We start from the raw sequence: 57,671 nt of genomic DNA, 5'->3' as shown, positions 1-57,671 counted from the left end.
CTTCCGGCTGATTGAGCAGCGCGCTCTGCACCAGGATGCCGTAAGCCACTTTGGTACCGTGCAGGAAAGCGTCAGTCTGTGGCAGCGCCGTCAGGCCGTTATGCACTGAGTGTGCGGCAGCAATGCGGGTATATCTGTCACCTAATCCCCCAACCAGCCCGCCACCGGCAATGATTGCGTCCAGTACGTTGAGGAAGGATTGCGTCAGCTGATTGTCGTCCTGCGCTTGCAAAGCCGCTTCACTTTCGTTGAGCAGAACGTCACGGATCGTCAGCGCCGTGTTCAGGCCGAGCCGCACCGTTAAAGGCAGAATTTCCGGTTGCGGGCTGAGCACCACCGCTTCATACCATTTCGCCAGCGTATCGCCGATACCGGCCAGCAGATATTCTTTTGGCGCATGCAGAATAATGCGCGGTTCCACCAGCACCAGATGGTTAGCGTCGTTGAAAATTTCATAGCGCAATGCCTGCCCTTCATCGTTGTACCAAACGGAAAGCGGCGTCCAGGCAGCACAGGTGGCGGCGATAGTAGGAATGGCAACAACCGGTAATCCGAGGCGACGGGCCACGACTTTCGCGGTATCCAGCACTGCGCCGCCGCCGATCCCAATCACGACCTGACGGTCTTCCCCGCCAATAGCCGCGATGCGCCGGACTTCGGTTTCGCTGCAATGGGTGCTGAACAACACACGCTTCGCCTGCGATGCGCTGAAGGCTTCGGGCAGATAGTCCTGCGCTGCCGCCAGTGCGCGTTCGCCGTAAATCCACAGCGCGTTATCCAGTTGTTGCGGCGAGTAAAACTGCGTCAGACGATCAATCGCACCGGGGAAAGAAAAGTAGTTTGCGGGGCCGGTAACCACGCGGATATCAGTATCACTCATGGGGAAATCCTTAAATTAGAAGCTGTTAACATCCTACGCCCGGACATCCGGATGGCTAATAATCTTTGGCATTAACTTATGCCTTTTAGTTCGTTGCCAATCACTACCCTGTCATCAAAACTCGGACAATCAATTCATTAACGTATTCTAAAAGTCTCCCCAAAGGCCTGCATGAATTGTCTTCCCGTTTGAATGATGATTAACCACACACAGGGTAATTGAAATGAAACTGTTCTCCTCTTCATTGCTGGCATTAAGTTTGTTGTCGGTCTTTCCTTCTTTTGCGGCAGACACCGCCGCGATACCAAAAGCCATTGCCGATCATAAAGGGCCGGTGCGCATTGCGGTGATCCGCAATCTGGGCTCGGACGATAACACTACGCAATTTGTCTCCGGCGCGATCCAGGAAGGCCGCAAGTTAGGTTTTCAGGTCAGCACGTTTCTGAGTAACGGCGATGACGCCAAATTCCAGGATTTCGTCAATCAGGCCATCAGCCAGAAATATGACGGCATTATTTTGTCTCAGGGACGCGATCCGTACTCCACCGAATTGCTCAAACGCATTACCGCCAGCGGCATCGCGGTGTCGGTTTTTGATACCGCCGTCAGCGGTGACATTCCCGGCGTAACCGTGACGCAGCAGGATGATGCGTCGTTAACCGAAATGTCCATGGGCCAGCTGGTGAAGGATTTCAACGGCAAAGCCAATATCGTCAAACTGTGGGTCGCCGGTTTCCCGCCAATGGAACGTCGTCAGGATGCTTATAAAAAGCTGCTGAAATCCCAGCCGGGAATTCATGAACTCGAATCCGTCGGCGCGGTGTCTTCGGACGTTCAGGGCGATACGGCCAACAAAATTGGCGCGATTCTGGCTAAGTACCCGAAAGGCAAAATTGACGCCATCTGGGGGACGTGGGATGCGTTCAGTCAGGGCGCGTATAAAGCCTTGCAGGAAAATGGCCGCACGGAAATCAAACTCTACAGCATTGACATTTCCAATCAGGATATCGGCCTGATGCGTGAGGCAAACAGCCCGTGGAAACTGAGTGCGGCGGTCGATCCGAAACTGATCGGCGCGATTAACCTGCGTCTGGTTGCCAATAAAATTGCCGGCGAGAAAACGCCTGCCACCTATGATTTCAAAGCTTCTGCCATTCCGCAGGCATTGCTGACCAGCAATCCGGACGCCGTCAACGTCGCGTCGCTGGCGAAAGTCATTCCGGGCTGGGGTAAATCGGATGATTTCATCGCGCCGTGGTTTGCCACCCTCGAAGCCAGAAATAAGAAATAAGGCCGGAATATGACAACTCAATCTCTTCCGCAACCGGAATACAGCCGCAACATGCGGCTGATCGGGCACAGTGACCAGGGTGGAAAACCTGACGGCGTGCAGGTAATGGTTCACCGTGGTTATGCCTATATCGGCCATATGGTGTCGCAGGGTTTTTCTATCGTGGATGTCCGCGACCCGAAAAATCCGCGCCCTGCCGGTTTCGTCGCGGCACCGCCGGGCACCTGGAACGTACATTTACAGGCACACGACGATTTACTGCTGGTGATCAACGCCCGCGACTTGTTTGCCGACGTGCGTTTCGCCGATGAAAAAGTGTATTACACCCGTTCCGTCAGCGAGACGGTCAAAGGCACGCAACAGCGCGGCTGGAGCGCCGGTGTGCGGATTTTTGATATTTCGACGCCCGATCGGCCAAAAGAGATCGGATTTCTCGGGCTGGAAGGCATCGGCGTTCACCGCATCTGGTATGTCGGCGGGCGCTGGGCTTACGTTTCAGCACTGATCGACGGTTACAGTGATTACATTTTCCTGACTATCGATCTGGCTGACCCGCGTCACCCTCAGGTGGCCGGACGCTGGTGGTTACCGGGGATGCATACTGCGGGCGGTGAAACGCCGGACTGGGCGGAAGGCAAACGCTACGCGCTGCATCACGCGATCATCAGCGGGGATACGGCCTATGCCAGCTGGCGCGACGGCGGCCTGACGCTGCTGGATATCAAGGACCGGGCTGCACCGCAGCTGATTTCACACCGTAACTGGAGTCCGCCATTTGGTGGCGGTACGCACACCGCGCTGCCGTTGCCGGACCGGGATTTGCTGATCGTGCTCGATGAAGCGGTGCTGGATAATCAGGAAGACGGTGAGAAGCTGATCTGGGTATTCGACGTGCGCGAGCCGTCCTGTCCGGTGAGTATTTCCACATTTCCGCAGCCGGATGAGCGGGATTATGTCAGCAAAGGCGCGCATTTTGGCCCGCACAACCTGCATGAGAACCGGCCGGGCAGCTTTGTCAGCTCGACACTGATTTTCGCCACTTACCAGAATGCCGGTGTGCGCGCGTATGACATCACCAATCCGTATCAGCCGAAAGAGACCGGTGCGCTGGTGCCGGCGGCTCCGGCCAAAATGATGGATACCCGCCCCGGCAGGCCGCAGGTCATTCAGTCCTGCGACGTGTTTGTCGATGCGCAAGGCATCATCTACAGCACCGACTACAACGGTGGCCTGTCCATCATTGAGTATCTCGGTTAATGCTGCGCCGCGTCTGAATCTGCCAGTTTAAGACGCGGCGATTTTCTTTTCCGCCACCTTCTTCCCAGGGCTGAGTACCAGCCATACCGCCAGACAAATGAGCACACCGCCCGCAAAGAACCCTTCCGACAGCGTTTCATTGAGCAACAGATAGCCCCACAAAATACCAAACGGCGGGATCAGAAACGTCACGGTCATGCTGCGCAGCGGGCCGATATCGGCAATCAGGCGGAAATACAAAATATACGCCCAGGCCGTACAGACGAAACCGACCGCCAGTACGCACAGCCAGACCACCGGTTGCGCCCAACTGACCGGTGCACCGGTCGCGGAGGTATACACAAAGAATGGCAGCAGGAACAGCGTCGCGCCCAGCTGACTGCCGGTCGCTACCAGTTTCGGATCCAGCCCGCCGCGCTCGGAAATCCAGCGGCGCGTCAGGAACCCGGCCACCGCATAACAGCTGGTTGCTATCAGACAGGCGATCACGCCCGCCAGCAGCGACGACACGGACTGCGCCGTGCCGGTGGCGGTCAGCAGCGTAATGCCGAATAACCCCAGCAGCACGCCGAGCGCCTTTTTGAGCGTCACGCTTTCATGGAAAAACAACCCGCCCACGACCACCCCCATCAGTGGCGTCGTGGCATTGAGAATGGCCGAATACCCGGCGGGCAGCCAGCGCGCGGCCAGGCAGTACATCAGAAACGGCAGCCCGGAGTTGATCACGCCGAGCAGCAACGCACTGCGGAATTTCCCCTGATATTCCCGTGGTGTGCGCAGCACCGCCAGAATCACCAAAAGCCCGACAAACCCGAACAGCACCCGTAAAAACGCGGTATTGATCGCCCCGAACGCCGGAGACGCCACACGCATAAACAAAAAGCTCCCGCCCCAGATCGCCGCCAGCAACAATAAACGGCAATAATCGCCACTTTTCATTCATTTCTCCTTTTAGTTATGGGGTGATGTAGTTTTTTATTGCACCCTGATTGCCGTATTTGTTACGGGCGACCTGAATTATGTCAATGAGTGTAGCGAATGTGTTAACGGCCCATCCCTCTTTTTCTTGCTTTCTAATTGCGCATAAGGTGCTTTGCTACAGCAAGACCTTCCCCGCTCCGCTTCCAGACACACAGACGCCGCTTTGCTGCCGCACTTCCTGCCTAAAACCGCTCTTTTTGATCCTCCGCAGATCTATAACCGGCGCAAAGGTGTGTGATAGGTTTAATACTTATCATCTATCTTTCGCTGCGCCTTGCAGCGCCTTTGTGGTGTCCGGGACAGAATAAATGAGCCAGAGTAAATCGGATGCGTCAGAACATCCGCAGGGAGATTCCGCGGTTAACTCAGGAATTTCCGTTATTGCTTTATTGGTTGCAGCCGCTTTCTTCATGGAGTTTATCGACGGTACGGTGATTGCCACCGCGCTACCGCAAATGGCCCTGTCGTTCGGCGTTTCGGCGGTGGATCTGAATGCAGGGATGAGCGCGTATATGCTGACGCTGGCGGTGCTGATCCCGGCCAGTGGCTGGGCGGCGGAGCGCTTCGGGGCGCGCAATGTGTTCACCTTTGCGCTGGGCGTGTTTACGCTGGCTTCCCTGTTTTGTGCGCTGGCGACTAACGTCAGTGAATTTATCATTCTGCGCATTATACAGGGAATTGGCGGGGCCCTGATGGTGCCGGTCGGGCGTCTGACGGTGCTGAAAACCACGCCGAAACCGCAGCTGATTAAAGCCATCGCCACCCTCACCTGGCCTGCGCTGGTCGCGCCAATCCTCGGGCCGCCGCTCGGCGGTTTTATCACTCACTATGCTTCCTGGCACTGGATTTTCTACATCAACGTTCCGCTGGGAATTATCGCGATGATGCTTGCGTGGCGTCTTTTCCCGCAGGAAAAACCTGACCAGCCGAAACACTTCGATAAACCGGGTTTTCTGCTGACCGGCATGGCGATGCTCTCGCTGGTCACGGGGCTGGAACTGATCAGTCAGGACCACATTTTATGGATCACCGCTATTGCGCTGCTGGTGGTGGGCGTTGTGCTGTCTGTTCTGGCGTTACGGCATCTGCAACATGACCCCGCGCCCATGGTGCATCTGGGTTCGCTGGCGATCCCGACGTTTCGCATTAGCATGGGCGGCGGTTCGCTGTTTCGTGTGACGATCAGTGCCGTGCCTTTCCTGCTGCCGCTGATGTTGCAGGTGGGTTTCGGGATGGATCCTTTCCATGCCGGGCTGCTGGTTCTGGCGGTTTTTGCCGGGAATCTGGCGATGAAACCGGCGACTACACCGCTGATCCGCCGTTTCGGATTCCGGCCTGTGCTGGTGGTGAACGGATTACTGAGCGTTTTCTCGCTGCTGTTTTGTGCATTTCTGACGCCGGGAACCCCCGACTGGCTGGTGATGTTGCTGCTGTTTCTCGGTGGCCTCAGCCGTTCGATGCAGTTTACCGGCATCAGCACGCTGGCATTTTCTGATGTTCCGGCCCGACAAATGGCCGATGCCAATACGCTGTTCAGCACGGTTTTGCAGCTTTCCGTCGGGCTGGGCATTACCGTCGGCGCACTCGGTACGCGGCTCGGCGAACAGCTGATCGCTGCGATGCACTGGGATTCAATTCCCGGCCTGAGTTTTAAAGTCGCGTTCGTGGTGATTGCAATCCTCACACTCATTGGCTGGCTGGATATATTGCGGCTGAAACCTGACGCCGGTGTCGCGGTGTCCGGCAAAAAGTGAATGATGACGCTATGATTACCCGGGCTATTTAACTTCTTTTGGAGAGACCGATGTTCACAGGATTAAGCGCTTTTCCTCTTACGCCGCTTTCGGTAAACGGCATTGACGAGAACTCTTTTGTCAGGCTGATTGACCGGCTGGTCAGCGCAGGCGTGGATTCCATTGGTGCGCTGGGTTCGACGGGCAGTTACGCCTATCTGACCCGCGAAGAGCGCGCCCGCGTTGCACGTCTGGCGGTTGAAAATGCGGGTGATGTGCCGGTGATGGTCAGTATCGGTTCTGTGCGGACCTCTGATGTGTTACGTCTGGCTGAAGATGCCCAGCAGGCGGGCGTGAAGTCGGTATTACTGGCACCGGTGTCGTACCAGAAACTCACCGAAGAGGAAGTGTTTACGCTGTATGAAACGGTGTCCCGTAACCTGTCGGTGCCATTGTGCGTTTACGATAATCCGAATACGACTCACTTTGAGTTCTCCGACGAGTTGTATGTACGCGTCGCGCAATTACCGCACGTTGCCAGCATCAAAATCCCCAACCTTTCGCCGGATCCGGTCGCAACCCGCCAGCGTCTGGATGCGCTGCGCGCCTTACTGCCGGCACATATCGCACTGGGTGCTGCGGGGGATCTGGCCGCAGCAACCGTGCTGACACAGGGCGGCGACGTCTGGTATTCAGTTATTGGCGGTTTGTTCCCGGAAATTCCGGTCGCCATTGCCCGCGCGGCGAAAAGTGGGAATGCGGAGCGCGCTCAGGCGTTATCGGCGCAGCTTGAGCCGTTATGGGTGTTATTCAGAAAACACGGCAGTGTCCGCGTCGTGGCCGCCGCCGCCGAATTACTGGGCATGGTTTCTGCGCCCTGCCTGCCGTTACCGCTAAAGTCTCTGGGCGGCGATGATCGTCAGCGTCTGGCGGCCGTACTCGAACAACTGGGTTTGCAGGCCTGATTTTGATGGCGGGCGTTTGTCCCGCCGTTATTCCCTTCTCTGTTCCCACGGCATAAACAGCCACCCTTTTTGTTGCTTATTCCCCCGTTTGATTTCGCTTAAATCCCCTAAAGTGTCAGCATCATGAACCTTTTCTGCCTGTTTTCTTCCGCAGCGCAAAACCAATAAAGGCTTTTCAGGCGTGGCAAAATCATTTTTACGCAGTGGCAGTCTCAACGACATCCTTGCGCTGGGCGAAAACGGGCAACCGGTTTACGCCTCAGCCCTGCAATTACGGGAAACCTTACGTCTGCGTAAACAACCTGCAATTGCCGATTGTCTGGCTATTCCGCAACTCAATGAAGCCGGTGACCGGCTTGACTGGTATTCACCGCGCGAAGGCAAAGTCGTGTCGTGGGCAGCGGCCACCGATGCGGCCCGTGCCTCCGCGCTGCGCCAGCTCGAAAACTGTCTGGATGCCGTGGCGCAAATCAGCAAAACGGCGAAAGCCTCTGAAAAATCCGCGAATCAGTTTTTCGGCTCCCTGCTGGAAAAGGCGTTTCGTTTCCCGGATCAGAACCACGTTTATCTGGTGGGCGGCCAGCCGGTACTGACGTTCTGGGGCTTTGTCAGTCTGGATAACACTCATAACGCCGACCCGTTTGCCGCTTTGCGTAATACGCTGAAAGCCGAAGAACCGCTGCCGACGCTGTCGCTCGCCGCCGAAAAACCGCGCGTGCAGGAACCGGTCATCGAACTGCCTCCGGCACCGCGCGTGATCAAAACTATTGAAGCCCGCGCCGCCGAACAGGAAAACGCAACACCTGAACCGGTCACTGCGCCGCGCCGTAAAAAATCACCGCTGATCTGGGCATTGCCGGTCGCGGCGCTGGTCTTCGCCGGTTCTGCTGCCGCCTGGTTGTATTCACGCGCACCTGAGCCAAAAGTGGAAACCGCCAAAACCGAAGCGCCAAAACCGGCGGCTGAACCGGTCGCGATTGCGCCACCACCGGTCGCAACGGAATTGAAAGCGCCGGAACCGGAGGTTGCGAAACCGGCTCCGGCCGCCCTGCCGGTGGCTCAGGCTGCGGTGGTTGTTCCTGCGCCTGAACCGGTGGCAGAAGCCGAGAAGAACCCGGTCGTTGCTGAGCCAGCGCCTGCACCGGTCAGCAAAAACTCGCTGGTGCTGCCAGCGGACGCCGTAAAAATCGGTTCAACCAAATTCCTCAACGGTAACTGGACCGCCATCGTCGATATTAAAGATCCGGTGACAGGCAAACCGCCGGTGCTGCGTTATCAGATTAAACAAGGTCAGGGAACGGTGAAAATCACCTACGGCGCGGGTGTGACTTGTCACGCTGAGACGGGCGCAGGCCTGATGCAGTCGGGCAAGCTGGTGATCAACAGCCGCTACAGAGCGAAATGCAGCGACGGTTCCCGTTATCAGATGCCGGAAATCAGCTGTACTCAGGGCGCCACGGGCGCGGCGGTGTGTCAGGGGCGTTACAACGGTGACACGGTTTACCCAATTACCATGAAGCGCGAAGGTAAATAACAGCATGCTGGCAACCATTACAGATTTTAAACAGACCATTTTTAAGCAAGCCGTGACCCTGATTCAGGACAGCGGTATTCAGTTTCTCGACTTCGCGCTCAAACCGGTGTGGGATGATGCGCTGCCTGCTAAATTCGTGCGCAAAAGCGCCAACGGCCCGCTGCTGCGCCTGGATTTCAACCCGCAAAATGGCCGTCATTTCTTACCCGGCGTGGACGGCGGTGCACCAGAAGTGGTGCGGCCTGAATTCAGTTTCCCGCTGGAACAGTCGCTCAAATTGCTCGATCAGATCTGGCTGCCGTTGCCGTTCCTGCGTTTTAATCCTCCGCGCACTTTTATGGCGGGCCCGGATAACTGGGCGCGTGTGCAAATCCGCGCGCTCGATACGCCGGAAGCCGATGGCAGTACGCACCGCGTGGTGGTGGCGTTTGATACCCGCGTGACCGAAGGCGATGAAGAACAGGCGCTGCTGGCTCCGACGCCGGACGACGTGAAAAACGGCATTAACTTTGCGCTGGCGTGGCACAACGAAGAGTTGCCCGAGTTTCTTGACCAGACCTGGGTAGACGGCTGGCTGCGTGAAGTCTTTACCGAGCAGGCGGCACTGCGCGAAGACCGTGAGGCGCGCAATATCAAAGTGGCGCTGCGCGAATTTGAATATCAGGCGCACTATCTGAACCTGCTGGAAATGCTCGGCAGCCAGCTGAGTATTCCGGAGCTGAAGATCAACGGCGCGACGCTTCAGGAACCGGCGATCAACGTGGATCTTATCCTCGACGTCGGTAACTCGCACACCTGCGGCATTCTGGTTGAAGACCATGTTGGCGAAACCGACGGACTGAAACAGACCAGCGAACTGCAACTGCGTGACCTCTCACAGCCGCATTTTCTCTATAACGAGCTGTTTGAAAGCCGTGTGGAATTTGCTCAGGCGCGCTTTGGTAAACCGAACTTTTCCGTTGAAAGCGGCCGTGACGATGCGTTTATCTGGCCATCAATTCTGCGTGCCGGGCGTGAAGCCAGCCGTCTGGCGCTGCTGCGCGAAGGCACGGAAGGATCGACCGGAATTTCCAGTCCGCGACGTTATTTGTGGGATGAAGACAGTTACACGCCGGGCTGGCGTTTCAGCCAGGGCGGCCACGGTACGGTGCAGGAGCCGGTGGCGGCGGCAATGCCGCTGACGTTCCTCATCAATGACGAAGGTCAGCCGCTGTCTGACCTGCCGCCGGAAGATCGCCTGCCGGTGTTTTCTGCTCATTACAGCCGCAGCTCGGTGATGACGCTGATGCTGTCCGAACTGCTGGCGCAGGCGATGATGCAAATCAACAGTCCGGCGCAGCGCATCCGCATGCTGCGCTCGTCCGCGCCCCGCCAGATCCGCAATATTATTCTGACGCTGCCGTCGGCAATGCCGAAACCTGAGCGCGAAATTTTCCGCCGCAGAATGCAGGAAGCGATTGGTCTGGTCTGGAAATCTATGGGCTGGCATCCGTCGGATGACGGTTTTAAAAATCAAACCGATAAAGCCAAAAGCCGCATGCCGGTGCCCGATGTGCAGATGGAATGGGACGAAGCGACCTGCGGCCAGATGGTGTATCTGTACAACGAAACGCAGGTGAACTTCGGCGGTCATACCGGCGAATTCTTTGCCAGCATGGCGCGTCCGGACCGGGAACTGGCCGACGATGAACCGGTGGGTAAAACCCTGCGCATCGCGTCGATTGATATTGGCGGCGGCACCACCGATCTGGCGATTACCCAATACTGGCTCGACGACGGTATGGGAAATAACGTTAAAATCACCCCGCGCCTGTTGTTCCGCGAGGGATTTAAAGTCGCGGGCGACGATATTCTGCTCGATGTGATCCAGCTTTATATTTTACCTGCGCTGCATGCCGCGCTGAAGAAAGCCGGGCTGGCGAATCCGGACAGCCTGATGACGCGCCTGTTTGGCAGTGAAGGCCGCATGGACGGGCACGCGACGCTGCGTCAGCAAAGTACGCTGCAAATTTTCATCCCGCTGGCTCATGCCGTGCTGGAAGTTTACGAACGTTTTGACCCGCTGGATACGCACGCCGAAATCGATGCGCCGTTTGGCGAACTGCTGGGGCAACATCCGACGCAAAAAGTGCTGGATTATCTGCACAGCGAAATTCAACGCGTGCTGCCTGCCGGTTCCGCCGTTTTCGATATTTTACAGGCTCCGCTGGTGCTTAAACTCAGCAAACTGCACAACGAATTCTTATCTAACCGCATGAGCATCACGCAGAATCTGCGTTCTCTCTGTGAAGTGGTGTCGCTGCACGATTGCGACGTGCTGTTGCTGACCGGCCGCCCTTCGCGCTTCCCCGGTATTCAGGCGCTGTTCCGCCATCTCCAGCCGTTACCGATTAACCGCATGCTTTCGCTTGACGGTTATCACACCAGCGGCTGGTATCCGTTTAACAAACAGGGGCGCATTGATAACCCGAAATCGACGGCGGCGGTAGGTGCGATGCTGTGCCTGCTGGCACTGGATTTACGGCTACCGGGCTTCTATTTCAAGGCCGGTGATTTCCAGCCGTATTCCACGGTGCGTTATCTCGGCATGCTCGACGGTAATCAGGTTCTGAGCGACGACAATGTTTGCTACAGCGATATCGATCTGGATGCGCATGATTACAAGCTCGACAGCGCCGCCAGTTTCCGTATCCGTGGCGCGATTTGTCTCGGTTTCCGTCAGCTGGAAAATGACCGCTGGCCTGCGTCGCCGCTGTATACCTTGTCGATTGCGGAGCCGGAACTGGCACGTAAAGTGGCTGGCGACAGCGTGCTGCGCGTAAAACTGGCCGTTAAAAAAGGCGAAGATCACCCGACACCGGAATTTTTCGACATCGCCAGCGCGGTGCTGGATAACGGCACCAAAGTGCCATCTCATCACCTGCGGCTCAGGCTGAACACACTGGGCGAAAGCCATTACTGGATCGACAGTGGGAGCGTATTCGTCTCATGACAACAAGCATGACAGTTTCAACCCCGGCACCGGCGCTGACCACCAACGAATTACAGCGTCAGTTTGCGGCCGCTGCCGCCACAATGGGCGACGCGCTGGAGTGGGTGGACACCACCCGTGAACAGGCACCGCGTCTGGATCTGGAAGCCGACCGTTTGCGGCTGCAACTCAAACGTTGCCGCGATAAAGCGCAGCGTCTGGCTCTGGCGTGCGAACTGCCACCTGCGCTGGGTTTCTTCGGGCATTCTCAGGCCGGGAAATCCTATCTGATTTGTTCTCTGGCGGCCGGAAACTATGGCCGTCTTGAAACCCGCCTCGGCGGCGTGACGCTTGATTATCTGACGCAGATTAATCCGGGCAACCGCGCCGCCCGTCTGGCGACCCGCTTTACGCGCCAGGTGGATGTGAGAGACCGCGCTTTTCCGGTGCGCATGTTGCTTCTCAGTGAAGCCGACCTGGCGCGCATCGTGATCCGCGCGTTCGAGCCGGACGCCAGCTATCACGTTCCCGATACGCAGCAGATCACCGAGCATCTCAATAAGCTGATGATGCACCGCCAGCCAGAGCCGGTAGAAGGCTTTACCAGCGAGCAAATGATGGGGTTATGGGATTCGATGATCCGTCTCGACGCCCGCCGTTTCCGTCATCTCAACGCGCATTACTGGCCGGTGGCCGTGAAGCTTGCGCCGTATCTGAACGTTGACGACCGCGCACGCCTGTTCTCTTTGCTGTGGGGCAATACGCCCGCATTAACCGCTGCTTACCGTCATTACGCCCATACGCTGCAACATCTCGGCAGTGCGCAAAGTCTGCTGGCACCGCTGAGCATTCTGGTGGATGACGCGATGCAGCCTGCGGACGGGATCTTCAGCCCGTCGCCGACCTGGGATATTCAGGTGCCGGTCTGCCCGCAGTTTGGTGAAGAAACCGGTTCACCGGTGACGTTGTCACTGGCTGAACTAGCGCTGCTGGCCTCCGAAGTGCAAATTCCGCTGCTTTCGCCGCCGCGCGAAGTGCTGTTCGAACAGACCGACCTGCTGGATTTACCGGCGCAGAGCGTGCGGGCAGAAGACGGTACAGACGATGAAAAAGACGCCCTGTTCCGCGCCAAAATGGCCTATCTGCCCGAGCGTTATACCGACCGCCACGAAATGAATATGCTGATGGTGTGTACCGCCGCGGATAAACGTGAAGACGTGGTTGCCGTTGGCCGCACGCTGGAATACTGGGTCAAAGAAATGCAGGGCGAAAACACCCAGGTTCGCGGCCGCCGCAAGCCGGGGCTGGTCTGGGTGCTGACGCCGTTTGACCGCCGCATGACTGAATCGGTGCATTTCGATGAAGCCGTGCAGCGTCATGTCGGTAATCCGGGCGATGCCTGGGGCGCATTGCTGGCGATGGACGAGCGCGGCCTGCAACGTATGGCCGATTATCTGGTAGCGGAAATTCGCCCGGAAATCCGGCTGAACCGTCTCGAAGAACTGCGTGACGAACTTTACCGCGAGCTGGCGGATAACCTGCTGGGGCGCTGGTTCCAGAAAGGCGAAGTGGCTGACCCGGCGAAAAAGCAGCATACCGTTCAGACCGTGATTAAAGCCTTACAGACGCGCACCGGCGTCCACGGCGAATTGCTGGAAAAACTGCTGCCCGGCCGCGATGAGCTGCACAGGATTTATCACGAAATTTCCGGGCAGGACGCCGGAACCGACCCGCAGGATCAGACTGCCGCCGAAAGCTTTGGTATCGGCATAGACATTGATTTGTTTGCCGAGCAACAGGATGTGCAGCCGTGGCAGGAAAAACAGGATGACGGCGCGGCGTTTGCGCGTCAGGTGCAGCGTTACTGGATAAACCATCTGCGCGGTTTACCGGAAAATGAACCGCTGATCGCTCTGCTTGGTGTGGCGAAACCGACCGTAGAGTTGCTGATGGAAGAGCTGATCACCGCCAGTTTCCGGCTGAATATGGGGGAGGCGCTGGTGCAGTCACTGGGCGGAACCTTGCCTGCCGGTGCGCGTGAACATGAACATCACGCCGACCGGCAGGTTTCCCGCGCGCTGACCGTGCTCGGTGATTTTGTTGCGTGGCTCGGCTATGAAAAACTCAGCGAAGCCGAACGCCCGGAAAGCCGCATCAATAAGGGCAATAAGATTTTCGCCAAGCCGCAGAAAAACGTCGTCAGCTGGAAATCTTCCCGCAGGCTGACCAGACTCTCCGCAACGCCCACCAATTCGACCGCGTTTTACATTTACGACTGGCTGGTCGGATTGCAGGAAAGCATCATGCGTAACGCCGGTTATGCCGCGGGCGGTGAAATTCCTGCGCCTCAACGCGAACAGTTGGAACGCCTGCTCGGAAAATTAGCCGTTCCGGCCTGAAAATAACCCGTCACAGGGGCAAAACGCCTCTGTGACGCGGGTTTGCAGTGAGATCTAAATCACAAAATTCAGTGGGTTAGCGCGACATCAAAACCGCTTACCGCCTCCAGTAACCGCTTAGCTCCCCATACAACCGCTTAACCACTCTTTCCCCCGTTTGGCGGTGAAATTCGCCATCCTGTGTCTGGCAAAAAAATAGTGCCCTTCTCTTATAAAAGCTCCTCTCAAAATCCGTGAGGGGCATTTGTTGGCTATTCTGACAACCAGGTTTCCTATGAATACAAAATCAATATTCAAGCATATACCCTGGATGATTCTGGGAATCATCGGTGCTTGCTGTCTGGCAGTCGTTGCCTTACGGCGAGGTGAACATATCAGTGCGCTGTGGATTGTGGTGGCATCGGTTTCGGTCTATCTGGTGGCCTACCGCTATTACAGCCTTTACATCGCGCAAAAAGTGATGAAGCTCGACCCGACGCGTTCAACGCCCGCGGTACTTAATAACGACGGGCTGAACTATGTGCCGACGCACCGCAACGTGCTGTTCGGCCACCACTTTGCGGCCATTGCGGGCGCAGGTCCTCTTGTCGGGCCGGTTCTGGCGGCGCAAATGGGCTACCTGCCCGGCGTGCTGTGGCTGCTGGCGGGCGTGGTGCTGGCAGGAGCTGTACAGGATTTCATGGTTCTGTTTATCTCCTCGCGCCGTAACGGGGCGTCGCTCGGCGAAATGATCAAAGAGGAAATGGGGCCGGTGCCGGGCACCATCGCCCTGTTCGGCTGTTTCCTGATCATGATTATTATTCTGGCGGTGCTGGCGCTGATTGTGGTGAAAGCGCTGGCGGAAAGCCCGTGGGGCGTGTTTACGGTCTGTTCGACGGTGCCCATCGCGCTGTTTATGGGCATTTACATGCGCTTTATCCGGCCTGGACGCGTGGGTGAAATCTCGGTGATTGGCGTGATTTTGCTGATAGCTTCCATCTGGTTTGGCGGCGTGATTGCCCATGACCCGTACTGGGGCCCGGCGCTGACGTTTAAAGACACCACCATCACCTTTACCCTGATTGGCTATGCGTTTATTTCCGCGCTGCTGCCGGTCTGGCTGATTCTGGCGCCGCGCGATTATCTGGCGACATTCCTGAAAATCGGCGTGATCGTCGGGCTGGCGATCGGGATTGTGATCCTGAATCCGGAACTGAAAATGCCTGCGATTACGCAGTACATTGACGGCACGGGTCCGCTGTGGAAAGGCGCGCTGTTCCCGTTCCTGTTTATCACCATTGCCTGTGGTGCGGTGTCCGGTTTCCATGCGCTGATTGCTTCCGGCACCACGCCAAAACTGCTGGCCTGTGAAACTGACGCGCGGTTTATCGGTTACGGCGCAATGCTGATGGAATCTTTCGTGGCGGTGATGGCACTGGTTGCGGCTTCCATCATCGAACCGGGTTTGTACTTTGCGATGAACACCCCGCCAGCCGGTCTGGGCATTGTGATGCCAAACCTGCATGAGCTGGGCGGCGATAATGCGCCGATGATTTTGGCACAACTGAAAGATGTGACGGCGCACGCGGCGGCCACGGTGAGTTCCTGGGGCTTTGTGATCACTCCGGAACAAATTCTGCAAACCGCTAAAGATATTGGCGAACCTTCCGTGCTGAACCGCGCGGGTGGCGCACCGACGCTGGCGGTAGGTATCGCACACGTCTTCAACAAGATTGTACCGTTTGCCGATATGGGCTTCTGGTATCACTTCGGGATCCTGTTCGAAGCGCTGTTCATCCTGACTGCGCTGGACGCCGGTACGCGTTCCGGACGCTTTATGTTGCAGGATTTGCTCGGCAACTTTATTCCGTTCCTGAAAAAAACTGATTCACTGGTGGCCGGGATTGTGGGTACTGCCGGTTGCGTGGGCCTGTGGGGATATCTGTTGTATCAGGGTGTGGTCGATCCGCTGGGCGGCGTGAAAAGCTTGTGGCCGCTGTTCGGGATCTCCAACCAGATGCTGGCGGCTGTCGCCCTGGTGCTGGCAACTGTGGTGCTGATCAAAATGAAACGCACTAAATACATCTGGGTCACCGTGCTGCCTGCGGTCTGGCTGCTGATCTGCACCACCTGGGCGCTGGGTCTGAAACTGTTCAGCACCAATCCGCAGATGGAAGGCTTCTTCTTCATGGCCAGCCAGTATAAAGCCCGTATCGCCGCTGGCGGCGCGGACCTGACTGAACAGCAAATCAGCAACATGAACCATATTGTGATCAACAACTACACCAACGCCGGGCTGAGTATTCTGTTCCTGATTGTGGTGTACAGTATTATTTTCTACGGCTTCAGGGCATGGTTGCAGGCGCGTAAAACCGATCAGCGTACCGATAAAGAAACGCCGTATGTGCCGGTGCCGGAGGAAGGTATTAAACTCTCCAGCCACTGATGATGTTGTGTTACTGCCCCGCACTCGCGGGGCTTTCCCGCATATAGCATGGCGGCCAATACTCTCAAAGGAGCGGCTTGTGTTCGATAATTTAGGCGCGGCGAAGAAATACCTCGGTCAGGCGGCGCGCATGCTGGTGGGGATCCCGGATTACGATACCTACGTGCTGCACATGCAGACCAATCATCCGGATAAACCGATGATGACTTACAAAGAATTTTTCCGCGAACGCCAGCAGGCCCGCTACGGCGGCGACGGCAAAGGCGGGATGCGCTGTTGTTAACAGGAATGACGTTATGACACCCATTGCGGTCACGGTTTTAACCGGTTTTCTCGGCGCAGGCAAAACTACCCTGCTGCGCCAGATGCTGCATCAGCAGCACGATTACAAAATTGCAGTCATTGAAAATGAGTTTGGCGAAGTGGCGATCGACAGCCAGCTGATTGGCGATCGCGCGACGCGGATTACCACGCTGACCAACGGGTGTATCTGTTGCAGCCGCTCGAACGAACTGGAAGACGCGTTGCTGGATTTGCTCGACGGTCTGGATGGAGGCGACGTGCAGTTCGACCGGCTGGTGATTGAATGCACCGGCATGGCGGATCCGGGGCCGATTTTGCAGGCGTTTTTCGCCCATGAAATTATCTGCGAACGCTATCTTCTCGACGGAGTCATCACGCTGGTGGACGCGGTTCACGCGCAACAACAGCTGGATCAGTTCCCGCTGGCGCAGTCGCAGATTGGTTATGCTGACCGGATTTTGCTGACGAAAACCGATGTGGCCGGTGACAGCAGCGAGCTGATTGCGCGGCTTCAGCGGATTAATGCCCGCGCACCGGTGTATCCGGTGGTGAACGGCGATATCGATCTGGCGCTGTTGTTCGACACGCGTGGTTTTATGCTGGAAGAAAACGTGGTGGTCTCAAAGCCGGTTTTCCGCCGCATTGTGAACCGGCAGGAAAATACGATTTCATCCATCGTGGTGGAACTGGATTATCCGGTGGCGTTGCAGGCGGTATCCGGCGTGATGGAAGGTTTACTTTCCGGTTTTGCAGACAGCCTTCTGCGCTATAAAGGGATGTTGTGGATTGAGGATCAGCCGTGCCGCCTGCTGTTTCAGGGCGTTCAGCGGCTGTACAGCGCCGACTGGGACCGCACGTGGGAACCGGACGAAACGCCGGTCAGCCAGCTGGTGTTTATCGGCGTGGCATTACCGGAAGCCGAAATTCGTCAGGCATTTGACGGGCTGAGACCCGTCTGAACCGCCCGCCCTGACACCTAAAGCCCGACGGCTTCTTTCAGTGTTTTCAGATAGCGGCGGCTGACCGGTACGGTCTGGCCGTCGCGCAATAACAGCTCCGCCTGATTGTTATCTTCCAGGCGGATCTCTTTAAGATAATCCATATTCACCAGATATTGCCGGTGACAACGTAACAAGGGCGTGCGGCTTTCCAGCGTGCGCAGCGTCAGTTCCGTAAACCCTTCCTTGCCGTCCTGACTGGTCACGTAAACGCCGCTCATCCGGCTGCTGACAAACGCCACCTCTTCCATCTGCAACAGCCAGATCCGGCTGTGGCCGCTGCACGGAATGAATTTCAGCGACTGCTGGCTTTCCGGCAGTTGCGAGATTTCCTGCACCTGACGTTCCTGCCGCAACCGTGCCAGCGTTTTCTGTAAACGTGGCGGCTCAATCGGTTTCAGCAGGTAATCAAACGCGCACTCTTCAAACGCCTGCACCGCGTATTCATCAAACGCGGTAAGAAAAACAATATGCGGACGATGCCGGTGGTCGAGCATTCCGGCCATTTCCAGCCCGCTGATGCGCGGCATCTGAATGTCCAGAAACAGGACGTCCGGACGCAATTTATGCACCGCGCCGATGGCTTCAATGGCGTTGGCGCATTCGCCGATGATCTCGATATCGCCTTCGTCCCGAAGCTGAATCCGCAGGTTCTCGCGTGCCAGCGGCTCATCATCAACAATCATCACTTTCAACATGCGGGTTCCTCGATCGGCAGGCGCAACGTAACGCGGGTGAAAAGATCCGGTTCGCAGCTGACGGCGATCCCATAGTCATCGCCAAAGCGGGCGCGCAGGCGTCTGTCCACCAGACTCATGCCCAGCCCGTTGCTTTCGGTGCGCGGCTGATATAAACCGGCGTTGTCCTCGACCTCAACAACGACGTTTTGCCCGTCACGACGGGCGCGGATGGTAATTATACCGTTGCCGAGCAATTGAGACGTGCCGTGCTTAATGGCGTTTTCCACAATCGGTTGCAGAGTAAATGCAGGCAGATTCTGAGCCGAGAGCTGGTCCGGCACCTGAAGTTCGACGTTCAGCCGCGAGGGAAAACGCGCCAGTTCGATTTGCAGATAGGCATTCACGTGCTCGATTTCGTTGGCAAGAGTGACAATTTCTGAAGGACGTTTGAGGTTTTTGCGAAAGAACGTCGAGAGATACTGCACCAGTTGCCCGGCTTTATCGCTGTCGTTACGGATCACCGCCATCAGCGTGTTGAGCGCGTTGAACAGGAAATGTGGGTTCACCTGTGCGTGCAGCAGTTTGATTTCCGACTGTGCGAGCAGCGCTTTTTGTTGCTCGTATTTCCCCGCCAGAATTTGCGCCGACAGCAACTGCGCAATGCCTTCGCCCAGCGTACGGTTGATCGAGCTGAACAGCCGGTTGCGTGCTTCGTACAATTTGATGGTGCCGATCACCCGCTGATTTTCGCCCCGCAGCGGGATCACCAGCGTCGAGCCCAGTTTGCAGTTCGGGTGCAGCGAGCAGCGGTAAGGCAATTCGTTGCCGTCGGCGTACACTACTTCGTCCTTTTCAATCGCGCGCCAGGTATAGGCGGAAGATATCGGTTTACCGGGCAAATGGTGGTCATCGCCCACGCCGGTAAACGCCAGCAGTTTCTCACAATCGGTAATGGCGACGGCGCTGATATCCAGTTCCTGATGCAGAACCTGCGCCACTCTCATGCTGTTTTCTTCGTTAAATCCCTGCCGCAATATCCCTTCCGTCGATGCCGCTACCCTCAGCGCGGTGGCGGAAAACGCCGACGTGTATTTTTCAAACATCGCGCGTTTATCCAGCAGGATGCGCATAAACATCGCCGCGCCCAGCGTGTTAGTCACCATCATCGGCGCGGCAATATTACTGACCAGATGCAGTGCGTCGTGAAACGGCCGGGCAATCAGCAGGATAATCAGCATCTGCACCGTTTCAGCCACGAACGTAATTGCGCCAGCGGTCAGCGGATTGAACAGCATATCGGTGCGCCCGCGACGGATCAGAATGCTGTGCAGCAAACCACCGAGCAGCCCTTCGGTAATGGTGGATACCATGCAACTGAGTGCCGTCATGCCGCCCATCGAGTAACGATGTAACCCCCCGGTCAGCCCGACCAGTCCGCCGACAACCGGACCGCCCAGCAGCCCCCCCATCACCGCGCCAATCGCACGCGTGTTGGCAATGGAATCTTCAATGTGCAGGCCGAAATAGGTGCCCATAATGCAGAATACGGAGAACGTGATGTAACAAAGCAGCTTGTGAGGCAGACGGACGGTGACCTGCATCAGTGGGATAAAAAGGCGGGTTTTACTCATCAGCCAGGCGATAACCAGAAACACACACATCTGCTGTAACAGCAGTAAAACTAAATTGAACTCGTACATGCCCGACATCCGCAATCAGTGAAGCGCATACGATAGCGCGTTCAGCGAAACGTTTCTTTGGCACGCGCCAGAAAAACGAAATCGATTTATTACTTTTTTGTATGTGGGGGCTTGCTTCAGCCTTCAGCATCTAATGTGCAAGTTGGCCGGAATCAAAACGTTAGTCTACTTTGTCTACTGTAAGGCAGGTTCATTCATCGCTCTGAACCCTGTTCAGAGCCCGAGACGGAGTTCGTTATGACTGATATCTCTAAGGTTTTAGGTAAAGAAGCCGATTCCCTGTTGCAACATCGTTGTTCCACAATTACTGCTGAGCAGCTTAATCTTCCGGGGGCTGATTTTGTCGATCGCGTAATGATTGATAATAACCGCTCGCCGCGCGTGCTGGCTGCGATGCAAAATCTGTATAACACCGGCCGTCTGGCGGGAACCGGTTATCTGTCGATTCTGCCAGTCGATCAGGGCGTCGAGCATTCCGCAGGCGCATCATTTGCGGCAAACCCGCTCTATTTTGACCCGAAGAATATTGTCGAACTGGCACTGGAAGCCGGTTGCAACTGTGTGGCCTCGACTTACGGCGTGCTGGCTTCCGTGTCCCGCCGCTATGCCCACAAAATCCCGTTCCTGGTCAAACTGAACCACAATGAAACGCTCAGTTATCCGACCCAGTACGATCAGACGCTGTACGCCAGCGTGGATCAGGCGTTTGAACTGGGTGCGCAGGCCGTCGGTGCAACCATTTATTTCGGTTCAGAACAATCCCGCCGTCAGATTGAGGAGATCTCCGCCGCGTTCGAACGGGCGCATGAGCTGGGCATGGTCACGGTGTTGTGGGCGTATCTGCGCAATCCGGCGTTTGTTAACGACGGCGTGGATTATCACTCCAGCGCGGATTTGAGCGGTCAGGCGAACCACCTTGCGGCCACCATTGGCGCAGATATCGTGAAGCAAAAGATGGCCGAAAATAACGGCGGCTACAACGCCGTGAAGTTTGGTTATACCGACGCGCGCGTCTATTCCAAACTCACCACCGATCACCCTATCGATCTGGTGCGTTATCAGCTGGCGAACTGCTACATGGGGCGCGCCGGTTTGATTAACTCCGGCGGTGCGGCAGGCGAAAACGATATTCAGGAGTCGGTACGTACGACGGTGATTAACAAACGCGCGGGCGGAATGGGGCTGATTCTGGGGCGTAAAGCGTTCAAGAAATCCATGAAAGATGGCGTGGCGTTAATCAATGCGGTGCAGGATGTGTATCTGGATAAGAAAGTGACCATCGCTTAACCCGGACTACAAAATCCCTTAAGTATTCTGTAAATTTGGCCGATAGAGACGTTTCGTCGTCAGACGCTTCTTTCGGCCATTCTCAGTTCATTTTCGGGAGCAATACGGATGTTGATAGGGATAGATTTAGGCACGTCAAACAGCGCGGTTTCCATCTGGCAGGACGGTCAGGCCGTTCTGATACCGAACGCCTACGGGCACAATCTCACGCCTTCGGTTATCGGGCTCGATGATAACGGGCACATTCTTGTCGGCGCACCCGCTCACGCCCGCCTGTTTACTCACCCCGGTCTGACCCTCTCCAGTTTTAAACGTTTCATGGGCACCGACCATCATTTCCGGCTCGGACATCAGTCTTTTCGTGCAGAAGAGCTTTCCGCCCTGTTGTTGCGCAGCCTGAAAGCCGACGCCGAGCAACACTGCGGTTGTAAAGTCGAACGCGCCATCATTACCGTTCCCGCCTATTTCAATGACATTCAGCGTAAAGCCGTGAAAACCGCCGGTGAGCTGGCGGGTTTACACGTCGAACGCTTGCTCAACGAACCGACCGCTGCATCGCTGGCTTACGGGCTGGCGAATCAGCAGGAGCAGAAGTTTCTGGTGTTCGATCTGGGCGGCGGCACTTTTGATGTCTCGATCATCGATATGTTCGAAGGCGTCATTGAAGTGCGCGCCAGCAGCGGCGATGTATTTCTGGGTGGCGATGACTTTACGCGCAGCCTGGTCAGCTGGATGCTGGCGCAATTCCCGCAACTCGAGCAGGAAGACACCGGTTTACACGGCCGGCTCGTCACATTGGCGGAGCGGGCAAAGCGCCAGCTGACGACGCAGGACAGTACGTCCGTCAGTTATCAGCAAGAAGGCGAAACGCTGAGCTGGACAATCACGACGGAGATTCTGGCGCAATGCTGTGAAAGTGCGCTGGAACGGATGAAAAAGCCGGTGATTCAGGCGCTGCGTGATGCGAAGTTTTCCGCCGATCAGGTGGATCATATTGTGCTGGTGGGCGGCGCGACGCGGATGCCACTGGTGCGACAGGCTGTCGCGCGTTTGTTTGGCCGTTTCCCGCGTTGCGATCTTCAGCCCGATGAAGCGGTTGCGCTGGGTGCGGGAATTCAGGCCGGGCTGGCGATGCAGGATCAGGCACTTGACGATATCGTGCTGACTGACGTGATGCCCTTCACGCTCGGTATTGAGATTGCGCGCCGTAAAGGCGAAGGCTATGAGACGGGGCATTTTATGCCGTTGATCGAACGCAATAGCTTTGTACCGGTGAGCCGGGTGGAATCCGTCCGTACGATCACCGACCAGCAAAAAATGCTCGAATTTTCGATTTATCAGGGTGAAGGCCGCCGTGTTTCCGACAATATTCTGCTCGGTTCCTTATCGCTGGATGTGCCGCCACGCCCTGCCGGTGAAATCACCGCCGACGTGCGTTTTACCTATACGCTGGACGGCATTCTTGAAGTGGAATGCAAAATCGATCATAGCGGTGAGATGCAAAAACTGGTGATCGAAAAATCCCCCGGCTCGCTCACGCCGGAACAAATCTCCGCCAGCCTGATGAAACTGGAAAACATCAAACAGCACCCGCGTGAGCAACTGGTTAACCGCCAGCTGGTCGCCGAAGCCAATGCGTTTTACGAACAAAGTCTCGGAGAGCAACGTCAATATATCGCCGATCATCTTTACCGTTTCGAAAGCGTGCTGGACACGCAGGATGCCCGGCAAATCGCTGAAGCCCGCAAGGAAATCGAGGGACTGATCGCGTATCTGCGCAGGGAATGGGAGTAAACGGATGAGCATCTGGTCAGTCTTAGACATCGAACCTACTGACGATCTGAGCGTTATCAAGCGCGCGTATGCCCGGAAACTGAAAAGCACACGTCCAGATCAGGATCCGGAAGGCTATCAGCAGCTGAGGGAGGCGTTCGAGCAGGCGACGGCGATTCCCAATGTCCGCGGTTTACATGCTGAACAAGATCGTGCTTTTTCAGAGCTGACGGAGCCTGAATACAGTGCGCCGTTTTCGCAACAGCAGATCCTCAATCAGGTTGATGAAATGGTGACATTGCTGCTTGCCGATGCCACCGCCGGTTTTGAAAGGCTGTACACCTGTTTGTCTGAAGGTCCTCTGGAAAATATTCACGCCCGCGAGTTGTTCAGCCATTTTCTGGCAGAGGAATTGGGCAAACGTGAAGGTGTTACCCGTTCTGTGCTGATCAACGTGGCCGCCATGATGGGATGGGAAATCGAAAATTTCAGACCTGAAGGGATTTCCGCGGACCAGTTATGGGCGATTTACACGCAGACTGAAAACACAGAGGCTTCACAATACTGGGATTCCCTCGTAAATGAATCTGAGAAGTCCCCGCAGGAACATGAACGATTTCAGTTGCTAAGCGTTGAGGGCAAAAAGCTGTCATTCATGGCGAGGTTAATTCCGGGTTATGTCGGCCAGCTACGTAAGACGGTAGAAGAAATCAGCACGTACCATCCTGTATTGCTGGAGCGGGTTAATCCGCAGTTGCTCAAAACGTTATCCGGGCTGCGTTTAGCTTTGGACTGGAGTACAGCTTTTTTTATCGTGTTCTGGGGAATGGTGATCGCTATTGGAATTCGCCATGACGAACATCCGCTGCGCGATTTGTCGATTATTATTTCCGTTCTACTTATCTGTACGTGGGGTAAAAGCGAGCTACAGCGTAAGTTCAGGCATTCGCAGAACATTGTGGCGATATTCGAAACTCTGCTTTCGCTACTCATCTTGGGTGTGTTTGCTAAAATTTTCAGCGGCTTGTATGGGCAACTGCATTTCATGTACGACGACCCGGGACGTGGTCCGGCACTTTTTGGCATGCTTGCCGCTTTCGTACTTTTCCTCATATGGGCAATTTGTCCGCGATACTGGCGCTGGTACAACCTTATCAGCAATAGCCTGACCGCATTTGTCTCATTTCCATGGCAGCAGGCAAAAAAAACTGGCGTGATATGGCGCATCGTCATTTGTGCCGTGATGTTATTCCTTTATTCGTGGCTCGTGACCTGGGCGGTGGCATGAACAACCCATACATCTGGTCAGTCTTAGACATCGAACCTACTGACGATATGAGCATCATCAAGCGCGCTTACGCCCGGAAACTGAAAACGACGCGGCCAGATCAGGATCCGGAAGGCTATCAGCGGCTGAGGGAGGCGTTTGAGCAGGCGAAGGGTTACGTGGACCGTCCTTCGAAGAGTGACGTTGTCACGGAAATTCTGAATGAATCTCCCTCTTTCACTTTACGGATGCCGGTTCACATTGAACCTTTAAAAGAGCTCACGTCGGGTATCGGTAATGCGCTGGAGCAGGAGTTAGAGGCATTAAGGCAGGTGACTGCAATCATCGATGTCATGATGGAAGATGAAACCGAAGGCCTGAACCTGCTCAAATCCGTGCTATCCGGTGAGCTTTTGCAAAATCTGCGTCTGCGGGAAGTGTTCAGTCAGGAACTGGCTGCACAGCTGAGTGAGCGCGAAGGATTGTATTCGGCACTGCTTATCCGTGTTTCAGGGGTCATGGGCTGGGATATTGACCATTATCAGCCGGGCGGCATACCCGCGCATCGTCTGGCCGCGCTTTATCGTCAGATTGAAAATACGGGCGCGAAGTATTACCTGGCTCAGTTGCAAAATAAATATCAGAAATCCGCACTGGATCGGCAACGGCTGAGGTTGCTCACTGTCGAAGGCGCCACGCTTGCGTGGTGGGCAAGGTGGATGCCTGATTTTCTGAAACCCCTTTATGAGGAACTCAGCCATATCAGGATGAATTACCCTTCACTCGTGCCGCAATTAAACTCGCAACTGGTGAAAGCGCTTGATGAATTACGCACAGCGATGAGCTGGGGCACGCTATTTCTGGCTGGTTTCTGGCTTTTACTGACATTGCTTGCGACCCGCGAAGACCCTGACAAGTGGCGTGACCGGATCCTTTTGATCGCGATTATCGGCGTTTATACGCAGGGCTACAGTTTTCTGGAAAGCGTTCTGCGTGACCGGCCCCGGAGCCTGAAGGTTGCGCAAGGCGGACTTTCGCTGCTCGCCCTTCTGATTTTAGTGAAAATGCTGTTGGGCTTTTTCGATGCTTTCAAACCAGAATCTGGCCATCTTCAAATTTTGCTAACCGATTACGGCGTGATGAGCGTTGTCGGTTTCTGTGTCCTCTGGATGATGGCGCCGAAGGCCTGGAAATGGTATCAGGTTCCGCTTAACGCCATGATTATTCTGGTGGTGTTCCCGTGGCAGCTGATGAAAAAATCAGAAGGGATTGTGGGCATTGTGTCATTTGTTTTGCTGCTGGCGATGTATGCCTTTTTGATTGCTTTGGGGATCCGCTGAAAAACTAACAGGCTGGCATTCCACCAGCCTGTCTTTTCACTCCGCCAGAACCCAGACGCTGACACTCCCTGCTTCGCAGAAGAACTGCCCCGTACCGTTTTCATCGGTTTCGATGATGTCTTCGCGGTGTTCCAGTAAATCGCGCCATTTCTTATGCGCGAAACCGTCGCCCAGTTCGATGGTCTTTTCTCCGCCTTCCCCGTTTGACATCACCACCACGCAGCCCGGATGCTCTTCGGTTCCGCTGCGGCTGAAGGCAATACAGTTAGGGTGATCGAGATAATCGGTCTGCACGCCCCACGCGTAAGTCTGGCGCGCTTTGATCAGCGTTTCCAGTTGCGGGATCGCAGGCAGTTCGATGGTGTAATTATTGCCGTCATCCCCTTCATCTTCGTAACTTGCGCCAATCAAATCCGGATAAAACACAATCGGCACGCCCTGTTCACGCAGCAGGATTAACGCATAAGCCAGCGGTTTGAACCACGGCTCAACCGGCGCTTCCAGCGACTGTAGCGGCTGCGTGTCGTGGTTGGCGACCAGCGTGACCGCGTGTGACGCGTCGGCGGCGACCAGCGTGTTGTCAAAAATGGTGGTCAGATCGAAATCCGCGCCCTGCTTTGAGGCATGATGGAAATTCAGCTGCAACGGCGCATCGAACAGCATGGTTTTGCCTTCCACCTGATGGATGTAATTTTGCAGCGTGGGCACGTCGAACGACCAGTATTCGGCCACCAGATACATCGGCTGTTCGGATTCAGCCTGAATATGATCAATCCATTCTTTATAGAACCAGGCCGGGATATGCTTCACTGCGTCCAGCCTGAACCCCGTGCAACCGGTTTGTTCCATGATCCAGCGGCCCCAGTATTTGAGCTCTTCGCTGACCGCGTTATTGCGGAAATCAACGTTGGCACCCATCAGATAATCGTAATTCCCAAATTCGTCATCGACCTGATCGTTCCAGCCACCGCCGGTGTAATCGTTGATGATTTTGAAAATGCCGTTTTCATCCGGGTTTTCAATATGATCGACGCCACTGAAGCAGTGGAAATCCCAGACAAACTTGGAATACTGCCCGTTTCGGGCGGCGAAGATGAATCGCGTCCAGGCATCGGCTTCGATGATGTCGTCGCTGATATCTTCACGGTCATCCATATTGACGCGGTTAACCTGCACGCGCTCTTTTTCGTCAGCGCCCATTTTATGGTTGAGCACCACATCGAGAATGACGCCAAGCTGATGGTGTTTCAGCGCCTGAACAGCCGCCAGGAATCCCTCTTTGTCGCCGTACTTGGTGGCGCGTGAGCCTTTCTGGTCAAACTCGCCCAAATCGAATAAGTCGTAAGTGTCATAACCCACTGAATATCCGCCGGAACCGCCTTTATATGCCGGAGGAAGCCAGGCGGCAGTGATCCCGATTTCGGCCAGCCACGCAGCTTTTTCTGCAACCTCAGGCCATAATTTGCCGCCATCAGGGTAATACCAGTGGAAGAACTGAAACAACGTAGGATTCTGCATACAGGATTTCCATAAAGATGACCGGGAAATGAAGTATGGAGCAGGATTAGAGAACTGCGAGGTAAAGGGCGAAAAAAAGCCGGTCAGGAGGTGACCGGCTTGTGTTTTGCGTCAGCGCTGAATCAGTTGATTTCAGGATGCTGCGCGATCAGGTTCTTTCTTTTGGCTTCGAGTTCAGCAATCTGCGCATCAATATCTTCAATTTTATGTTCGATATTGTCGTGATGCTCCTGAAGGATTTCACGGGCTTCTGCGCGGTCAGACGCGGCTGGCGTTGCGCCTTTCAGCGGACGGTTCGCGGTTTCTTTCATGAAGATACCGGTCACCAGGCCAATGACGGAAATGACCATCAGATAGTACGCAGGCATGTACAGGTTGTTGGTCGCTTCCACCAGCCACGCCACGATGGTTGGTGTCAGGCCGGCAATCAGCACGGAGACGTTAAACGCAATGGCCAGCGCGCTGTAACGGATGTGCGTCGGGAACATCGCCGGTAAGGTGGAAGCCATCACGCCGATGAAGCAGTTCAGCAGCACCGCCAGAATGAGTAACCCGAGGAAAATCAGGCCGATCACATCACTGTTAATCAGAATGAAGCACGGAATTGCCAGAATGAACAGGCCGATGCTGCCGATAATGACGAAGGGTTTGCGCCCGAAACGGTCGCTCAACATCCCCATAAACGGCTGCACAAACAGCATACCGACCATGATGGCGATGATAATCAACACGCCGTGGTCTTCAGAATAATGCAGGCTGTGAGACAGATAACTTGGCATGTACGTCAGCAACATGTAATAGGTGACGTTGGTGGCGATCACCATGCCGACGCAGATAATTAGCGGTCTCCACTGTTTGGTGAGGATTTCGCGGAAAGAGACTTTCGGCGGCTCGGCAATATCTTTGCGTGAGTCGCTGTCGATTTTATCCACGTGCTGCTGGAATGTCGGGGTTTCTTCCAGCGCATGGCGCAGGTAAATCCCGATCAGGCCCAGTGGTGCGGCGATGAAGAACGGAATACGCCAGCCCCACTCGAGGAAGTTCGCGTCACCGACGATACTGGAGATCAACACCACGACGCCCGCACCGAGAATAAACCCGGCGATGGAACCGAAATCAAGCCAGCTGCCGAGGAAGCCACGTTTTCTGTCCGGAGAGTATTCCGCAACAAAAATCGCCGCCCCGGTGTATTCACCGCCGACGGAGAAGCCTTGTGCCAGTTTCGCCAGTAAAAGCAATATTGGCGCCCATATGCCGATGGTGGCATAGCCGGGTATCAGACCGATACAGAAGGTACTGACGGACATGATGATAATGGTGACGGATAACACTTTCTGGCGGCCAAATTTGTCGCCCAGTGCGCCGAAGAACAGACCGCCCAGAGGTCTGACGAGGAAGGGAACCGAGAAGGTTGCCAGTGCTGCAATCATCTGAATGCCGGGATCGGCACCCGGGAAAAACACCTGACCTAAAGCGAAGGCCACAAAGCCATACACACCGAAATCAAACCATTCCATCGCGTTGCCCAGCGCGGCGGCAGTAATGGCTTTCTTCAGTTTTTTGTCGTCAATGATAGTAATGTCATTGATTTGCATCGGTTTAACGCGTTTCTTTCTTAATCTCATCTTTTACATCCCTTTTCCAAAATACTCCACTGTGTCAGCGTGAGATATTTTTGTTCGTACCCTTTAACTATTTCAGGTATCAATAATTATTCAGCAAGCCATATCATTATAGAGTGGTTTTCCGCTGAGGCAAAAGGCGGCCATTTTGTGATCAGCTTTACACTTTTGTTTTCCCCTGCCCCCGTTTCACCCCGCCAGATGGTAATGTGTTTTCAAATTAATGAAACTGCATTTTAATTAATGAAAGGGAAGCCAGAACAGCGGCTAATTTCATGCTACTGATGGGGTGAATCATGGCTAAAGGTTCTCAGATTCAATTCAATTTCCACACCGTTCAGGATCCTCAGACCGGTACCCGTGTGACGCGTTTAACGCCTCCCGACGTTCTGTGTCATCGCAATTATTTCTATCAAAAGTGTTTTACGCGTGATGGCAATAAGTTGCTTTTCGCCGGGGAGTTCGACGGTAACCGCAACTATTATCTGCTGGATCTCACCACACAAAAAGCGGTTCAGCTGACGGAAGGTGCAGGCGATAACACGTTCGGTGGTTTTCTTTCACCCGACGATCAGTCGCTGTATTACGTGAAGAATGAGCGCAGCCTGCAATGCGTCACGCTGAAAGATTTCAGCGAGCGGACAGTTTATCGGGTGCCTGAAGAGTGGGTGGGGTACGGAACGTGGGTGGCAAACAGTGAATGTACCCGTCTGGTCGGCATTGAAATCAGCCGCAAGGACTGGACGCCGCTCACCGACTGGTCCATTTTCCAGACGTTTTATCACAGCAATCCGCACTGCCGCCTGCTGGGTGTCGATTTGCTCAGCGGAAAATCCCGTGTCATCCACGAGAGAAACGAATGGCTGGGTCACCCGATTTATCGTCCGTTTGATGATAATACCGTCGCATTCTGCCACGAAGGCCCGCACGATCTGGTCGATGCGCGCATGTGGCTGGTAAACGAAGATGGCAGCAATGTGCGTAAGGTGAAGGAACATGCGCCAGGTGAAAGCTGCACCCATGAATTCTGGGTGCCGGATGGATCGGCGCTGATGTACGTGTCCTACCTGAAAGGCCAGCACGACCGCCATATCCGCCGGTTTGATCCGCAAACCGGGGAAGATATTTCCCTGATGACGATGCCGGCCTGTTCGCATCTGATGAGTAACGAAACCGGATCGTTGCTGGTGGGCGACGGATCCGGCACGCCGGTGGATGTGCAGGATACCGCCAGCCATACGATTGATAACGACCCGTGGCTGTATATTTTTGATGCCGTGTCCCGCCGGTACGCACCGCTTGCGGCACATAACAGTTCCTGGCGAGTGCTCGATGGCGATCGTCAGGTAACGCATCCGCACCCTTCTTTCTCGCCGGACGATCGTCATGTGCTGTTTACTACCGATCACGAAGGGCTTCCGGCGCTGTATCTGGCCGAAATCCCGGCTTGCCTGCTCAGTTCATTACGCAAGGACTAAACGACGATGTTTATTTATAAGAAAGATATTCCACTCCAGGATCTGGGCGACGGCGTGGGCCGTCGCGTTCTGGCGCATGGCGGCACGATGATGGCGGTGGAAGTCTCATTTGAAACCGGAGCCATCGGCCCGATGCATAATCATGTGCATGAACAGCTGACCTACGTGCTGTCGGGGCGTTTTAAATTCACCATCGGCGAGGAAACGCACGAGGTTTCAGCAGGCGATACGCTGTATAAAAAACCGTACATAATGCACGGGTGTGTATGTCTGGAAAAAGGCGTGTTGTTAGATACCTTTACGCCGCAGCGCCAGGATTTCCTCTAAACCGCCAACTTTTGAGCCGTCTCCAAATATTTAGGGTTAGATGACTGCTAATAAAAAACCGGTACTCACTGAGCACCGGTTTTTTATCGCCTGAAAGAAACTGAAATTACGCGAGGATTTCACGTACGAAGTTTTCGATCTCTTTGTTCTGGCAGTTTTCAAAGAAGCACTTCTGGAAACGTTCACCGGTGACGGCGGTTTTCACCAGTTCCGGATCAATGGCCCGCAGCGTATCCAGATAGTTTTCTTTCACAACAGCGGCTTTTACCTGATTCAGGATACCGGCGTTGCGCACCTGAGGTTCTTTACGATCTGCCGGATAACCCTGACCTTTCTCGCCGGTAAAAGCTTTCTCGAAGATGAAACGAACGTTAAGCTCTGCACCCCAGCCAAAACCTTTGGCAAATGGCAGGGACAGCGCGTTACCGTTGTTGATTTGCGCGAACAGGAAAGCATCCGCCGGATCGATACAGTAACCACAGTTCACGCCCGGATGGATGTTCAGGGACATCAGCGCGCCCTGTCCGGTGCCGCAGCCTGCGACCACAAAATCGACCGCTTTGGAGTTGAGCAAAATGCTGGCCATGATGCCCAGATGGATGTAGGTCAGGTGATGATCCTGTTCGTCAGACATGCCGACGTTGTAGACCGGATACTCTTTTTCAGAAGCCACCGCGTTCAGTTCTTTCAAAATGATCGCGTTTTTAGCGGCCTGACTGTTTTCCATCATCAATGCAATTTTCATGAGATTTCCTCGTTGTGGCAGCGGATTTCTCCACTGCGCAAGTTGAATTGTGGCGGGATTAACGCGCCAGCCAGCCGCCATCGACGGCAATAGTGTAGCCATTAATATAGTCAGAGGCCGGAGACGACAGGAAAACGACCGGCCCCATCAGGTCTGACGGTAAACCCCAGCGACCGGCCGGAATGCGGCCCAGAATTTCTTCGCTGCGCGCTTCGTCGGCACGAAGTTGCTGGGTGTTATTGGTCGCCATATACCCCGGCGCGATGGCGTTCACGTTGATATTGTGTTTCGCCCATTCGTTTGCCAGCAGGCGGGTCACGCCCATCACGGCGCTTTTTGACGCGGTATAAGAAGGCACGCGGATGCCGCCCTGATAGGAAAGCATCGACGCGATGTTAATGATTTTCCCGCCGGTACCCTGAGCGATGAACTGTTTTGCAACGGCCTGAGACATGAAGAAGACGGATTTGATGTTCAGGTTCATTACGTCATCCCAGTTCTTTTCGCTGAACTCGATGGCGTCTTCACGACGGATAATCCCGGCGTTGTTGACCAGAATATCCAGATGCCCCATTTCGGCGACGGCACGTTCGAGCAGCGCCGGGATCACTTTAGTGTCGCTCAGATCGGCGGTCAGGCTCAGAAAGCGACGGCCGGTGGCGCCCACGCGTTCGATGGTTTCAGTCGGTTCAACAATGTTGATCCCCACGATGTCACAGCCCGCTTCTGCCAGACCTACGGCCATACCCTGACCCAATCCGGTGTCACAGCCGGTGACAACAGCCACTTTTCCCTGCAAAGAGAAATTATCCAGAATCATGATGTTTCCTTTTTTCATAAAACGGAGGCGAATACGCGATTCCGTCGGACGTCTTGAATGATGTCGGGCACGGCCCGGCGCCGAAGTAATGGAGCGAGTTTAGCGTCAAAATTCGCACAACTCAACAAATTGAAACATCATTTCATTTTATGTGAACTTTGATGTTGATTTTTGTTGGGTTGATCACGTCCTGACTATTGCAGGCACAGGAGAAGGCAGGCAGATGCCCGAAACGGGTGAAGGAAACAGTGAAAAATGTGCAGTAAAAAGCGTACCGGATCAGTCAGCGTGGGGTTTTAAAGGGATTGGAATAAAAGATGGGGAAGAAAATTCACTGCCCGACGAAAGCCGGGCCAGTGGTACACGCCGTCTCAGGGAGAAGAGAAAGCGGAGAGGAAACTCAGTGCAGACATCCCTGACATTCTGTTGCCAGACTCAGGCCCCGGCGCCAGTCGCCCGGCGTTTGTCCGAACTGGCGTTTGAAACTGCGCGTAAACGACTGCTGCGAATCAAAGCCCAGCGAAATCGCCACGCTGACAATAGGTTCGCCACTGCTTGCCAGCATATCGGCGGACTTCTTCAGTTTTTTCTCACGAATATATTCACCCATCGGCAAACCAGTGTGTTCTTTGAACATCCGTTGCAGATACCAGCGTGAATACCCTGCCCGCTTGGCGACGGTTTTAATATCCAGACGCTCTTCCAGGTTGTGATCGATCCAGTCGATCAGGTCGTGAATGAAATCCTCGGTTCTCATGGACTTTCTCTCCGGCTTTTTTATTGTTCGGCGCCCCCCGGGGCAGCTCGTCTTTTTATAAAGTGACGCAGTTTTGACTTAAATGCAAGTTTTACTATTGCATTTAATTCCTCGTTACGGGATAGTCCACTTCCCCGAAGTAAACGTTCTGTAAAATAGCACAGAAAGTGTAACAGTATTTCTTGCACTTTAGTAGCGGCATCCCTACAATCCCCTCGAACTAACTGTATCAGACATTGATACATAATTGTGCTGATGAACGGCATAAGCCCCAAAAAAGTCAGATCAGGCAAAGGACGTTACCCGGAGGACAGGCCGGTGTATTGCCTGGCAGCACTTACTTCACTGGAAATAAAAATAATGATGAACCTGCAAAAATCACAGGTTAATGCACGCGGCCGCTCCGGCGGCATGCCTTTGACGTTGCGTCTTTCCGGGATTGCGCTGGTTGTTGCCCTGCTTGCCGGGTGCGATAACAGTGTGGCGCAAAATGCCGCTCCGCCTGCCCCGCAGGTCAGCGCGGCAGATGTTTTAATCAGGCAAATCAGCGAATGGGATGCCTTTAATGGCCGCGTCGAAGCCGTTCAGAGCGTTCAGCTGCGTCCGCGCGTGTCGGGTTACATCGACAAAGTGAATTATCAGGAAGGACAGGAAGTCAAAAAAGGTCAGGTGTTATTCACCATCGATGACCGGACTTATCGCGCTGCACAGGAACAGGCTCAGGCCGAACTCGTACGCGCCCGCAATCAGGCCGGTCTGGCCCGAAGCGAGTCCGCGCGCACCGAAGCGCTGATCGGCACGCAGGCAGTTTCTAAAGAAATCGCTGAGCAGCGCCGTTCTGCCGCGTCGCAGGCGCAGTCAGATGTTCTGGCCGCGCAGGCGCAGCTTGATATGGCGCAGCTCAATCTTGATTTCACCCGCGTAACCTCGCCGATTGACGGACGCGCCAGCCGCGCCATGATCACTACCGGTAATCTGGTGACAGCCGGTGATACCGCGAGCGTACTGACGACGCTGGTTTCCCTCGATACCGTGTATGTCTATTTTGACGTTGATGAAGGCACGTTCCTGCGTTATCAGGCGATGGCGCGAGACGGCCAGCGCAGCAATAACCCGCAAAACCGCTTGCCGGTTCACGTTGGTCTGGTTGGCGAAAATGGCTATCCCCATCAGGGCGTGGTCGACTTCACCGATAACCAGCTTAATTCCGGAACCGGCACTATCCGTATGCGCGCCCTGCTTGATAACCGCGACCGCACGTTTACGCCGGGCCTGTTTGCCCGCGTACAACTGCCGGGCAGCGCGCAGTTCAACGCCATGCTGGTGGACGATAAAGCCGTGCTGACCGATCAGGATCGCAAGTTTGTTTACGTGGTGGATAAAGACGGCAAGGCGCAGCGTCGTGATGTGGAACCCGGGCGGATGTCCGGCGGACTTCGCATCATTCAGAAAGGCCTTGAAGCCGGTGATCGCGTGATTATCGACGGCGTGCAAAAAGTCTTTATGCCGGGAATGCCGGTAAACGCGAAAACGGTCGCTATGGCGGCCAACAGCGTGACGCCTACTCCCGCTGCAGTTCAATAAAAGAGAATCCTGACTCATGGACTTTTCCCGCTTTTTCATCGATCGGCCAATATTTGCGGCTGTTTTGTCGATTTTAATTCTGGTCACCGGGGCGATTGCCATTCCCCTGCTGCCGGTCAGCGAATACCCGAATGTGGTGCCACCGAGTGTGCAGGTTCGCGCTGAATATCCGGGCGCCAACCCGAAAGTGATTGCTGAAACCGTGGCGACGCCATTGGAAGAAGCTATCAACGGCGTTGAAAACATGGTGTACATGAAATCTGTCGCCGGTTCAGACGGCGTGCTGGTGACGACTGTGACCTTCCGTCCGGGCACTGATCCGGATCAGGCCCAGGTTCAGGTGCAGAACCGCGTGGCGCAGGCCGAAGCGCGTCTGCCGGAGGATGTGCGCCGTCAGGGCGTGACCACGCAGAAGCAGTCGCCGACGTTAACGCTGGTGGTGCATCTGGTGTCGCCGAACGGTAAATACGACTCGTTGTATCTGAGCAACTACGCCACGCTGAAAGTGAAAGATGAGCTTGCACGCCTGCCTGGCGTCGGTCAGATTCAGATTTTCGGTGCGGGTGAATACGCGATGCGCGTGTGGCTCGATCCGAACAAAGTCGCGGCGCGTGGTCTGACGGCATCTGACGTCGTGAAAGCGATGCAGGAGCAAAACGTGCAGGTTTCTGCTGGCCAGCTGGGCGCAGAACCTATGCCGAAAGATAGCGATTATTTGCTGTCTATCAATGCGCAGGGCCGTCTGAAAGATGAAGACGAATTCGGCAAAATCATCCTGAAAAGTGGTGAAAATGGCGAAATCGTCCGTCTTCGTGACGTCGCACGTATCGAAATGGGTTCCGGCAGTTACGCCCTGCGCTCGCAGCTCAATAATAAGGATGCGGTCGGGATTGGTATATTCCAGTCGCCGGGCGCGAATGCGATTGATTTGTCCGACGCCGTGCGTGCAAAAATGGCCGAGCTGTCGACGCGTTTCCCGGAAGGTATGACATGGCGCGCGCCGTATGACCCGACCGTGTTTGTCCGTGATTCCATCAGCGCCGTGGTTCATACGCTGCTGGAAGCCGTGGTGCTGGTCGTGCTGGTGGTGATTCTGTTCCTGCAAACCTGGCGTGCGTCGATCATTCCGTTGCTGGCCGTACCGATTTCGGTGATCGGGACATTCAGCATTTTGTATCTGCTCGGCTTCTCGCTTAACACGCTCAGTTTGTTCGGGCTGGTTCTGGCGATAGGGATAGTGGTCGACGATGCCATCGTGGTGGTGGAAAACGTCGAACGTAATATTGAGGAAGGTTTAGCGCCACGGGAGGCCGCGCATCAGGCCATGCGGGAAGTTTCCGGGCCAATTGTGGCGATTGCGCTGGTGCTGTGCGCGGTGTTCGTACCGATGGCATTCCTTTCCGGCGTGACCGGTCAGTTCTATAAACAGTTTGCGGTGACGATTGCAATTTCTACCGTGATTTCAGCCATCAACTCACTGACGCTTTCCCCTGCTCTGGCGGCGTTATTGCTGAAAGCGCACGGTGCGCCGAAGGATATGCCCTCGCGTCTGATTGACCGGTTATTTGGGTGGATCTTCCGGCCGTTCAACCGCTTCTTTAATGCCAGTTCGCATAAGTATCAGAATGCGGTATCGAAAACGTTGGGTCGCCGCGGCGCGGTATTTGGTGTTTACGTTCTGCTGCTTTGCGCCGCGGCATTTATGTTTAAAGCGGTGCCCGGCGGATTTATTCCGACGCAGGACAAACTGTATCTGATTGCCGGTGTGAAAATGCCGGAAGGGTCTTCCTTGTCGCGCACTGATGCGGTGATCCGCAAAATCAGCGCTATGGGGTTAAGTACGGACGGCGTAATTGATGCGGTGGCCTTCCCCGGCCTGAATGCGCTGCAGTTTACCAATACGCCAAACACCGGGACGGTATTCTTCGCCCTGAAACCGATGAGCGAACGTACCCGTACGGCGGCGCAGATTAACGCGGAAATCAATGCCAAAATCTCGCAGATTCAGGAAGGGTTTGCCTTCTCGATTATGCCACCGCCGATCCTTGGATTAGGCCAGGGGTCGGGTTATTCGCTCTACGTGCAGGATCGCGCGGGGCTGGGATACGGTGCGTTGCAAACGGCGATCAATACGATGTCCGGTGCCATCATGCAAACGCCGGGAATGGGCTACCCGATTTCCTCTTATCAGGCCAACTTGCCGCAGCTTGATGCGCATATCGACCGTGATAAAGCCAAGGCTCAGGGCGTTTCACTGGATGAGTTATTCAGTACGTTGCAGGTTTATCTCGGTTCGTCGTACATCAATGACTTCAACCGTTTTGGCCGTACCTGGAAAGTAATGGCGCAGGCCGATGGCCAGTTCCGTGACAGCGTGGAAGATATCGGCAATCTGCGTACACGTAATGATAAAGGTGAAATGGTGCCAATTGGCAGCATGCTCAACATCACCACCACCTACGGACCTGACCCGGTAATCCGTTATAACGGTTATCCGGCGGCAGATCTGATTGGCGATGCTGACCCGCGCATTCTCTCTTCGGCGCAGGCAATGACCGAGCTGACCGCGATGTCGAAAAATCTGCTGCCAAACGGAATGAATATCGAATGGACGGATCTGAGTTACCAGCAATCTACTCAGGGCAATGCGGCGCTGATCGTCTTCCCGATGTCTGTTCTGCTGGCGTTCCTGGTGCTCGCTGCGTTGTACGAAAGCTGGACGCTGCCACTGGCGGTGATCCTGATTGTGCCAATGACGATGCTTTCCGCGCTGTTTGGCGTCTGGCTGACCGGCGGCGATAATAACGTCTTCGTGCAAGTCGGGCTGGTGGTTCTGATGGGGCTGGCCTGTAAGAACGCCATCCTGATTGTCGAGTTCGCCCGCGAACTGGAAATGCAGGGCAAAGGGATTATCGAGTCCGCCCTCGAAGCGTGCCGCCTGCGTCTGCGCCCTATCGTCATGACGTCGATTGCGTTCATCGCGGGGACCATTCCGCTGATTCTCGGCCACGGTGCCGGTGCGGAAGTGCGTGGCGTGACCGGGATTACCGTGTTCTCCGGTATGTTAGGTGTGACTCTATTCGGGCTGTTCCTGACGCCGGTGTTTTATGTCGCACTGCGCAAGCTGGTGACGCGTAAGAAAGCAGTGCTGGAAACGCAGACGGTCTGATATCACTGCACTAAATCCAGACAGCAAAAAGCCGGGAAATCTCCCGGCTTTTTTATGTTTGGAATTCACGCTACGAGTAAAAATGCTTTCTGCGGTTTACTTGGAGCAGGAAACATTCTCTGCGTGTTCTGCGACCAGATCTTTGGTGCATTTGTACTTGCCGCCGCGTTCGAACTCCGCCAGCGCATCCGCCACGGTATGGTGGGCTAAAACCTGAAGCGAGGCTTCTTCGGCTTCATTGACGATATTTTTGAAATATGTACAGGCATTGGCGCTGACCACGCAGCGGGCCGGAACATCAGGCCGCGCAGCCCAGAGGCGCTTATCTTCAATGACCGCGCAGTAAATATCGCGCAGGGAGATTTCTTCCGCCGGACGTCCGAGATTAATAGAGCCGGTACGACCAAGAGTGGAAACAATAATGCCGTGCTGAGTCAGCGGCACCATCAGTTTGCGGATAAAACTGGAGTTGGCTTCCAGACCCGTTGCTAAAATCGCACTGGTGCAGCGCTGTCCAGCCTTTTGGGACTGAGCGATACAAAACACCATCTGCATAGCTGTCGGAAAGCGATAATCTAACATGTCATTGTCCTGAGAAACCAAGTCTTAGGTAAAACACCGTATCACAGAGAAATAGCCCTGTACGTGATCTGGTCAATAATATACCAAATACTCCGTCGGTTGTACATGCGATTTATCAATAGATTTCAATCATGTAGAGCACAAATCGCTTAATAATCAGCCCTGGTTATTTATGGTTTTCACCTCTTTAAATTCAAGCGCTTGAGAGATTTTTCAGTAGGATCAGGCAAGGATTTATCGTCTTTTTACACGAATCTTAACCAAAATTTTACGCGGGCAGGAAAATGGTTAAAGCACCTCATTTATACACGTCATTAATGGTTAAATATCAGGATTGCATCGCTGTAAACGGAGAGTACGCTTTGCGCACACTTTCTTATCACCGGATGATAACAACATCATGCGATTATTCGCTTGTTTAATAATCACTGGCATTCTGCTTTTTCAGCCCGCACTGGCAAAACAAACTAATTCACAGGATAGCGAACTTATAGAACAAGGAGATTATATTAATTCTGACGGGCAAAGCGTCCATAAACCGGCACACAGTAAATCTGGGAATGTCCCAGAAGGTGCTTCTGCGCAATGTCGTGACGGAACTTATAGTTTCAGTACACATCATCGCGGAACCTGTTCGCGCCACGGCGGTGTTGCGCAGTGGTTAGAATAATAAATATTCCTATGGATTTAAATGTAAAAAAACCCATCCGGAGATGGGTTTTTATTGCTCCTAATATTCAGGTTAACGCTGAATAATTAGAACTGGTAGACCATGCCTACACCAACAACATCATCGGTAGAGATGCCCTGGTTTGTATAGAAGTCATCATCGTTGTCCAGCAGGTTGATTTTATAATCAACATACGCAGACATATTTTTGTTGAAGTAGTAGTAAGAACCGACAGAAACGTATTTAACCAGATCTTTATCGTTGTCTTTACCGCCGTTGCCGTTGTTAAGATCTTTACCTTTAGATTGCAGGTAGGAAACTTCCGGGCGCAGACCGAAGTCAAACTGATATTGTGCGGTTACTTCAAAGTTCTGAGTTTTATTTGCAATATCGCTGTCACCATATGGCGTCATATTCCGTGTTTCGGAATATATGGTGGCCAGATAAACGCTGTTAGCATCGTATTTCGCGCCAATCGTCCAGACGTCAGCTTTATCCCCACGGTTGTCAGCAGACTGATCATTGGTACGGTCAGAAGAGGCATACGCTGCACCAGCGCTGATGCCCATACCGAAATCATAAGTTGTGGATAACCCGTAACCGTCACCATTTTGATGGCGAACATCACGACCATTGTTGGTACCTTCTCCTAATGCATGGTAACCATCAACGCCTTCGTTGTTGTTATCACCATCATTAGCGCCCTGATATTGCACTGCAAAATTCAGGCCATTCACTGCGCCAAAGAAGTTAGAGTTACGGTAAGTTGCAACGCCATTAGCACGGCCGACCATGAAGTTGTCGGTGTTGGTGTAAGAGTCACCGCCGAACACTGGCAGCATATCGGTCCAGGCTTCTACGTCGTAAACTACGCCGTAATTGCGGCCGTAATCGAATGAACCGTAGTCACCGAATTTCAGACCCGCAAAACCCAGACGGGTTGCATTGCCAGCTGTGCCACTGCTTTCTGTATTATTTGCCTGAACGTTATATTCCCACTGACCGTAACCGATCAGTTGAGTTGTAATCTGAGTTTCACCTTTAAAGCCTACGCGGACGTAAGTTTCGTCACCATCGTCGCCAGCATTATCAGAGAATTGATGACGCGCATCGACTTTACCGTACAGGTCAAGTTTATTGCCGTCTTTGTTATAAATCTCAGCTGAATGCGCTGCGCCTGCCACCAGTAATGCTGGAATAATAAGAGCCAGTGCTTTTAATTTCATGACGTCATTCCTTTATCATTTAATTGAATACTTAAATTTATTATATGTACTTTATTAATGAGTTGGTGCTCGCACTAATACTACCTATATAGTTCCCTTGTTTTGTAGGAGAATTATTGTTTTTGGCTTTATTATTTATTGCTAAATATTTCAAAGGTATTTAATTATATGTTCTGTGAATATTAAAAACCAAACCATATAAATAATATATTTAAAATAAAGAATAACTTTGTGGTAAATTAATTCCCGATTTGCAGAATCATCACTGCAATTCAATTTCCCCTTCCTTGGTTTTAATTATTCGCATTAACTTGCCGTGGTCCCTGTCAACGGCCTTATTATTGCCCCGCCTGACTGCGGGGCTTTTTTTTGCATAAAAAAACCCATAACCGGCGAAAGTTATGGGCTCAACAAATGAGAGAGAACTAAAATTTCTACGACGAGGTCAGAGAGACTTTCCACAACAACCTTCATACCTGATGCTACAGCTACGCTGTCCACACAACGCAACGGCAACACCAACTATTCAGGGTACAGCTTTGCACTATCAGGAGAAGATTCGCCGTTGCACAGTTCATTCCAATAACTGAAGCGCAATAAGCGAATATAACGGTCAGGAGCGGCGAAACCACGCCGGGTCTGTGTTCCCCACATCAATGCCGTAAAGGCACCCTGTAGCCAGAAAACTCTCCAGCAGACGCGATGTGTCCTGCGTCTTTTCTTCAGTCTGATCCTTCACCTTGCGATGAGTGATGCGCTGCCATAACGAGCGTTGCTCAGTAGTTTGTGCAGTCGTTGACATACAGGCCTCCGGTTGATCATTACGTCTGTTTAAAAAATCAGACAGACATTGTCTGCCGCTGGAATGACTTCAGTTAACCGTTTCTGCAGTGCGATTTGAACCAACGATTTATGCTTTGCTTTCTCATTAATAGAATAAAGCAGAATCCCTTCCCTATTCCCTCAGCCAGACACCTTCACAGAACAGTTTTGCACAAGCGAGGCTGTTTTGGTGGCGCTGCGCCGGGCTGGCCGCCTGATGTGCGAGCTGTACCAGCATGCCGGTGAAACACTGCGCCAGAAGTTCAGCCGGAATATCATTACGAAACAGTCTGTCCTGCTGACTGAACGCCAGATTTTTTGAAATGACAGCGGTGAGCATCGCCTGAGTTTCCGGCCCTTCCGGGGGTAACAGAAAAACGCTCTGCGTCAGATTGTTATCTTCAGCGAGAAAGTTCAGCAATTTGCGAAAACTCAGCGCCATGCGATCCAAAACCTGATTCTCAGCTACCTGGGGTGCTAACTGTAGCGATTGCGCCAATACGATCAGGCGTTCCCGGAAAGTTGCACTGTCTGACTCTGTCATTCCAACATCCTTTATTGCGTTCGGTTTATGCATTCTACCCGACTCCGTTCGAAATTCTGACGCTCACTGACTATTAGTGTGAGTACAGTTAATTACGGTGGCTAACATTTGCACATGCAGACTCAGAGGCGTAAACCAGTACGGAGCTCACGCAAAGGTACCGGGCTGGTCTGGCCGTGCCTTGCGCGCAGCACCTGAAAAGAAACCGAATACATAGAGGATAGTGGTATGTCTAAAAATGGAAAAGTGGCTTTAGTAACAGGTGGCGGTCAGGGGATTGGCCGTGCAATTGCGCTTCGTCTGGCGAAAGATGGATTTGCTGTTGCGGTTGTGGATTACAACGGGGAAACAGCGAAGAAAGTTGCCGAAGAAATTAATCATGCCGGCGGTAAAGCAATTGCTCAGCTGGCAGATGTTTCAAACCGCGAACAGGTTTTTGCCGCCGTTGAGGCTGCAACAAAACAGCTCGGCGGTTTTGATGTCATCGTGAATAATGCCGGGATCGCGCCGACAACGTTGATCGAAGACATCACGCCGGAAATTGTCGATAAAGTCTATAACATCAATGTGAAAGGCGTTATCTGGGGGATCCAGGCGGCGGTGAAAGCGTTCAAATCCCTGGGGCATGGCGGCAAAATCATTAATGCTTCTTCTCAGGCGGGCCATGTCGGTAACCCTGAACTGGCAATCTACAGTTCCAGCAAATTTGCCGTGCGCGGGTTGACACAAACCGCAGCGCGCGATCTGGCTTCTCTGGGAATTACCGTAAACGCCTATTGCCCGGGCATCGTGAAAACGCCGATGTGGGAAGAAATTGACCGCCAGGTTTCTGCGGCCGCAGGTCAGCCTGTTGGCTACGGTACGAAGGAGTTTGCGAAAAACATCACTCTGAAACGTCTTTCAGAGCCAGAAGATGTCGCCGCCTGCGTCTCCTACCTTGCTGGCCCGGACTCCGATTATATGACCGGTCAGGCGTTACTGATTGACGGTGGTATGGTCTTTAATTAACGGGATGTATTTTCCCTTGCAAGCCTCTCATTCGGGAGGCTTTTGTGTTTTTGCAAGTGTAGAAATCAGTGTCGGGCCAGCGGAATGTAATATTCGCAAGTCACACCGTTTAGTGCAGATTCGCGCGAGTATTTTTCCAGATCCGGCTGCATGATGAATTCCAGACCAAGCGTCGGCAAAAATACTGAATACAAATACAGTATGAAATCATTCAGGCGGCTGAGATCATAAGGATAACGGATCTTCAGATAACGGCTGGCGGGCACCATAATGTCATGGTTATCGCTGATCTTCACTTCATGAGCGACCGTATAATCCATCTGTAATGCATTGGCGACTTCATCATTCGTATCAGGACGACAATCGGATAAGCCCCAGACCGGCGCGAGGAGTGATTCCGGCGTTTCCAGATAGCGTAACAGTTCGGCACGATGTACGTGATTTTTGGCGTTAAACAGCGCTTCAATCGGATAAGAATGCGTTGAAGTCTGGCCCTCGAATGCCATTTCCGGCAATTCTACAATTTCATATTCAGGCGGTGGAAACTCATCCAAGGTCAGCGGTGCCGTGATGCCACTCATGGTCCACGATGCATTCCGGCGGTACATTCCCGGCGTTTCAGCAAAGTTCTTTTTGAACGAACGGGTGAACGTCTGCTGAGAATCGTAAGAGTAATACAGCGAAATATCGAGGATCGGCATATTGGTCAGCCGCAAAGCAATCGCGGCCATCGTCAGACGACGGTCACGAATGTATTTGCCCAGCGCGAAACCTGTTTTACTTTTAAACAGACGCTGAAGATACCAGGGAGAATAACCGGTTTTCTTCGAGGCTTTTTCCATGGTCAGACGATCACTTAAGTTGACTTCGATCCAATAGAGTAACTCTTTGATCAAGTCATCATGGAAATCAGGTTTTTGTTCGCTCTGCAAAATGAACTCCCTGTGCTGCGATAAAGTCGCCATAGTTAGTGCGCGACCGATTTTGAAAACACGTTCACGACAATCACGCCCGCGATGATAAGCCCGAGGCCAATCATTGCCGGGGTATCCAGCTTTTGCCCGTAACCAAACCAGCCAATGGCGGAGACCAGGACAATACCAACGCCGGACCAGATCGCGTATGCAATACCGGTCGGCAGGGTTTTCAGGGTCAGAGACAATAAAAAGATGGCAATCGTGTAGCCCAGCAATGTGACAACGCTTGGCCACAAACGGGTAAATCCTTCAGAACTTTTCAGGCTGCTGGTCGCAATAACCTCGGCAATAATCGCCAGGCCGAGCAGCAAATAAGTTTTAAACATCAGAGGTTTCCTTACATCCAGCTTCACTGACATACAACTCATTCTGGATGGCGCGGTGTAAATTGTATTCCGCACACTGACTGGTTAACCCGAGCGTTTCGAGACGCGACATGGCATCCATGCTGCTGCTCAGACCAATCAGCCTCCAGGATATATGCTCCGGGGATTCGCCTTTGGAGAATTCTCCTTTCTGGCGACCGAATTCAATCGCATCAGATACCAGTTCGTGCCAGTCGGCCACAGACAGCGCAAAAGCTGCTTTCATCAGCGGCTCTTGTTCAGTCAGCAACATGGCCTCATGCCAGAGCGGAATAGCCATCAGCGACTGATCATCCTGGGGATCAATCAACAGCAGGTTGAGCCGTTCCCGGGCGGTCATCTGCTGACTTCTTTCCAGTAACTGTTCTTTCAGGATCTTCATCACCTGCGTATAGGCTTGCGCGCGAAGTTCTCCTGCGCTGGAAAAATGATGATGAACCTGACCGGTTGCGGCCCCCGCTTCCTGAGCAACACGGCGCACCGTGGTGGCAGCCAATCCTTCATAGCGCGCAACCCGTGCGGCGGCTTCAAGAATGGTTGTCTTGCGCGCTTCTTTACAGAGATAGGCCACTTGAAAAATCCGAAGGTGAAGAGACAGCAGAGGATAATGCCAAGACTTGGACGGATGTTCAAGTTTTTTGAGAACGTTCATTCACCTGTGATTATATATAGGTAAATTAGCTTGCATTTGATCAGAAAGGAGTACCCGCTATATGGTGAATATTTATACAGTGGCCGGTGTACTTAATCAGTTGTACACACGAAACTCGAAGCAGATTTTGTGTCTCCCTGCCCTTTATATTTGGGAAACTGCGGATATTCGCACAGCGGCATTTCACGACCGGCAGTGGTTTTATTGGTATCAATCATGATCTGCTGGCCAGGATCGATGCCGTGATCCACCCACTTATCGAGCGTGCCGAGGGAATCCCAGCTCACGCGGAACGGGCCGCTGCTATGGGTAAATCCGGGGGCAAGATAGAATCGCGCAAACTGATGCAATTCTTTTCCCCCAAACCGCGCTTTAAGCTTCTCGTAATAAGCCAGCGTATTTCCCGGTGGCACCGCCATGTCTGCCGTGCCGTGCATCAGCAGCAATTTTCCACCGTGCTGAACGAATGCGCTGATATCTGCATTGTCATTATCGACCTGAGACGCCAGTTCTTTCAGCCGTGTTGAATGTTGCGCGGGATTAAATTGCAGGGAATCATAATCCGGCGAACGCATGACTTCATACCGCACTGCCTGATCGCCCATCATATATGGAAAGGAAATGATGATGTTCGATGAGGCCGGTTTTGGCTTATCAGCGCCCGAGCCGAACACGCTGACCAGCGCAGGGGCATCAGCGCCCAGCAAAATCGGCCAGGGCGCAAAGTGATCGCCGGTGGGTAAATTCACACCCAAGGACACCGGTTTACTCAGCATTTCCACCAAAGATAATTGCGCATCCGAAAGGCAAAGGTCACCGTTATCCTTGCCATCGTGACAACGTAACCTTTCCGGTTTAAAGGCTGCCCTGCACGCGTCCACATTGGCGACAATGCCGTCGGTCAGCCCGTCCAGTTTGTCACAGGCACTTAAAACGGAATTGGATATCAGCGCGGCTTTTGCCGGTGAAATCCAGGCTCCCGGCGTGTTGTAAACAGCCTGTCCGATACGAATTCCCGCCATATGCAGTTCGACAACGTTGTAAACCGGATGGATCGCAATAGCGCCGTCGTAATCGAGCGGATACCGCTGAATGGCGGCCAGCGCCTCATGGCCGCCCTGAGAGTTGCCCTGAAAATAGAGACGCGACGGTTTTCGGCCATAAGCCTGTTCAATAAGTGCCACCGCCACGTCGTGCGTTTTTTTAATCTGTGCCCCGGCAAAATTATTCCAGGCTTCCTCATTCAGCGTAAATGATGCGTCGGACACCCCACCCTGATGGCCGGAATCGCTGCCAAAGGTGGCATATCCTTGTTTCAGAGCGCCGGGTACGGACGCGGGCGCGAGTCGTGCGGTATCTGCCCCTTTTATGGCACCATCGAATCCACCGCCGCCAAGTTGAAGCGCCTTGCCATTCCAGACGAGTGGCAGATAAAGCTGGAACTGGATATCTGGCGCTTTCGGATCAACCGGTTTGATTTGCCCTTCGAGCTTGCAATGAGTTTCCACGGGCTGACCGGCAATCGCGACGGTCGTTATGACGGCCCCCCGCGTCGGAAGCCCAATGCGCAAAGCCGGAATATGCGTATTTTTCATGGCAACACATTGTGTTTCGGTCAATCCTGAAACGGATGCGGCGGAAACAGTACCGGCGATAAGCATTAAAAACAAACCAGGCAGAATCAATTTCATCAGAAGACGTGTGTCCTTAAGTCGCAGTAACGGCAGTGTGTCACTAAATCAGTGGCGATTGAAGCCCTGTTATTCCGTGAAATGTAGCTGGATTAGAAATTATTATTCCACCTAAACAATATTAATTATCTATGCGCCAATATGCAAATATACAGAAGAGTAATAACAAACTGATTTAATTAAATAATCTCATTAAATAAAATGAATAAACGAGATGTTTTATTTGTATGCGCAGACTTTTCCGGCGTATATTGCTGTCGTCGTCAGGTTCCTGAACGGCACTAATTACACTATTATTTTTAAAGGGATTTACATGAAAAATGTCATCAAGTTCGCACTTCTTTCTGCCTTAGTTGCCACTCTTTCTGGTTGTACCGGTAGCGTTTATAATAAAGAGAAAAACTGCGACTACACTTACTTACTTCACCCGGCCATTTCAATTTCTAAAATGATTGGCGGCTGTGGCCCGACGGATAAATAATCACACTTCATCACTTTTACGCTGACCGCCCTTTTCAGGGCGGTTTTTAAAACCTAAGTTTAGTTACAACATTCTTTGGGTTCATCAAATAAAAACAGCGGAAACTTCAATTCCTGCGTCAGATGCGTTCTTGCAGGATAAATGTCCAGATAAAAAACGGCCAATTTTCATGACCGTTTGATATTTGTTGACTGAAATCAGCAGAGTTTTATCGCTTACGCCACAACGTAAGTTCTGCCAACGTGTGTTGGAATTTGCGGGCTGTTTCGCGGATAACAAACGGAATATCCTGCGGTGCCTGAATTTCTTCAAAGTCGCTGGCCAGGAGACGACGCAAAGCCTGATGCGTTGTCACCGCTTCTCCGTTCTCGCGGAAACCGCCAAGCCAGTTTTGCTTCGGCGTGAATTCTTCCAACCAGGTATACGGCGAGGACAACATCAGCACCCCACCACTGCGGATCATCGGCGTGATATCTTTCAGAAAACACGCGGGTTCACGCAAACGGTCCAGTAAATTCGCGGCCAGAACCAGATCATACAGTTCGCCCTGCGGCTTCAGGTTACAGGCATCCCCCTGCACAAAACTCACGCGCCCGGTTTGCTCTGCATCGATATTCACTTCAGACAATGAGGCCTGACAATAATCGACCAGCTCACCCTCTTCCGGAATAACATAACGACAGGCTTCGCCGCGAGCCAGCGCTAAAGCAACATCAATAAATCGGGCCGAATAATCCATTCCGACAACAGAATCAAAATGTCGTGCCAGCTCGAAACTCGCGCGTCCGGTCGCACAACCTATGTCCAGCGCCCTTCCGCGCAAACCGACATTTTTCACTGCAATATCAACCAGTTGCTCAGCATAATTAGGCACATCGAAATGACGCGGCCCGTACTGAAAATCCAGATACTGCGCGATCAGGCCGTCCGTTTCGTAAGGATTCACCGTCTGTATTTCCTGATGACCGGATATCACATACCGGAAACCGGCGTGCTGGAAAAAGTGACGACGAAACGCATAACGCGAGGATTTCAGGGCTTCATTACCGGTAGAAATCCAGCTTCCGCCTTTAATCATCGAATGTTTGCCGTCAAATGTTGGCGTGGAAAAGTCATCATAAAGCGGATGCACGCGGAAACCTTCAAAGCCGCTGATCGGCGTGGACGCCCATTGCCACACATTCCCCACGATGTCGAAGAAATGCCCCTGCGCAAAATGGTCGACCGGGCATGACGACGCCCACCAGGCGAGGTTGATATTCCCCGGTGCAGTTTCCCAATCAGGCTGGTCCCCTTGTACCTGATTTCGCAAAATCATCCATTCAGCTTCCGTCGGCAACTGCACAGATTCGCCCGTTTGTGCCGCCTTCCAGCGACAAAATGCTGCCGCTTCCAGCTGATTCACTTCAACCGGCCAGTCCCACGGCATTGCCACTTCTTCGGTCATTAACCGAAGTTTCAGTTGCTCAGGTTCGGTTGCCGAACCGACCCAAAAAGTCGGCATTTCGGCCTGAGCAAAGTCCCGCCATCCGGCGCCTTCTTCATCCCACCATTTTGTGTCCTGATAACCGCCGCTTTCTACAAATGAGAAATACTCTGCGTTACTGACCAGCATTCTACTGGCGCTAAATGCCTGAATTTTATGTGTTACTGAACCGTATTCATTATCCCAGCCGTAAGTGTCGTCCTGCTTACCTAGCGTGACAACGTCACCTTTTATCGCCAGCGTTTCGTTTTCTGGTACGGTCTGACGGTCATGCCGGGCAATGTCGCATGCGGGCCAGTGCGGCTGCGGGGTGACCCAGCTCACCGGCAACTGACGGATCAGTACGCTGGAGGTTTCCAGATGAATACGTTCATGCTCGATGCCCATCAGAATCACCCATGCCGGGCTGTCCCAGCCAACGGGAAGCGTCAGCGGCATCGACTCAATAATGCCGAGAACTTCTTCGCGAACTTTGTCGCGGTATGCCCGTAAATTGCTGACAGTGGGCCAGTTATAATTCTGATCATCGAGATCGTCCCAGCTCATTTCGTCAACGCCGATCGCCAGCATCGCCTCGATATGGGAATCGATACGCTGCGGGATCAGCCCCGCCGCCATGAGTTTATTGATGTAAAAAGTAGCGGTATGGCCGAAATAGAAAATGAGCGGATGCCGCAGTGAAATCGCTTTAGTGAAATATGCACGTTCGTCGGTCAGGCAATCAAACAGGCTTTCATAGAGCTCCCATGTCTGAATAAAGTAAGCGCGAATTTCCTGACGCTTTTGTTCCGCGGTTCCGGTACTCAGCAGGATTGTCCGGGTCGGTTCGGGTAAACCGGCCAAGTTCGATTGTGGTGAATGCATCATAATTTCCTTAATCTTCTGGCAACGACGAACAATATCCAAGTGTAGCAGTTCAGCTTTGCAAACCGTGCCAGCGAAGGTTTGGGGCGTTGCCCGGCACGTTTACAAATGAAGAGGATTGAGCCTGAAATTCATTTAAGTGACGTTATCTTTCCATATAAAGCAGCGAAATTTCCGGAAGTTCCAGAAACTCGCCTTCATATTTGTGGCGTAAATCGAAGTAATCCGGGGCGTCAATAATGCCCTTTATATTGTCAGAAAATGCTTCGAGCGCTTGTTTCATCTGCGGTAAATAGTCGTGAGTGTCGTAAACCCGGTCGATGCCTTCCAGTGAGTGATTCATAATTTTGCGGGCAACATCGTTGGGGACATTGAGGGACGATAATTTGGAACGTGCAGTCCTGCGTAAATCGCGGGTCGAAAAAGCATCGATGCCCAGGCCACGCTCGGCGCGCAACATCCGACGGATCACCTGCGTAATTGCGCCTCTGGATAACGGTTTCTGTGCATCTTTCGGGGAAGGAACCAGCCAGGCACTGTCTTTCGGGCTGGCATCTAATAAGGCATTGATGCAAATAATCGCCAGCGGCGGCAGAGGCAGACTGTGATCGCGAGCTGATTTGTTTCGGGTGCCCTGCCGCCAGATGCCAATTCGCAAATTAAACTCGTCTTTCCGCGCGCGGATCACTTCATCCGGCCGTCTTGCGGTCAGCAAACACAGACGTAATGCCCACCGACATTGTTCTGAAATATCCCATAAATCAAGACCATGCCAGAACACCCATATCTCAGCATCGGTCAGCGCCCGTTCGCGCGGCGGTGTGTTACGGCCACCGACATCACGGCGTTTCATGGAACTCAGCGGCGAATGTGCCAGATAACCCTGTGTTTCTGCCCAACCAAAGAATTGCTTACACAGCGCAAAAACCCGTTTGGCTTCCGAAATTTTCCCTTCGGCCAGCAAAATATTGAACAACCGGTTCAGGCGCAGGCGCGAAATTTTGTTCAGCGGGACATCCCCGATCACCGGCAGCACATGTTTCATCAAAGAAGAGACGGCGATTTCCGGACGACGTCGGGTCAGCATCAGCGAAAGTCGGATCCAGATATTGATCACCTGCCGGACCGTCGCATTACCCTCTTCGTCAAAATCGTCCAGTTTCGCCAGCGGTGTCATTTTGACCTGCTGAAGATAGGCCAGAACGTGGCGGCCTACATTTTCGGCGGCAAAATCCGCTTCGACTTCTGTTCCTGAAACCACATTGCCCGCCCGCTGAATTCCATCAGAAAAATCACAGTGCGCAGTTATAGCAAGCCTGCGAAACAGAGGCAAAATGTTTGTGACTCCAGACCTATTAAGTCTGGAGTCACAGAAAGAATGAATAAAGAAAAATGAAGGAGTTATGACGGACATTGGCGCCTGAAGCATTGGTCATAAAAACAGCACACATAAAGATATAGCGCATATTTTCGACTGAACACATCGTTGTAGCTTATAAATTGGCGAAAATATCTCCCGTTTTGCCACCTGAATACATTAATTTCAATAACGTGCTTTCAGCCCTAAAGAAAATTTTGGTTATGCCGACATCTAAAGAGTTAAACCTCTTTTATCTCCTCCAAATCGCAGTCTGGCCATGGAAATGTCACTATGCGCAATAATCAACCTGTATCACAGCGGGAATATCAGTACCCGGACGACGCTACATTGATGTCAACGACTGACGCCGACAGCCATATTACCTATGCCAATGATGCTTTTATTGAAGTCAGCGGTTTTGCCAGTGAAGATATTATCGGTCAGCCCCACAATATTGTCCGGCATCCCGACATGCCGCCGTCGGCTTTCAAAGATATGTGGGCCACATTGCAGCAAGGTTTTCCCTGGACGGCGCTGGTAAAAAACCGCCGCAGAAACGGCGACCATTACTGGGTTCGGGCAAACGTGGTGCCGATTATTCGTGGCGGAAAAACTAAAGGCTATCTTTCTGTCCGGACCAAACCTACCGCGACCGAAATTTCTGACACTCAGGCGCTGTATGAGAAAATGAATCGTGGTGAACTGAACAACCGCCGGTTGTTCAGGGGCCTATTGATCCGCACCGGCATCACCCGTCCGTTTTCAATTTTAAAAACACTTTCGGTTCGCGGACGGATCCGCAGCGGGCTCTTTGTTTTATTCCTGCTTAACTCTCTGGCCGTTTCCACACTCACTGCGTTGCCATCGGCACAGTTGTATTCGGCGTATGCGCTCAGCACTTTTTTTGTTTTGCTTTTAGGCTTCTGGCTTGAATGGCAAATCACGCGCCCGGTCGAACAACTTTGTCATCAGACATTGCGGGTTGCCAGCGGGGCGAGTCATACGATCACGCCGATGGAACGCGTCGATGAAATAGGGATGACGCTGCGCTCGGTTGGCCAGCTCGGCTTGATCTGCCGGTGGATGGTGGACGACGTTAACGATCAGGCACACAAAGTTCGCACCGCCAGTGAATCTCTGGCAAACGGAAACGAAGCGCTGAGTCAGCGGACTGAACAGACCGCCACGAATGTTGGCGAGACTGCCGCCGCGATGAATGAAATGAGTGCGACCGTTGAAAGCAATACGCAAACGGCCGCCGAAGCCGATAAACTTTCGCTGACTGCCAGCGCCGCAGCGGAAAAAGGCAGTAACGCAATGCAGGGAGTTGTCGGCACAATGCAGGAAATCACTGACAGCTCGCAACAGATTGCGACCATCACCAATGTGATTGACGGCATTGCATTCCAGACCAATATTCTGGCGCTGAATGCGGCAGTCGAAGCTGCCCGCGCCGGAGAACAGGGAAAAGGATTTGCGGTGGTGGCCGGTGAAGTTCGCAGCCTGGCGCAACGAAGTGCAAGCGCCGCCAGCGAAATCAAAAGACTGATCGACACCAGTGTGGAGACTGTTGTATCGGGATCAAAGCAAGTCGATCAGGCCGGTAAAACGATGGCGGAAATTGTTTCTCAGGTGAGAAATGTCTCGTCGCTGATCGGGCAAATCCGTAACGCTACCAGCGAACAAAATCTGGGATTACTGGATATCGCCAAAGCCATCGAGGAACTCGACCGGATCACTCATCAGAATTCCCTTCAGGTTCAGGAAGGCGCACACGCTTCCACCGGTCTGAAACGACAGGCCGACCGGCTGGTGGAAGCCGTCGGCGTGTTCAGATAGTTTGTTGAAATTCGATCACGTTCAGCACCAGATACGGAGATTTCGCCGAATTTGGTGCTGGGTTATTTCCCGACTATGTTTCTGACCTCCCACTCTGACGCCAGCAAAGCATACAAATATTCACTGCACCATTCCCCTTTCAGAAAGCAGTTTTCCAGGAAACATCCTTCCCGCCGAAATCCTGCTGACTCGAATAACCGGTAACTGCCGTGATTGCGGATATCGGTAACGGCGTACACGCGGTGCTTTTTAAGATGGTCAAAAAGATATGCCAGCAACAGATTTAATGCGCTCTTTGCAATCCCTTTTCCCTGCCATTTCGGATCAAGCGTTATGCCCAGTTCCACCTGGTAGTCGTCGACAAAGTGCAGCCCGAAATCACCCACCATGCCGGACTCAGCGTGTTCGATCGCAATCTGAAACCAGTTATCCGGCGTACCAAAAGGAATTTCATTCATCTGTTCAAACAACAATTCCGCCTGCGGACGGGTGAAATATTCCCAACTTTGATAACGGGCAACAGCCGGATCCTGGCGATAACGGGTGAAAGCGTCGAGGTCGTCATGTTCAAAGTGACGCAGGCTGAGTAAAGGTGAGGCCAGTAAAGTCATGGAGTTTGCTCGTTATTATAAAAGACAATTCATCCGTTATATCAAAGTGTTATTCATTGTGGAACCGTTTCCTTATCAATAAAGAAGCCGGACATGGTTTTCCCTGTCCGGCCTGATTTATCATAATTCCCGATCAGTCCGCTGCCGGGCTCAGGCGTTCGCCAGCCTGAATGCAGAAACCGAACGGGTCAGATGAAGCACCTGCTCTTCCAGAGAAGCCGCCGCCGCCGCAGATTCCTGCACCAGCGCCGCATTCTGCCGAGTCACGCCGTCAATTTCTGTCACGGCCTGCTCAATCTGACTGATCCCCCGGCTTTGCTCATCGGACGCCGTCGAAATATGTTCCATCAGAACATCAACCTGCGTAACCGATGAAATAATTGCCGAAATAGATTCGCCGGTACGGGACACCTGATCCGACCCTTCCTTTATATTGGCAACCGATTCAGAAATCAGACTTTCGATTTCTTTTGCCGCCACCGCACTTCGCTGCGCGAGGCTGCGCACTTCGCTGGCGACCACTGCAAATCCGCGACCCTGTTCGCCAGCGCGTGCGGCTTCAACCGCGGCATTCAGCGCCAGAATATTGGTCTGGAAAGCGATGCTGTTGATGACGCCTGTAATGTCTTCGATCTTTTTAGAGCTGCTGTTAATGCGTCCCATAGTTCCGATCACGTCCTGCGCCACCTTCTCACCCGCGCGGGCATTTTTTACCGCTTCGCGCGTCAGACCGCTGGCCCGGCTGACGTTTTCGGTATTTTGTTTTACCGTCGCGCCCAGCTCTTCCATACTGGCGGCGGTTTGTGTCAGCGCCGCGGCCTGTTGTTCGGTACGCGAAGCCAGATCGATATTGCCTGCGGAAATTTCCTGCGACGCATGCGCGACGGTATGGCTGGTGTCACGTACCTGCCCGATAATTTGGGTCAGGGACTGGCGCATATGTTCCATCGACTGCATCAGTTCTTCAATTTCACTGCGGGAACTGTTTTTAAACGGTACCGGCGTATCGAGATAACCTTCTGCAATTTTGCGGCAATGATCGCGCGAGCTCAGCAGCGGAGTAAGAACAAAGCGCTTGAGTAATAACAACACACTAATAATGATGATCAGGAACAGCAAACCAAACGCAATCGTCAGCCCGATACCGAACTTGAAATTGCCCTGCGCGTCGCTGTTAAGATTTCTTGCGTACTGCTCATGCAGCGCCAGCACTTTATCCAGCACCACTTCGTACTGATGGTCCAGCTGAACCACCGCCGGGATCCGCGCTTTGAACTGCGCCTGATCGCCCGCTTTCGCCGCGTCAATCAACGGTTCGATCCCGTTCTGACGATAGTCCTGATAAGCCGTGCGGTAAGCCTCCGCCAGTGCATTTTCGCCCGGTAGTTTTGGTGCATTTATGTAAGCCTGAAATGCGGCGTCCGCTTTTCCCATCACTTCACTGACGCCGTCCAGAGAATGAGCAGACGGCTGGCCGCCGTTGTTTTCAATCTCCTTCATATATTCCATCACGCGAACACGCGAGGTACGGCTGTGGTTGATCGGGTCAATGATGGAAAGCACCACGCGGATTTCTTTATTCACGTCATCCAGAGACTGATTGCTCTGCGTCAGCAACCAGATGTTTGAAATCATGCTGGTAAAAAAGAGAGCAAAAAGAACAACTAAAACAAGCAAAGAAGACTTTTTAAGCGACATCAATACATTCTCAAAATGGGGCTGGAGTCTGTTTATCGGCAATTTGCACCAGATGTTTAACATTCTCATCGCCCTATCTGAAATTTGCGGCAGGATGATCGGTGTCTGCAATGGCTTCAGCGGGGTACACGACAGACTCAATCTGACTATTCAGAACAAGGCATTTTCCCTATTTTTGAAATGATCTTTCACGCCCCGATTAAGAAATATGTGATCAACCTCTTTTAAACGCGCTTTAACAGTCAATTTTTCTGACGGCCAGAAATCCGTAAATTACTGGGGGGTAAATATAATCACACCGATGAACAATAAATTCATACGGCATGAATAATTCACCACGCGAATATTCTTAGGAGAATAGGAGGAAAAATCTTATATTTGCTCTCTTTTCTCACCCTGTGCAAAATAAAAATTCATTGCGAAACTTTATATATTTTTTGAGGGTGGATTACCCATTCTTAAGAAATTTCTTACACTCCTCAACTTGTAAAGAAAATTACTGAAGTCAGAAAGCCTTAGCGCATGCGGCCCGCGGGGTTATATGAAGAAAATTCCTATATATCAATAAAATGATCTGTATCTTGCCATATCAAAATCTGTAACATTTATTTACATATTTAGTTTTCCTTAAAACACCTAATGTTTCTAAAATGCCGCCAACAGGTACTTATCTGAAATTTTATTTCCAGATAAATTCAAAAACACACTGCAAGATGTTCCCAAAAATATTTTGTCTCGCTTGTGACCCTGATTTAGTTGCACACCGACGTGCATAAAAAGGATGTTTTTTTGGCAGGGTTGCCAACCTTTCATTTATTTATGGATTCATTGGCAGCGTTTATCACTCCACAGTAAGGGATAGGCATGTCTAATAGCTTTCAGGAAGAAATACCCAAGGCTCGCGTCAATATTAAACTTGATTTACATACTGGCGGTGCCCAGAAGAAAGTCGAATTACCTTTAAAATTAATGGTAATGGGCGACTACAGCAATGGCAAAGAGACCCGTCCATTGTCAGAGCGTGAAAAAGTTAATATTAACAAAAATAACTTTAACAGTGTTCTGGCCGACTTTGGCCCGTCGCTCAACCTGACCGTGGAAAACACCCTGGCCGGCGATCGCAGCGAAGAAAGCGTCAGTCTCAACTTCAGAGAGATGAAAGATTTCGAGCCTGAACAGGTTGCACGCCAGATCCCACAACTGCGCGCGATGCTCGCTATGCGTAATTTATTACGTGACCTCAAATCCAACTTATTAGACAACGCCACTTTCCGCAAAGAACTCGAAGCCATCCTGAAAGATGACAATTTGAGCGATGACCTGCGTGCTGAACTGGCTGCTCTGGCTCCCCAGAATTCTTAACCCTTCCTGAACGGATTAACCCGAGACTATGCTGATGTCTGCTACTGAAAACAGTCAAGAAAGCCGCACAACCGTGCTGGAACATACCGACGCAGGAAGTGTTTATGCGTCATTGTTTGAAAAAATCAATCTGACTCCAGTTTCTGCACTGGGTGATGTTAATGCCTTCCAGGACGATCAGGCGCTGTCTGACGTCTCTACGGATGAACGTGTCACAGCGGCAGTTCAGGTCTTCCTGGAACGCCTGAAACAGTCCGGTCAGAAAGTTGAACGTCTGGACAAAACCTTGCTGGACGGCCACATCGCGATGCTCGACGAGCAAATCAGCCGCCAGCTGGACGAAGTCATGCACCACCCTGAATTCCAGCGTATGGAATCCGGCTGGCGTGGTCTGAAGTTCCTGGTAGACCGTACTGATTTCCGTCAGAACGTAAAAATTGAACTGCTGGACGTTTCTAAAGGCGACCTGCGTCAGGACTTCGAAGATTGCCCGGAGATCATTCAAAGTGGCCTCTACCGCCATACCTTCATCCAGGAATATGACACACCGGGCGGCGAGCCAATCGGTTCTGTGATCTCCAACTACGAGTTTGACGCCAGCCCGCAAGACGTCGCGCTGCTGCGCAATATCTCCAAAGTGTCTGCTGCGGCACATATGCCGTTTGTCGGTGCTGTCGGCCCTAAATTCTTCCTGAAAGATTCCATGGAAGAAGTGGCCGCCATCAAGGATATCGGCAACTACTTTGATCGTGCTGAATACATCAAATGGAAATCTTTCCGTGACTCCGATGACTCCCGCTATATCGGTCTGACCATGCCGCGCGTGCTGGGTCGTCTGCCATACGGGCCGGACACCGTGCCAGTTCGCAGCTTCAACTACGTTGAAGAAGTGAAAGGCCCGGATCACGAGAAATACCTGTGGACCAATGCATCTTTCGCGTTTGCAGCGAACATGGTGAAAAGCTTCATCAAAAACGGCTGGTGCGTACAGATCCGCGGCCCGCAGGCTGGCGGTGCAGTCACTGATCTGCCAATCCACTTGTATGATCTGGGCACCGGCAATCAGGTGAAAATCCCGTCTGAAGTGATGATCCCGGAAACCCGCGAATTTGAATTCGCCAATCTCGGCTTCATCCCGCTGTCTTACTACAAAAACCGTGATTACTCCTGCTTCTTCTCCGCGAACTCCGCACAGAAACCGGCACTGTATGACACGGCTGATGCTACCGCGAACAGCCGTATTAACGCGCGTCTGCCGTACATCTTCCTGCTGTCACGCATCGCGCATTACCTGAAACTGATTCAGCGTGAAAACATCGGCACCACCAAAGACCGCCGTTTGCTTGAGCTTGAGCTCAACACCTGGGTGCGCTCACTGGTGACTGAAATGACCGATCCTGGCGACGACCTGCAGGCTTCTCACCCGCTGCGCGACGCTAAAGTAACCGTAGAAGATATCGAAGATAACCCGGGCTTCTTCCGCGTGAAACTGTACGCCGTACCGCACTTCCAGGTGGAAGGTATGGACGTCAACCTGTCATTGGTTTCTCAGATGCCGAAGGGCTTTGTTGAATAAATCGAACTTTTGGCCGTAATCAGGATCAGATCACCACATTCCCGATCCTGTAG

46 protein-coding genes (1 of these 46 running past the window's edge) are annotated in these 57,671 nt (G+C 53.0%); 25 read left to right on the top strand and 21 right to left on the bottom strand.

What is annotated here, in order from left to right; genetic code table 11:
• On the bottom strand, positions 1 to 880 hold the 5' portion of the coding sequence (locus J8X26_RS21160) for an oxidoreductase (protein WP_208951860.1). The gene continues 203 nt to the left of window position 1, outside the view; only the first 880 of its 1,083 coding nucleotides appear in the window; its start codon is at positions 878 to 880; the stop codon falls past the left edge of the window.
• 223 nt (positions 881 to 1,103) lie between these two features.
• Here J8X26_RS21160 and J8X26_RS21155 point away from each other — a divergent pair, with 223 nt between their 5' ends.
• Positions 1,104 to 2,171 carry a sugar ABC transporter substrate-binding protein gene (locus tag J8X26_RS21155; RefSeq protein ID WP_208951859.1) on the top strand — a complete coding sequence of 356 codons (1,068 nt, stop codon included), beginning with the start codon at positions 1,104 to 1,106 and terminating at the stop codon, positions 2,169 to 2,171.
• Positions 2,172 to 2,180: 9 nt separating this feature from the next.
• Positions 2,181 to 3,428, top strand: a complete 1,248-nt coding sequence (locus J8X26_RS21150) for an LVIVD repeat-containing protein (protein WP_208951858.1) — start codon at positions 2,181 to 2,183, stop codon at positions 3,426 to 3,428.
• A gap of 27 nt (positions 3,429 to 3,455) precedes the next feature.
• On the opposite strand, the gene J8X26_RS21145 is transcribed toward J8X26_RS21150, so the two are convergent.
• The gene (locus J8X26_RS21145) at positions 3,456 to 4,367 is read right to left on the bottom strand and encodes a DMT family transporter (RefSeq protein WP_152323934.1); all 912 of its coding nucleotides are present in this window, start codon (positions 4,365 to 4,367) and stop codon (positions 3,456 to 3,458) included.
• 350 nt (positions 4,368 to 4,717) lie between these two features.
• Here J8X26_RS21145 and J8X26_RS21140 point away from each other — a divergent pair, with 350 nt between their 5' ends.
• The 8 genes from J8X26_RS21140 (at position 4,718) to yjiA (ending at position 17,698) form a co-directional block, all read left to right on the top strand.
• The gene (locus J8X26_RS21140) at positions 4,718 to 6,163 is read left to right on the top strand and encodes a DHA2 family efflux MFS transporter permease subunit (RefSeq protein WP_152323935.1); all 1,446 of its coding nucleotides are present in this window, start codon (positions 4,718 to 4,720) and stop codon (positions 6,161 to 6,163) included.
• 50 nt (positions 6,164 to 6,213) lie between these two features.
• Positions 6,214 to 7,107: a dihydrodipicolinate synthase family protein gene (locus J8X26_RS21135; RefSeq protein WP_152323936.1), complete on the top strand. Its 894-nt coding sequence runs from the start codon at positions 6,214 to 6,216 to the stop codon at positions 7,105 to 7,107.
• Positions 7,108 to 7,288: 181 nt separating this feature from the next.
• Entirely contained in the window at positions 7,289 to 8,641 is a 1,353-nt protein-coding gene (locus J8X26_RS21130) for an SrfA family protein (RefSeq protein WP_152323937.1), read from the top strand.
• Positions 8,642 to 8,645: 4 nt separating this feature from the next.
• Complete coding sequence (locus J8X26_RS21125; RefSeq protein ID WP_208951857.1) at positions 8,646 to 11,633, top strand: virulence factor SrfB; 2,988 nt, start codon at positions 8,646 to 8,648, stop codon at positions 11,631 to 11,633.
• Entirely contained in the window at positions 11,630 to 14,011 is a 2,382-nt protein-coding gene (locus J8X26_RS21120) for a virulence factor SrfC family protein (protein WP_208951856.1), read from the top strand. The genes J8X26_RS21125 and J8X26_RS21120 overlap by 4 nt, the downstream gene beginning before the upstream one ends.
• A gap of 274 nt (positions 14,012 to 14,285) precedes the next feature.
• Positions 14,286 to 16,436 (top strand): carbon starvation CstA family protein, encoded by a 2,151-nt coding sequence (locus J8X26_RS21115; protein WP_165060455.1) that lies wholly within the window; start codon positions 14,286 to 14,288, stop codon positions 16,434 to 16,436.
• A 79-nt stretch (positions 16,437 to 16,515) separates the two neighbouring features.
• A complete protein-coding gene (locus J8X26_RS21110; RefSeq protein ID WP_104924916.1) occupies positions 16,516 to 16,719 on the top strand; it encodes a YbdD/YjiX family protein in 204 nt (67 codons plus the stop codon).
• Between the two features lie 13 nt (positions 16,720 to 16,732).
• Entirely contained in the window at positions 16,733 to 17,698 is a 966-nt protein-coding gene (yjiA, locus tag J8X26_RS21105; RefSeq protein ID WP_165060460.1) for a GTPase, read from the top strand.
• Positions 17,699 to 17,715: 17 nt separating this feature from the next.
• On the opposite strand, the gene btsR is transcribed toward yjiA, so the two are convergent.
• Both btsR and J8X26_RS21095 read right to left on the bottom strand, forming a co-directional pair.
• On the bottom strand, positions 17,716 to 18,435 hold the full coding sequence (btsR, locus tag J8X26_RS21100) for a two-component system response regulator BtsR (protein ID WP_152323942.1): 720 nt from the start codon (positions 18,433 to 18,435) through the stop codon (positions 17,716 to 17,718).
• Positions 18,429 to 20,117 (bottom strand): sensor histidine kinase, encoded by a 1,689-nt coding sequence (locus J8X26_RS21095; protein WP_152323943.1) that lies wholly within the window; start codon positions 20,115 to 20,117, stop codon positions 18,429 to 18,431. Before J8X26_RS21095 ends, btsR begins: the two co-directional genes overlap by 7 nt.
• 237 nt (positions 20,118 to 20,354) lie before the next feature.
• Between J8X26_RS21095 and fbaB the strand changes: the two genes are divergently transcribed.
• From fbaB to J8X26_RS21075, 4 genes are all read left to right on the top strand, one after another.
• Complete coding sequence (gene fbaB / locus J8X26_RS21090) at positions 20,355 to 21,404, top strand: class I fructose-bisphosphate aldolase (RefSeq protein WP_208951855.1); 1,050 nt, start codon at positions 20,355 to 20,357, stop codon at positions 21,402 to 21,404.
• A gap of 108 nt (positions 21,405 to 21,512) precedes the next feature.
• Positions 21,513 to 23,198, top strand: a complete 1,686-nt coding sequence (locus J8X26_RS21085; protein WP_208951854.1) for an Hsp70 family protein — start codon at positions 21,513 to 21,515, stop codon at positions 23,196 to 23,198.
• Between the two features lie 4 nt (positions 23,199 to 23,202).
• Positions 23,203 to 24,465, top strand: a complete 1,263-nt coding sequence (locus J8X26_RS21080; protein ID WP_208951853.1) for a hypothetical protein — start codon at positions 23,203 to 23,205, stop codon at positions 24,463 to 24,465.
• Complete coding sequence (locus J8X26_RS21075) at positions 24,396 to 25,784, top strand: hypothetical protein (protein ID WP_244370755.1); 1,389 nt, start codon at positions 24,396 to 24,398, stop codon at positions 25,782 to 25,784. The genes J8X26_RS21080 and J8X26_RS21075 overlap by 70 nt, the downstream gene beginning before the upstream one ends.
• 36 nt (positions 25,785 to 25,820) lie before the next feature.
• On the opposite strand, the gene amyA is transcribed toward J8X26_RS21075, so the two are convergent.
• Positions 25,821 to 27,302 carry an alpha-amylase gene (gene amyA / locus J8X26_RS21070; RefSeq protein ID WP_208951852.1) on the bottom strand — a complete coding sequence of 494 codons (1,482 nt, stop codon included), beginning with the start codon at positions 27,300 to 27,302 and terminating at the stop codon, positions 25,821 to 25,823.
• Between the two features lie 122 nt (positions 27,303 to 27,424).
• The gene (gene proP, locus J8X26_RS21065; RefSeq protein WP_152328060.1) at positions 27,425 to 28,927 is read right to left on the bottom strand and encodes a glycine betaine/L-proline transporter ProP; all 1,503 of its coding nucleotides are present in this window, start codon (positions 28,925 to 28,927) and stop codon (positions 27,425 to 27,427) included.
• A 293-nt stretch (positions 28,928 to 29,220) separates the two neighbouring features.
• On the opposite strand from proP, the gene J8X26_RS21060 reads away from it, so the two are divergent.
• Together J8X26_RS21060 and J8X26_RS21055 are read left to right on the top strand one after the other, a co-directional pair.
• Complete coding sequence (locus tag J8X26_RS21060; RefSeq protein WP_208951851.1) at positions 29,221 to 30,402, top strand: oligogalacturonate lyase family protein; 1,182 nt, start codon at positions 29,221 to 29,223, stop codon at positions 30,400 to 30,402.
• 6 nt (positions 30,403 to 30,408) lie between these two features.
• Positions 30,409 to 30,729: a cupin domain-containing protein gene (locus J8X26_RS21055; protein WP_152328058.1), complete on the top strand. Its 321-nt coding sequence runs from the start codon at positions 30,409 to 30,411 to the stop codon at positions 30,727 to 30,729.
• Positions 30,730 to 30,835: 106 nt separating this feature from the next.
• Here J8X26_RS21055 and J8X26_RS21050 read toward each other — a convergent pair whose 3' ends face one another.
• The 3 genes from J8X26_RS21050 to J8X26_RS21040 form a co-directional block, all read right to left on the bottom strand.
• Entirely contained in the window at positions 30,836 to 31,474 is a 639-nt protein-coding gene (locus J8X26_RS21050) for an RpiB/LacA/LacB family sugar-phosphate isomerase (protein WP_120508856.1), read from the bottom strand.
• Positions 31,475 to 31,532: 58 nt separating this feature from the next.
• Entirely contained in the window at positions 31,533 to 32,294 is a 762-nt protein-coding gene (kduD, locus tag J8X26_RS21045; RefSeq protein WP_152328057.1) for a 2-dehydro-3-deoxy-D-gluconate 5-dehydrogenase KduD, read from the bottom strand.
• A gap of 400 nt (positions 32,295 to 32,694) precedes the next feature.
• Entirely contained in the window at positions 32,695 to 33,051 is a 357-nt protein-coding gene (locus tag J8X26_RS21040) for a helix-turn-helix domain-containing protein (protein WP_095925761.1), read from the bottom strand.
• Positions 33,052 to 33,462: 411 nt separating this feature from the next.
• Between J8X26_RS21040 and J8X26_RS21035 the strand changes: the two genes are divergently transcribed.
• Both J8X26_RS21035 and J8X26_RS21030 read left to right on the top strand, forming a co-directional pair.
• A complete protein-coding gene (locus tag J8X26_RS21035) occupies positions 33,463 to 34,635 on the top strand; it encodes an efflux RND transporter periplasmic adaptor subunit (protein ID WP_165060596.1) in 1,173 nt (390 codons plus the stop codon).
• 16 nt (positions 34,636 to 34,651) lie between these two features.
• Positions 34,652 to 37,804: an efflux RND transporter permease subunit gene (locus J8X26_RS21030; RefSeq protein ID WP_208951850.1), complete on the top strand. Its 3,153-nt coding sequence runs from the start codon at positions 34,652 to 34,654 to the stop codon at positions 37,802 to 37,804.
• A 96-nt stretch (positions 37,805 to 37,900) separates the two neighbouring features.
• Here the strand turns inward: J8X26_RS21030 and J8X26_RS21025 are convergent, their stop codons facing one another.
• Entirely contained in the window at positions 37,901 to 38,386 is a 486-nt protein-coding gene (locus tag J8X26_RS21025; RefSeq protein WP_152328055.1) for an Rrf2 family transcriptional regulator, read from the bottom strand.
• Between the two features lie 400 nt (positions 38,387 to 38,786).
• On the opposite strand from J8X26_RS21025, the gene J8X26_RS21020 reads away from it, so the two are divergent.
• Complete coding sequence (locus tag J8X26_RS21020; RefSeq protein WP_165060480.1) at positions 38,787 to 39,056, top strand: DUF3761 domain-containing protein; 270 nt, start codon at positions 38,787 to 38,789, stop codon at positions 39,054 to 39,056.
• Positions 39,057 to 39,142: 86 nt separating this feature from the next.
• On the opposite strand, the gene ompC is transcribed toward J8X26_RS21020, so the two are convergent.
• The 3 genes from ompC to J8X26_RS21005 all read right to left on the bottom strand — a co-directional run bounded on the left by ompC (position 39,143) and on the right by J8X26_RS21005 (position 41,648).
• Complete coding sequence (gene ompC / locus J8X26_RS21015) at positions 39,143 to 40,282, bottom strand: porin OmpC (protein ID WP_208951849.1); 1,140 nt, start codon at positions 40,280 to 40,282, stop codon at positions 39,143 to 39,145.
• Between the two features lie 613 nt (positions 40,283 to 40,895).
• Positions 40,896 to 41,084, bottom strand: a complete 189-nt coding sequence (locus tag J8X26_RS21010; protein WP_152328052.1) for a hypothetical protein — start codon at positions 41,082 to 41,084, stop codon at positions 40,896 to 40,898.
• A gap of 153 nt (positions 41,085 to 41,237) precedes the next feature.
• Positions 41,238 to 41,648, bottom strand: coding sequence for a hypothetical protein (locus tag J8X26_RS21005; protein WP_152328051.1), 411 nt, complete (start codon positions 41,646 to 41,648; stop codon positions 41,238 to 41,240).
• 228 nt (positions 41,649 to 41,876) lie between these two features.
• Here J8X26_RS21005 and J8X26_RS21000 point away from each other — a divergent pair, with 228 nt between their 5' ends.
• Positions 41,877 to 42,656: a (S)-acetoin forming diacetyl reductase gene (locus J8X26_RS21000; RefSeq protein ID WP_152328050.1), complete on the top strand. Its 780-nt coding sequence runs from the start codon at positions 41,877 to 41,879 to the stop codon at positions 42,654 to 42,656.
• A gap of 65 nt (positions 42,657 to 42,721) precedes the next feature.
• On the opposite strand, the gene J8X26_RS20995 is transcribed toward J8X26_RS21000, so the two are convergent.
• From J8X26_RS20995 to J8X26_RS20980, 4 genes are all read right to left on the bottom strand, one after another.
• Positions 42,722 to 43,588: a helix-turn-helix domain-containing protein gene (locus J8X26_RS20995; protein WP_208951848.1), complete on the bottom strand. Its 867-nt coding sequence runs from the start codon at positions 43,586 to 43,588 to the stop codon at positions 42,722 to 42,724.
• Between the two features lie 35 nt (positions 43,589 to 43,623).
• Positions 43,624 to 43,959 carry an SMR family transporter gene (locus J8X26_RS20990; RefSeq protein WP_152328048.1) on the bottom strand — a complete coding sequence of 112 codons (336 nt, stop codon included), beginning with the start codon at positions 43,957 to 43,959 and terminating at the stop codon, positions 43,624 to 43,626.
• Positions 43,952 to 44,569 carry a TetR family transcriptional regulator gene (locus J8X26_RS20985; RefSeq protein WP_152328063.1) on the bottom strand — a complete coding sequence of 206 codons (618 nt, stop codon included), beginning with the start codon at positions 44,567 to 44,569 and terminating at the stop codon, positions 43,952 to 43,954. The genes J8X26_RS20990 and J8X26_RS20985 overlap by 8 nt, the downstream gene beginning before the upstream one ends.
• Before the next feature lie 173 nt (positions 44,570 to 44,742).
• Positions 44,743 to 46,341, bottom strand: coding sequence for a tannase/feruloyl esterase family alpha/beta hydrolase (locus tag J8X26_RS20980; RefSeq protein ID WP_244370751.1), 1,599 nt, complete (start codon positions 46,339 to 46,341; stop codon positions 44,743 to 44,745).
• Positions 46,342 to 46,654: 313 nt separating this feature from the next.
• Between J8X26_RS20980 and J8X26_RS20975 the strand changes: the two genes are divergently transcribed.
• Entirely contained in the window at positions 46,655 to 46,822 is a 168-nt protein-coding gene (locus J8X26_RS20975; RefSeq protein ID WP_152328047.1) for a YhfL family protein, read from the top strand.
• A 208-nt stretch (positions 46,823 to 47,030) separates the two neighbouring features.
• Here J8X26_RS20975 and ovoA read toward each other — a convergent pair whose 3' ends face one another.
• Together ovoA and J8X26_RS20965 are read right to left on the bottom strand one after the other, a co-directional pair.
• Positions 47,031 to 49,172: a 5-histidylcysteine sulfoxide synthase gene (ovoA, locus tag J8X26_RS20970; RefSeq protein WP_152328061.1), complete on the bottom strand. Its 2,142-nt coding sequence runs from the start codon at positions 49,170 to 49,172 to the stop codon at positions 47,031 to 47,033.
• Between the two features lie 145 nt (positions 49,173 to 49,317).
• The gene (locus J8X26_RS20965) at positions 49,318 to 50,433 is read right to left on the bottom strand and encodes a tyrosine-type recombinase/integrase (protein ID WP_374101297.1); all 1,116 of its coding nucleotides are present in this window, start codon (positions 50,431 to 50,433) and stop codon (positions 49,318 to 49,320) included.
• A 390-nt stretch (positions 50,434 to 50,823) separates the two neighbouring features.
• Between J8X26_RS20965 and J8X26_RS20960 the strand changes: the two genes are divergently transcribed.
• Positions 50,824 to 52,371, top strand: a complete 1,548-nt coding sequence (locus J8X26_RS20960; RefSeq protein ID WP_208951847.1) for a methyl-accepting chemotaxis protein — start codon at positions 50,824 to 50,826, stop codon at positions 52,369 to 52,371.
• Positions 52,372 to 52,433: 62 nt separating this feature from the next.
• Here the strand turns inward: J8X26_RS20960 and J8X26_RS20955 are convergent, their stop codons facing one another.
• Together J8X26_RS20955 and J8X26_RS20950 are read right to left on the bottom strand one after the other, a co-directional pair.
• Entirely contained in the window at positions 52,434 to 52,982 is a 549-nt protein-coding gene (locus J8X26_RS20955) for a GNAT family N-acetyltransferase (protein WP_208951846.1), read from the bottom strand.
• Between the two features lie 150 nt (positions 52,983 to 53,132).
• On the bottom strand, positions 53,133 to 54,680 hold the full coding sequence (locus J8X26_RS20950; protein WP_208951845.1) for a methyl-accepting chemotaxis protein: 1,548 nt from the start codon (positions 54,678 to 54,680) through the stop codon (positions 53,133 to 53,135).
• Here J8X26_RS20950 and J8X26_RS20945 point away from each other — a divergent pair.
• From J8X26_RS20945 to tssC, 3 genes are all read left to right on the top strand, one after another.
• The gene (locus tag J8X26_RS20945; protein ID WP_208951882.1) at positions 54,604 to 54,864 is read left to right on the top strand and encodes a hypothetical protein; all 261 of its coding nucleotides are present in this window, start codon (positions 54,604 to 54,606) and stop codon (positions 54,862 to 54,864) included. The two genes, J8X26_RS20950 and J8X26_RS20945, sit on opposite strands and share 77 nt — an antisense overlap.
• A gap of 680 nt (positions 54,865 to 55,544) precedes the next feature.
• Positions 55,545 to 56,042, top strand: coding sequence for a type VI secretion system contractile sheath small subunit (gene tssB / locus J8X26_RS20940; RefSeq protein ID WP_152328043.1), 498 nt, complete (start codon positions 55,545 to 55,547; stop codon positions 56,040 to 56,042).
• 28 nt (positions 56,043 to 56,070) lie between these two features.
• Positions 56,071 to 57,618, top strand: a complete 1,548-nt coding sequence (gene tssC / locus J8X26_RS20935; RefSeq protein WP_208951844.1) for a type VI secretion system contractile sheath large subunit — start codon at positions 56,071 to 56,073, stop codon at positions 57,616 to 57,618.
• Positions 57,619 to 57,671 lie beyond the last annotated feature (53 nt).

This window comes from Rahnella sp. ChDrAdgB13, assembly GCF_017655185.1.
In the GTDB taxonomy this organism is placed as follows: domain Bacteria; phylum Pseudomonadota; class Gammaproteobacteria; order Enterobacterales; family Enterobacteriaceae; genus Rahnella; species Rahnella contaminans.
Note: the sequence above shows the minus strand (reverse complement) of the source record. Positions and strands in the feature narration are given on the sequence as shown.

Excerpts from the sequence above, each read along its gene's own strand:
- J8X26_RS21155 (WP_208951859.1), top strand. The coding sequence starts at position 1,104 with ATGAAACTGTTCTCCTCTTCATTGCTGGCATTAAGTTTGTTGTCGGTC.
- J8X26_RS21150 (WP_208951858.1), top strand. The coding sequence starts at position 2,181 with ATGACAACTCAATCTCTTCCGCAACCGGAATACAGCCGCAACATGCGG.
- J8X26_RS21145 (WP_152323934.1), bottom strand. The coding sequence starts at position 4,367 with ATGAAAAGTGGCGATTATTGCCGTTTATTGTTGCTGGCGGCGATCTGG.
- J8X26_RS21140 (WP_152323935.1), top strand. The coding sequence starts at position 4,718 with ATGAGCCAGAGTAAATCGGATGCGTCAGAACATCCGCAGGGAGATTCC.
- J8X26_RS21135 (WP_152323936.1), top strand. The coding sequence starts at position 6,214 with ATGTTCACAGGATTAAGCGCTTTTCCTCTTACGCCGCTTTCGGTAAAC.
- J8X26_RS21125 (WP_208951857.1), top strand. The coding sequence starts at position 8,646 with ATGCTGGCAACCATTACAGATTTTAAACAGACCATTTTTAAGCAAGCC.
- J8X26_RS21120 (WP_208951856.1), top strand. The coding sequence starts at position 11,630 with ATGACAACAAGCATGACAGTTTCAACCCCGGCACCGGCGCTGACCACC.
- J8X26_RS21115 (WP_165060455.1), top strand. The coding sequence starts at position 14,286 with ATGAATACAAAATCAATATTCAAGCATATACCCTGGATGATTCTGGGA.
- yjiA (WP_165060460.1), top strand. The coding sequence starts at position 16,733 with ATGACACCCATTGCGGTCACGGTTTTAACCGGTTTTCTCGGCGCAGGC.
- btsR (WP_152323942.1), bottom strand. The coding sequence starts at position 18,435 with ATGTTGAAAGTGATGATTGTTGATGATGAGCCGCTGGCACGCGAGAAC.
- J8X26_RS21095 (WP_152323943.1), bottom strand. The coding sequence starts at position 20,117 with ATGTACGAGTTCAATTTAGTTTTACTGCTGTTACAGCAGATGTGTGTG.
- fbaB (WP_208951855.1), top strand. The coding sequence starts at position 20,355 with ATGACTGATATCTCTAAGGTTTTAGGTAAAGAAGCCGATTCCCTGTTG.
- J8X26_RS21085 (WP_208951854.1), top strand. The coding sequence starts at position 21,513 with ATGTTGATAGGGATAGATTTAGGCACGTCAAACAGCGCGGTTTCCATC.
- J8X26_RS21080 (WP_208951853.1), top strand. The coding sequence starts at position 23,203 with ATGAGCATCTGGTCAGTCTTAGACATCGAACCTACTGACGATCTGAGC.
- J8X26_RS21075 (WP_244370755.1), top strand. The coding sequence starts at position 24,396 with ATGGCGCATCGTCATTTGTGCCGTGATGTTATTCCTTTATTCGTGGCT.
- amyA (WP_208951852.1), bottom strand. The coding sequence starts at position 27,302 with ATGCAGAATCCTACGTTGTTTCAGTTCTTCCACTGGTATTACCCTGAT.
- proP (WP_152328060.1), bottom strand. The coding sequence starts at position 28,927 with ATGAGATTAAGAAAGAAACGCGTTAAACCGATGCAAATCAATGACATT.
- J8X26_RS21060 (WP_208951851.1), top strand. The coding sequence starts at position 29,221 with ATGGCTAAAGGTTCTCAGATTCAATTCAATTTCCACACCGTTCAGGAT.
- J8X26_RS21055 (WP_152328058.1), top strand. The coding sequence starts at position 30,409 with ATGTTTATTTATAAGAAAGATATTCCACTCCAGGATCTGGGCGACGGC.
- J8X26_RS21050 (WP_120508856.1), bottom strand. The coding sequence starts at position 31,474 with ATGAAAATTGCATTGATGATGGAAAACAGTCAGGCCGCTAAAAACGCG.
- kduD (WP_152328057.1), bottom strand. The coding sequence starts at position 32,294 with ATGATTCTGGATAATTTCTCTTTGCAGGGAAAAGTGGCTGTTGTCACC.
- J8X26_RS21040 (WP_095925761.1), bottom strand. The coding sequence starts at position 33,051 with ATGAGAACCGAGGATTTCATTCACGACCTGATCGACTGGATCGATCAC.
- J8X26_RS21035 (WP_165060596.1), top strand. The coding sequence starts at position 33,463 with ATGCCTTTGACGTTGCGTCTTTCCGGGATTGCGCTGGTTGTTGCCCTG.
- J8X26_RS21030 (WP_208951850.1), top strand. The coding sequence starts at position 34,652 with ATGGACTTTTCCCGCTTTTTCATCGATCGGCCAATATTTGCGGCTGTT.
- J8X26_RS21025 (WP_152328055.1), bottom strand. The coding sequence starts at position 38,386 with ATGTTAGATTATCGCTTTCCGACAGCTATGCAGATGGTGTTTTGTATC.
- J8X26_RS21020 (WP_165060480.1), top strand. The coding sequence starts at position 38,787 with ATGCGATTATTCGCTTGTTTAATAATCACTGGCATTCTGCTTTTTCAG.
- ompC (WP_208951849.1), bottom strand. The coding sequence starts at position 40,282 with ATGAAATTAAAAGCACTGGCTCTTATTATTCCAGCATTACTGGTGGCA.
- J8X26_RS21010 (WP_152328052.1), bottom strand. The coding sequence starts at position 41,084 with ATGTCAACGACTGCACAAACTACTGAGCAACGCTCGTTATGGCAGCGC.
- J8X26_RS21005 (WP_152328051.1), bottom strand. The coding sequence starts at position 41,648 with ATGACAGAGTCAGACAGTGCAACTTTCCGGGAACGCCTGATCGTATTG.
- J8X26_RS21000 (WP_152328050.1), top strand. The coding sequence starts at position 41,877 with ATGTCTAAAAATGGAAAAGTGGCTTTAGTAACAGGTGGCGGTCAGGGG.
- J8X26_RS20990 (WP_152328048.1), bottom strand. The coding sequence starts at position 43,959 with ATGTTTAAAACTTATTTGCTGCTCGGCCTGGCGATTATTGCCGAGGTT.
- J8X26_RS20980 (WP_244370751.1), bottom strand. The coding sequence starts at position 46,341 with ATGAAATTGATTCTGCCTGGTTTGTTTTTAATGCTTATCGCCGGTACT.
- J8X26_RS20975 (WP_152328047.1), top strand. The coding sequence starts at position 46,655 with ATGAAAAATGTCATCAAGTTCGCACTTCTTTCTGCCTTAGTTGCCACT.
- ovoA (WP_152328061.1), bottom strand. The coding sequence starts at position 49,172 with ATGCATTCACCACAATCGAACTTGGCCGGTTTACCCGAACCGACCCGG.
- J8X26_RS20960 (WP_208951847.1), top strand. The coding sequence starts at position 50,824 with ATGCGCAATAATCAACCTGTATCACAGCGGGAATATCAGTACCCGGAC.
- J8X26_RS20955 (WP_208951846.1), bottom strand. The coding sequence starts at position 52,982 with ATGACTTTACTGGCCTCACCTTTACTCAGCCTGCGTCACTTTGAACAT.
- J8X26_RS20945 (WP_208951882.1), top strand. The coding sequence starts at position 54,604 with ATGTTTGAAATCATGCTGGTAAAAAAGAGAGCAAAAAGAACAACTAAA.
- J8X26_RS20950 (WP_208951845.1), bottom strand. The coding sequence starts at position 54,680 with ATGTCGCTTAAAAAGTCTTCTTTGCTTGTTTTAGTTGTTCTTTTTGCT.
- tssB (WP_152328043.1), top strand. The coding sequence starts at position 55,545 with ATGTCTAATAGCTTTCAGGAAGAAATACCCAAGGCTCGCGTCAATATT.
- tssC (WP_208951844.1), top strand. The coding sequence starts at position 56,071 with ATGCTGATGTCTGCTACTGAAAACAGTCAAGAAAGCCGCACAACCGTG.